We start from the raw sequence: 57,671 nt of genomic DNA, 5'->3' as shown, positions 1-57,671 counted from the left end.
GCAACTGATTGGACAACCTCTCGAACAGCACCGCACCGAGTTCCTCCTCCAGCGCCTTGACCTGATGACTGACCGCGCCTTGGGTCACGTGCAGCTCCTGCGCCGCCAGCGTGAAACTCTGGTGCCGGGCGGCTGCTTCGAAAGCGCGCAAGGCGTTGAGCGACGGAAGTGTTCGAGCGGTCATGGACGGTTGAAAGCAGGATTGAAAGCAGGTTGAGAAATACTGGGGCCAGCCTGAAAAAAGATGCTTTGCCGCGCAGGCCGGCAGGAATTTATTATAGACCTCATCCCCGGCAACTCTGCCCAACCTCCATAAGGATGCTCCATGAATCTCGACCAACGCCTGACTGAATTGTCCATCGTGCTGCCCGCTTCCGCCGCACCCGGCGCACAATATGCGCCCGGCGTCGTGCATCAGGGCCTGGCCTGGATCGCCGGCCAGTTGCCGCGCGACGGCGACCGCGTGCTGGTGTCCGGCAAGCTGGGCCGCGAAGTCTCGATCGACGACGCGAAAATGGGTGCGCGCGCCGCACTGATCCGCGCGCTGGCCGCCTTGCGCGACACCGTTGGCGACCTGCAGCGCATCGACAAGATCCTGCGCCTGAACGTCTACGTCAACAGCACAGAGGACTTCAGCCAGCAAAGCGCGGTGGCCGACGGCGCTTCGGCGCTGATCTATGAATTGTTCGGACCGGAACAGGGACGCCACGCGCGCACCAGCGTCGGCGTCGCCCAGCTGCCGCGCAATGCGGCGGTCGAACTCGATATCGTGGTGGCGCTGGAGATCTGAAATCTGCAATAAAAAGCCGGCTCTGCAGCCGGCTTTTTTACAACCCGATGATCAGGCGATGGCAATGCTTAGTCGATGCGTTGCGTAGTCTGCGGATCGAACCAGTGCAACAGATTGGCATCGACACCGGCCGTGACCTGCTGCCCCATCGACACATCGGTGCCGGCCGTGCAGCGGATCACCATGGACTGGCCGCCGCAGCGCGTGTGCACCAGCAATTCGGCGCCCAGCGCCTCCACCAGCTCAACTTCCATGTTCAGGCCGGGACGTCCCAGTTGCAAATGTTCCGGACGAATGCCGAGAATGCGCCCGCCTCCGCCGACACGGGCCGGTGTAGACAGGTCGAAGACAGCGCCGTCGTCGAAGGTGAAACGGGCGCCGTCATCGCTGAGCTTGCCGTTGAGCAGGTTCATCGGCGGCGAACCGATGAAGCTGGCGACGAAGGTGGTGGCCGGCTTGCCGTAGACTTCCGCAGGCGTACCGATCTGTTCGGCGCGTCCCTTGTTCATCACGATCATGCGCTGGCCCAGCGTCATGGCTTCGACCTGGTCATGCGTCACATACAGGCTGGTGGTGCGCAGCGAGGCGTGCAGCTTCTGGATTTCCAGACGCATCTGCACGCGCAGCTTGGCGTCGAGGTTCGACAGCGGTTCGTCGAACAGGAACACCGCCGGCTTGCGCACGATCGCGCGACCCATCGCCACACGCTGGCGCTGGCCGCCGGACAATTGACGCGGCGTACGGTCCAGCAGCGCGCCCAGTTCCAGGATCTCTGCCGCACGCTGCACTCGGGTGTCGATCTCGGCCTTCGGCAGGCCCTGGATCTTGAGACCGTAGGCCATGTTTTCGTACACGCTCATGTGCGGATACAGCGCGTAGTTCTGGAACACCATCGCGATGTCGCGCTCTTTCGGCTCCAGGTTGTTGACCACGCGGTCGCCGATCATGATGTCGCCGGAGCTGATTTCTTCCAGCCCCGCGACCATGCGCAGCAGCGTCGACTTGCCGCAGCCGGATGGACCGACCATGACAATGAACTCGCCGTCGGCGATGTCGATGTCGATGCCGTGGATGACGTCGACTGCTTTCGGCGCTTTGCCGTAGGTCTTCTTGACTTGCTTGAGATGAATTTTTGCCATGTTATTTCTCGGAATCGACCAGACCTTTAACAAACCATTTTTGCATGACCACGACCACCAGTCCCGGCGGCAACATCGCCAGGATCATCGTTGCCATCACCATATTCCATTCCACCGCCGAGTCGCCGCCCGAAATCAGCGTCTTGATGCCGATGCCGATCGGGTACATGGTTTGCTCGGTGGCGATCATCAGCGGCCACAAATACTGATTCCAGCCGTAGATGAACATGATCACGAACAGCGCAATCACGTTGGTGCGCGACAGCGGCCACAGCACATCCTTGAGGAAGCGCAACGGCCCGGCACCGTCGATGCGCGCCGCCTCAGCAAGCTCGTCGGGCACCGTCAGGAAGAATTGCCGGAACAGGAAAGTCGCCGTGGCTGACGCAATCAGCGGCACCGTCAGGCCGGCATAGGTGTTGAGCATGCCGAAGTCGGACACCACCTGATAGGTCGGCGTGATGCGCACTTCCACCGGCAACATCAGCGTGACGAAGATCATCCAGAAGAACAGATTGCGTCCACGGAACCGGAAGTACACCATCGCGAACGCCGACAGCATGGAGATCGAGATCTTGCCGATGGCGATCACCAGCGCCGTCACCAGGCTGATCCACAGCATGCGCGACACCGGCGGCGACGAGACGTTGCCGGAAGCGCCCTGGGTCAGGACGGTCGTATAGTTGGCGACCATCTCCGTTCCGGGCATCAGCGACAGCGGCGACATGGCCGATTGCTCGGCCGTCTGGGTGCTGGCGATGAAGGCGACGTACAACGGGAAGATCACGATGAGCGCGCCGATGATCAGCACCAGATGGCTCACTGCATCGAGAATGGGGCGACGTTCAATCATGCCGGCGCTCCCTTCTGCATCAATGAAGATTTGTGCGGGTTAAGCATATTGCACCTTCTTTTCCACATACTTGAATTGCACCACGGTCAGCAGGATCACGATCACCATCAGCACCACCGACTGCGCCGCGGCGCTGCCGAGATCGCCGCCCTTGAAGCCGTCGCTGAAGACCTTGTAGACCAGGATCTCGGTGTCCTTGCCGGGACCGCCGTGGGTGGTCGCCTCCACGATCGCAAACGTGTCGAAGAACGCGTACACGATATTGACCACCATCAGGAAGAAGGTCGTCGGCGAGATCATCGGGAAGATAATGGTGAAGAAGCGCTTGACCGGACCGGCGCCGTCGATGGCGGCGGCTTCGACCAGCGATTTCGGAATCGATTGCAGTCCGGCCAGGAAGAACAGGAAGTTGTAGCTGATCTGTTTCCAGATCGCAGCAATGACAATCAGGGTCATGGCCTGGTTGCCGTTGACCATGTAGTTCCAGTTGATGCCCAGCCAGGCCAGCACGTGCGAGAGCAGACCCAGCGAAGGACTCAGCAGGAACATCCACAGCACGCCGACCACCACCGGCGACACGGCGTATGGCCAGATCAGGAAGGTCTTGTAGATCGCCGCGCCCTTGACGACGCGATCGGCGAATACCGCCAGGATCAGCGAGAGCACCATGCCGCCGACCGCCACCAGCACCGAGAAGATGGCGGTGGTGCCGAACGCCGCCAGATAACTCGGGTCGCCGAACAAGGCCGCGAAGTTGTCGAACCAGACGAATTCCGAATAGCCGCCGAAGGCGTCCTGCAGCAGTACCGACTGATACAGGGCCTGCACGGCGGGCCAGAAGAAAAACAATATCGTGATCAGGATCTGCGGCGCAACCAGCGCATACGGCAGCCATGATGAAGTGAAGCGAGCGCGTTTTTCCACGATAGCTTATGTCCCTAAAAGCGGTGTTTGAAGAGGATGTCTGATAACGATTACATCCCGCACCGGTGAGTTTCCCGAGCAGCTGAAAAATACATCGCCCCGGCGAACCGGGGCTGAGTGTCTTACGAAGGTCTTTCCTGAAACCGCAGCGCAGCGATTTTTCATCGCTACGCTGCGTTCAGCAGACTTCTTATTTGTTCGCTTTTTCGAATCGGGCCAGCAGTTCGTCGCCACGCTTGACGGCGCTGTCGAGCGCTTCTTTCGGCGCCTTCTTGCCGGTCCAGACGTTTTCCAGCTCTTCGTCGATCACGGTGCGGATCTGTGCGTAGTTGCCCAGGCGGATGCCGCGCGACTTGTCGGTGGTCTTGACGATCATCTGCTTGACGGCGACGTCGGTGCCTGGATTGCGCTCGTAGAAACCGGACTTCTGGGTGATTTCGTAAGCAGCCTTGGTCACTGGCAGGTAGCCGGTTTCCTGGTGCCACTTGGCTTGCACTTCAGGCTTCGACAGATAGGTGAAGAACTTCGCCACGCCCTTGTATTCGTCAGCCTTCTTGCCGCCCATGACCCACAGCGAAGCGCCGCCGATCACGGTGTTTTGCGGCGCGCCCGGCACGTCGCTGTAGTACGGCAACGGTGCTACGCCGAACTTGAACTTGGCGTTCTTGCGGATATCGGCGTACGCGGACGACGAACCGGTGATGATGGCGCACTCGCCTGCATTGAACTTGGCATTGGCTTCATCCTTGCGGCCGGCGTAGATGAAGTAGCCTTGCTTGGCCCAGTTGGACATGTTTTCGATATGGCGCACTTGCAGCGGGCCATTGATCTTCAGACGCGCATCGAGACCGCCGAAGCCGTTGCTCTTGGATGCGGTCTCGGTGTTGTGCCAGGCCGAGAAGGATTCCAGGTGCACCCACGATTGCCATGTGGTGGTGTAAGGACAGGTGATGCCGCTGGCCTTCATCTTGGCAGCCATGCCGACGAATTCCTGCCAGGTTGCAGGCGGCTTGTTCGGATCCAGGCCGGCCTTGGCGAACAGGTCCTTGTTATAGAACATGATCGTGGTCGAGCTGTTGAACGGGAAGGACATCATGCCCTTTGCCGTCGAGTAGTAGCCGGAGACGGCCGGCACGTAAGCGTTCTGGTCGAACTTTTCACCGGCTTGCTGCATCACTTCATAAACCGGCTTGATGGCGCCCTTGGAGTACACCATGGTGGCAGTGCCGACTTCAAAAATCTGCAAAATGTTGGGCGCGTTGCCTGCACGGTAAGCGGCAATCGCAGCAGCCATCGATTCGTCGTAAGTACCTTTGTAGACCGGGGTCACTTTGTAATCGGACTGGCTCTTGTTGAATTCGTCAGCCATGGCGTTGACGCGTTCGCCCAGGGCGCCGGTCATGGAATGCCACCAGGCGATGTCGGTGACCGCGAAGGCGGAACTTGTCATTGTCGCCAGCAAAGCCGCTGCGGCAAAGGTTTTCACAGGGTATTTCATTAGGCAAATCCTCCCAAAAAGGTGACCGATGTTATCAAGTCATTGTGACTGTCTCGTTACACCGGTCGTACATTAGCGTCTAATGCCCGCCACGGCAAATAATTTCGCTTTTTTGAGCAAAAATTCACGAGGCATGTTACATCCGTTCACGGAGACCCAAAACGCGTGAAAAAAATTTCCGTGAAAAACCGGTCGAATTCCCCGGAAATCTGCCGTTTCATACCCCGCAGCGACTTTCCTGAGCGCACCTTTATAATGGCGCTTTCTTTTTTGTCCGCCTGAGATGAATCGCCTGAACCTCTATTTCCGACTTGTGCGCCTGCACAAACCGATCGGCATCCTGCTGTTGCTATGGCCGACGCTGATGGCGCTGTGGTTTGCCGCCGGCGGACGGCCGGACTGGCATATCGTGTTGATCTTCACGCTGGGGACGGTGCTGATGCGGTCGGCCGGCTGCGCGATCAACGACTACGCCGACCGCGATTTCGACAAGCACGTCAAGCGTACCGTCGACCGTCCGCTGACGGCGGGCAAGATTCACGGCTGGGAAGCGCTGATGGTGGCGGGGGTGTTGGCGCTGGCATCCTTCCTGCTGATCCTGCCGCTCAACACGCTGACCAAACAGATGTCGGTGCCGGCGCTGATCGTTGCGGCCAGCTACCCTTACTTCAAGCGCTTCTTCGCGATTCCGCAAGCTTATCTGGGCATCGCCTTCGGCTTCGGCATCCCGATGGGCTTTGCTGCGGTACAGGGCCAGGTGCCGGCGGCGGCGTGGCTGATGCTGCTGGGGAACGTGTTCTGGTCGGTGGCCTACGACACCGCCTACGCCATGGTCGATCGCGACGACGACATCAAACTCGGCATGAAGACCTCGGCGATTACCTTCGGCCGTTTCGACGTGCTGGCGATCATGCTGTGCTACGTGGCGGCGCTGGGGATTTTCTGGGCGGTGGGCTGGCACTTCGGCCTGCGCATCTGGTTCACGCTGGGCATGCTGGCCGCGGCGGGCTGCGCGGTGTATCACTACACCCTGATCCGCACCCGCGACCGCACCGGTTGCTTTGCCGCCTTCGTTCACAACAACTGGCTGGGCGCGATGATGTTTGCGGGCGTCGCCGTGGATTACGCGCTGCGCTAGGGCCTGCTCCCCGAGAACAGGCCGCAGTCCTTTAGCTGCGCGGCTTCGGCAGCAGCGGCACCGGGTTGAGCGGCTTGCCGTTGCTGCGGATTTCGAAATACAGCTTGACCGTGCGGCTGTCCGTATCGCCCATCTCGGCGATCTGCTGGCCGCGGTTCACGCTCTGCCCTTCCTTCACCATGATCGACTTGTTGTGCGCATAGACCGATAACAGCGTGCGGCTATGCTTGACGATGATCATGTTGCCGTAGCCGCGGATGCCGCGCCCGGCGTAAGTCACCTTGCCGGATTCGGCTGCCCACACTGGCTGGCCCGGCGTGCCGGCGATGTCGATACCCTTCAGGTTGCGGTCGGTGGTGGCGGTGAGCTTTCCTTGTGCAGGCCACATCCAGTCGAGGCGTTCGGCTTCGGCCGCGGACGCCGCCGGCGTTGCCGATTCAGGCGCTTTCCTTGACTCAGCCTTTGATTCGCGCGCTGCAGTGGTAGCAGCAGCCGGCTTTGCACGCGAGACAGGCGCGGCCGCCACGGTCGCCGGCGGTTTCAGCCGCAAGACATCTCCGGGGTAGATTTCGTTCGCGTCGGAGAGCTTGTTCCACGCAGCGATGTCGTGATGATCCTTCCCGACCGTGCGAGAAATGCTCATCAGCGTGTCGCCTTTCCTCACCGTATAGGAGTCGCCCTGATACGGCGTGCTGGCGCACGCAGCCAGGGCAACGACGACGACAATCGAAATATAACGAAGCACTTTCAAACTAATCCTTGCCAAACTCCTCCCCCAATTCTTTTCCTCTTGCGGCGGCCGCCTTGACCGCCGTCACGATGCGTTCAGCGACACCATCGCCTTCCATTGACGTCAGGGCGGCATAAGTGGTTCCGCCCTTCGATGTCACGCGTTCGCGCAACAGCGACAGCGGTTCCGGCGAACGAATCGCCAGTTCGACCGCACCGGCGAAGGTCGCCTTGGCCAGTTCGACGCCTTGTTCGGCGCTCAACCCCAGCTCGACGGCCGCCTTCTGCATGGCTTCCATGAAATAGAACACGTAGGCCGGGCCGCTGCCCGACACCGCCGTCACCGGATCGATCAGGTCTTCGCTGTCCAGCCACACCGTGGTGCCGACGGCGCGCAGGATGGCATCGGCGGCAGCGCGCTGCTCGGCGCTCACGCCGTCCAGCGCCACCACGCCGGAAATTCCCTTGCCAATCAGCGCCGGTGTATTCGGCATCGAACGCACGATGGCCGGATGGTTACCGAGCCAGCGCGACAAGTCGGCGCCGCGGATGCCGGCGGCGATCGACAGCACCAGCTGCGTGCCGATGAACGGCTTGAGGCTGTCGGCCACCTGGCGCATCTGCTGCGGCTTGACCGCCAGCACGATGACGTCGAGCTTGGCGAACATGTCATCGACCTGCAACGCAGTGGTGACGCCGAAACGCTGATTGAGTTTTTCCAGCGACTCGGGGTTGAGGTCAACCACGTGAATGTTGTTGCCATCGGTGAGCTTTCCCGCCAGGCCGCCGATCAGTGCCGCGGCCATATTGCCGCCGCCGATGAAACCTATCTTCAACATATGTTTTCTTCCTGTAGAGGACTGCAGATAAAGCAAAAATCAGTGCGTCTGGCGTTGTCCGAAAATGGCCGTGCCGACGCGCACGATGGTGGCGCCTTCGGCGATGGCGGCGTCCATGTCGGCCGACATGCCCATCGACAACGTGTCGCAGGCGATGCCGCCGTCGGCCAGCAGCGCCGCCAATTCCCGCAGACGCCGGAATGCTGCCCGCTGTTCCACTGCCACTTCGGTCGGCGCGGGAATCGCCATCAGACCGCGCAGGCGCAGGCCGGGCATGGCGGCAACCGCGCGCGCCACCGGCAGCAATTCGTCCGGCGACAAACCGCTCTTGCTGTCTTCGGCGCTGATATTGACCTGCAGGCAGATGTTCAGCGGCGGCAGTGCGGGCGGACGCTGTTCGGCCAGGCGGCGCGCAATTTTTTCCCGATCAACCGAATGCACCCAATCGAAGTTCTCGGCGATCTGGCGCGTCTTGTTGCTCTGTATCGGCCCGATGAAATGCCAGGCGACCCGGGCTTCGGGGGCCGCCAGCTTGAGCGCGGCGATCTTGTCGAGCGCCTCCTGGACATAGTTTTCGCCGAAGGCGGCCTGTCCTGCGCGTACGGCTTCCAACACCGACGCCGCGTCAAAGAACTTCGAGACCGCCAACAGCTGAATATCTTGCGGGTTACGGCCGGCGGCTTGCGCGGCGGCGGCAATGCGAGCGTTAACAACTTGCAACTGTTTTGCGATTGACGACATAATTCTTTGGTTCAGGGAGGGACAACGCTGTTTTTTCAGTCAGAGATTATAAATGGACATTCCCGACCTGCTCGCCTTTTCCGTCAAGAATCAGGCTTCCGACCTGCATCTTTCCACTGGTTTGCCTCCGATGCTGCGGCTGCGCGGAGATATGCGGCGCGTCAATTTGCCGGTATTGGAGGCACAAGACGTCGGCAGCATGCTCGACGCGATCATGGATGCTAGCCAGGCCGAGGCATATCGACGCGACCTGGAGTGCGACTTCGCGGTCGATATCGCAGGACTTGCGCGCTTTCGCATCAATGCCTTCCATCAGGCGCGCGGCCCGGCGGCGGTCATCCGCACGATTCCCCACACGGTCCGGAGCCTGACCGAGCTTGATGCCCCGCCGGTGCTGAGCGAACTGGCGCTGCGCCGGCAAGGCCTGGTGCTGGTCACCGGCCCCACCGGCTCGGGCAAGTCGACCACGCTGGCCGCCATGATCCGGCACATCAACGAACAGCGCTCCGCCCATATCCTGACCATCGAAGATCCGATCGAATTCATCCACACGCCGGACAAGAGCCTGGTCAGCCAGCGCGCCGTCGGCACCCACACGCGCTCGTTCGCCAATGCACTGCGTTCGGCCCTGCGCGAAGATCCGGACGTCATCCTGATCGGCGAACTGCGCGACCTCGACACCATCCGCCTGGCGCTGACGGCGGCGGAAACCGGCCACCTGGTGCTTGCTACGCTTCACACCTCATCGGCCGCGAAGAGCGTGGACCGCATCGTCGACGTGTTTCCCGGCGACGAGAAGGAGATGGTGCGCAGCATGCTGTCGGAGTCGCTCAGCGCGGTGGTGTCGCAAATCCTGCTGAAAACCAGGGCCGGCGACGACCGCATCGCTGCCCATGAAATCATGCTCGGCACGCCCGCCATCCGAAACCTGATCCGCGAGGGGAAAGTGGCGCAGATGGTCTCGGTCATGCAAACCTCGGCCGGCGCCGGCATGCAGACGCTGGATCACTGCCTGGGCGACTTGCTGCGCAGGGAAGCGATCACGCCGGAGACCGCCCGCGCCGCATCGCGGACACCCGGGCAGTTCGCCTGAACCCGGCCGGCGGGCCATCGGCTATGATGGATGCCATCCCATTCACTTCGACGAGGCCCCCATGCCCACCATCTACGACTTCCATCCCGCCCTGCCCGACAACACGCCGGCGGCGCTGGATCAATATCGCGGCAAAGTCGTCCTGATCGTCAACACTGCCAGCAAATGCGGCTTCACCCCGCAGTACCAGGGACTGGAAAAGATTTATCGCGAGTTCAAGGAAAAGGGAGTCGAAGTGCTGGGCTTCCCGTGCAACCAGTTCGGCGGCCAGGAACCCGGCACGGCGGAAGAAATCGGCGCCTTCTGTGAAAAGAACTACGGCGTCAGCTTCCCGCTGTTCGCCAAGATCGACGTCAACGGCGACCAGGCCGATCCGCTGTTTACCTACATCAAGACCGAGGCGCCCGGCCTGCTCGGCAGCAAGGCCATCAAATGGAATTTCACCAAATTCCTGGTGCGCAAGGACGGCAGCGTGTTCAAGCGTTACGCGCCGGCCACCAAGCCGGAAGACATGGTGGCCGATATCGAGAAATTGCTGGCGGAGTGAGCCGGCTCAGTGCACTTGGCAAATGCCGTCGCCGTACGGCGCAGCGGCAAATTCCGGCAAGGCCTCCGCTGCAGCCGATAAAGCCGCCAGCGCCGGATATCGGTCCGCCGGCACCACATCAGCCACCAGCTGACGGCTGAAATACCAGGCCACCGCCGTCGTCAGCGTAGCCTGATCGATGGTGGCGCTGGTCACACTGGCCACGACTTGCGGCCGGTTGGCGAACTCCTCTTCCAACGCCTTGTAGGCCTCCTGCAGCTGGCCGGTCACGCGCGCCAGCCAGGGTTCATGCAGCTTCTCCGCCGGACGCAGCTTGTGTTCGTAGACAATCTGCACACTCTTCTCACAGGCCGTCATGGCCAGTCCGATGATGCGCAGCGCACGCTGCAACTCGCCCAGACCGGTCGGCAACAGGCTGCGCTTCTTCTGCGGAAACGCCTCGGCGTACTGGGTAATCAGTATCGAGTCCATCAGCACCGTGCCGTCATCGCAGATCAGCGACGGCGCCTTGACCAGCGGATTGATTTCGCGAAAGCGATCGAAGGCGCTGAACACCGAAATCGACTGGTGTTCGAACGGCAGGCCGAGCAGCTGCAGGGAAATGGCGGCGCGGCGGACATAGGGCGAATCGAGCATGCCGATGAGTTGCACGTAGTTCTCCTTGGTGGACGAAGTGGTCGGAGTGAAGACCGGGGACGTAAACATACCGCGAAATAAAAAAGGACGCCTGAGCGTCCTTTTCCTCATCGATACAGAGACCGATTAGTTCTTCGACTGATCAACCAGCTTGTTTGCCTTGATCCAAGGCAGGCCGGACGGGGTTTCGCAAAGCACTGCTTTGCGCCGTCCTGCCCAGGACGCGCATGCATGCGCGTCCTGTGATGATGCCCACGATCGCGGTCCGTGGTCGCATTAGTTCTTCGATTGGTCCACCAGTTTGTTTGCCTTGATCCAAGGCATCATCGCGCGCAGCTTCTCGCCGACGATTTCAATTTGATGCTCAGCGTTGATACGGCGACGCGACAGCAAGGTCGGCGCACCGGCCTTGTTTTCCAGGATGAAGCTCTTGGCGTATTCGCCGGTCTGGATGTCGGTCAGCACTTGCTTCATGACCTTCTTGCTCTCTTCGTTGATGATGCGCGGGCCGGTGACGTATTCGCCGTATTCCGCATTGTTCGAGATCGAGTAGTTCATGTTGGCGATGCCGCCTTCGTAGATCAGGTCGACGATCAGCTTCAGTTCGTGCAGGCATTCGAAGTACGCCATTTCCGGCGCGTAGCCGGCTTCCACCAGCGTTTCGAAACCGGCCTTGATCAGTTCCACGGCGCCGCCGCACAGAACCGCTTGTTCACCGAACAGGTCGGTTTCGGTTTCTTCGCGGAAGTTGGTTTCGATGATGCCGGCGCGGCCGCCGCCGTTGGCGGTGGCGTACGACAGAGCGACGTCACGGGCGGTGCCGGACTTGTCCTGGTACACGGCGATCAGGTGCGGCACGCCGCCGCCCTGGGTGTAGGTCGAACGCACGGTGTGGCCCGGGGCCTTCGGCGCGATCATGATGATGTCCAGATCGGCGCGCGGCACGACCTGGCCGTAGTGGATGTTGAAGCCGTGGGCGAACGCGACGGTGGCGCCTTGCTTGGCATACGGTGCAACGTTTTCTGCATAGACCTGGCCGATGTTTTCATCCGGCAGCAGGATCATGATGACGTCGGCGCCCTTGACGGCTTCGTTGACTTCGGCAACGTTCAGGCCGGCGTTCTTCGCCTTGTTCCACGAGGCGCCGTCCTTACGCAGCGCAACCGTGACCTTGCAGCCGGAGTCATTCAGGTTTTGTGCGTGGGCGTGGCCTTGCGAACCGTAACCGATGATGGTCACGTTCTTGTTCTTGATCAGGGATAGGTCTGCGTCTTTGTCGTAAAAAACTTTCATGGTCTTCCTAAATTCCTCAATGCGAGCGGAGCTCTTTTGTTTTGTCGTTGGGGGCGCCGCCCGGAAGCGGCGCGATGATTTTCGATCAGGCGGCGTACGACGCGAAATGCGCCGGCATGGCCTGGTCGCGCACGTGCGGAATATCCAGCTGGCGCAATTTGCGATACAGCGAGGCGCGGCACATTCCCAGTTGCCGCGACGCGGCGGAAATGTTCCAGCGACTGCCGACCAGCGCATCGATAACGCGCGTGCGCTCGTCCCCGAGCGGGCCGCCTGGTGGGCGCGGAAGGATATCGGCAGCACCGGCTTGTGGCACGATGCTGCGGACGTTGGAAACCGGAGAAATAGCCGGCCCCTCAAAATGTGTGGATGGTGCGAACGACTCCATCAATTCTTCGGGCAGATCACCGACCTCGATGCGCCCGCCGTTCATGACCGCGCAGCAGTAACGGATCACGGCGTGCATCTGGCGCAGGTTGCCGGGCCACGCATAGGCCAGCATCCGCTGCAAGGCGGCCGGTGCGATGATGCTGTCATCGATGTCCGCACAGGACATCTCATCGCCGATCATCTGCATGATCAGCGCGCGGCGGTCGGTGCGGCTGCGCAGCGACGGCAAACGCAACACGCCGCCGGCGATGCGGTAATACAAATCTTCGCGGAAGCGGCCCTGCGCCACCAGCGTTTTCAAATCCTGGTGCGTGGCGCAGATCAGATGCACGTCGACCGGCACCGGATGCGCCGCGCCCAGCGGAATCACTTCGCGTTCGGACAGCACGCGCAGCAAGCGCGTCTGCAATGCGAACGGCATGTCGCCGATTTCGTCGAGGAACAGCGTGCCGCCGTCGGCCTGCTGCACCTTGCCTTTCATGCCGCCCGGCAGTGCACCGGAAAACGCGCCCTTGCAATAGCCGAACAGTTCGCTCTCGGCCAGGCTCTCGGGAATCGAAGCGCAGTTGACGGCCACCCAATTGGCGGCGCGGCGTGCGCTGTAGGCGTGCAGCGCGCGCGACAGGTATTCCTTGCCGGTGCCGGTTTCGCCGAGGATCAGGATGGGGATGTTGCGGTCGATCAGGCGCTTGCCGCGCGCGATCAGGTCCTGCATCTGCGGATCGCCGCCACAGAGTTCATCGAGTGAGCGATAGCGTGCGCTGTTGACATATCTGCGCGCCGTAGCGAGGTCTACCGTGGATGTCGGCATGATTTGTCTCCTGTCTATGAACTGCTTTTTCTTATGTGGCGGCGGTGCCGGTTCGTGGCCGGTCCTGCCTGCGAAACTCTCATCGCGGCCGTTTCCGGCAGCGAAGGATTTCTATGAGTCAGTCGCAAGTAAGCTAACTCTGCGGCAAAGAATAGCCAGCTTATCTGATAACTTCCAATACAATATAGACACACAATTAATACCTTAAAGGTATCAAATGATCGAATTGCGCCACCTGACTTATTTCCGCACCGTAGCAGAAACACTCCATTTCGGTCGCGCCGCCGAGCTCTTGCATATCTCGCAACCGCCGCTCACGCGCCAGATTGCGGCCTTGGAGAAGGAGCTGGGCGTGCAATTGTTCGACCGCAGCAAACGCAGCGTACAACTGACCGAGGCAGGCAAACATTTCTACCGGGACACTGCTGAAATTTTTCATGCACTGGAACGGGCGCGGCGCAATGCCGTCAGCACGGGGGCCGGCAAGAGCGGCGCCCTGCTGGTGGGGTTCATGATGTCGACCGCCTATAACATCCTGCCTTCGGTGACGCGCCACTATTCGGCCGCCTATCCCGAGGTCGACATGCGCCTGACCGAGCACGTGCCGAACTTGCTGGCGGTGGATATCCGGGAGGGAAAGCGCGACGTCGGCCTCATGTATCGCCCCGAGGATTGCGGCGGACTGGACAGCCGCACGATCTTTTCCGAACCGCTGGTGGCGGTGCTGCCGAAAAACCATCGGCTGGCGACACGTGAAAAGATTTCAGCCAGGGATCTGGCCGACGATCCTTTCGTCAGCATCCCGCGCGCGATTGCGCCGGTGGTCTATGACCTGATCGTCAATTGCTGCCTGGCTGCGGGCTTCCGTCCGCGCATCAAGCTGGAAGCCAACCTGCAGCAGACCATCGTCAACCTGGTTGGTGAAGGCCTGGGCGTGGCGATGGTGCCGAACTCGATGCAGGCCATGCACCTGGACACGACCGTCTTCAAGCCGCTGGTCGACGCGCCGGTGGTGGAAGTCGCGGTGATCTGGAACAAGGACAACCGCAATCCCTGCATCCAGACCTTCGTCCAGACCGCGGAGGAGGTCTGGACCGCGCTGCGGCGTGGGCAGCCCGCGTGATTCTGCTTTACTGCCCGGCCGTCAGACGCACTTGAGGCTGAGGCCGCCGTCCACGATCAGGTCCACGCCGGTCACGTAGCGCGCCGCGTCCGATGCCAGGAACAGCGCCGCGTGCGCCACATCCCAGGCGTCGCCCATGTGGCCCATCGGACATTGTGCGTGCCGCTTGCGGCGCATTTCCTCGATGTCGCCCCCATAGGATGCCTTGAGCGGTTCGCGGATCATCGGCGTGTCCATCAGCCCCGGCAGCACGCAATTGGCACGGATGCCCGACGGCGCGTATTGCATCGCGATGTTCTTGGTCAGCGCCAGCATCGCCGCCTTGGACGCGGAATAGGCGACATACGGAAAGCCGACCCAGCGGATCGCGGCCAGCGACGAGATGTTGACGATGGCTCCCTTCTTCTGCTTTTCCATCACCGGCAGCACATGCTTGCAGGTCATGAAGACGCTGGTCTGGTTGATCGCGATGACCCGGTTCCAGCTCTCTTCACTGGCTTCGACGGGACCGCCGGTTTCGGCGATGCCGACGTTGTTGTGCAAGACATCAATGCGGCCGAAATGATCGAGTGCGGCCTGCACCATGGCCTCAATGTCCGGCGTGCGCGACACGTCGGCGGCGACCACTTCGCAGACGCCGCCCTCGCTGCGGATCAGGTCGCAGGTTTCCTGTGCGGCCTGCAGGTTGCGATCGACCGCCAGCACGCGCGCACCTTCGCGTGCATACAGCACGGCCGCCGCCTTGCCGTTGCCCCAGCCCTCGCCGACCGAACCTGCGCCGCTGACGATGACGACCTTGTCTTCCATTGCACGTGCCATGGCGTGCTCCGATCAGATGTCGAGAATGCCCGCGGCCACGAAGCCGCCGTCCACCGGCACCACATGGCCGGTGACGTAGGACGAATCTTCAGCCGCCAGGAAAGATACTGCCGCGGCGATCTCGTCGGTGCTGCCGTAGCGATGCATCGGCACGCCGGCAGTGAAGCTCTTGCGGGTTTCCGGCGAGTGCACTGCCTGCGTCAGCGGCGTGTCCACCGGACCCGGGGCGACGCTGTTGACGGTGACGCCGTGTTCGGCCAGCTCGATCGCCATCTGGCGCGTCAGTCCGATTACCGCGGCCTTGGAAGTGCCGTAGGCGGTGCGGCCGGCGCCGGCGCGAATGCCCGAGACGGAAGAAATATTGACGATGCGGCCCCACTTGCGGCGCACCATCATGCGCGCCGCATGCTGGCCGCACAGCATCACGCCGGTGACGTTGATGTTCATCGTCAGCAGCCAGTTGTCGATCGGGTAATCGAGAAAGGGGAAGGTCTTGGCAACGCCGGCATTGTTGACCAGCACGTCGCAGCGGCCATAGTCCTTTTCGACGTCGGCGAAGGCTTTGGCGATGGATTCCGGCTTGCTGACATCCATCGCCAGCGGCGCTGCCTTGCCGCCGTCAGCGTTGATCTTGTCGGCGGTCGCCCTGGCCGCTTCCAGGTTGATGTCCGAGACCAGTACGGTGTAACCGTCGCGCGCCAGACGCTGGGAAATTGCGGCGCCGATACCCATGGCTCCGCCCGTCACGAGCGCCACGCGGGCGCCGCTGTCATTTTGGTTCATGTTGTCTCCGTGAGGATGGCGGCTTGCGAGGGAAGGTGCAAGCCGCCGTTTTCAGATGTTATTAGTGTTCAAGAAAGCCGATCGAAATCCACGGCACCGCAGCCACCACCAGCAGCGCAACCACCAGCGCCGCCAGATAGCCCCAGACGCGGTTGAAGACCTTGTCCGGCGACACCTTGCCGATCGCGCAAGCGGCATAGAAGCCGACGCCGAAGGGTGGTGCGAACAGGCCGATGCCCATTGCCAGGATCACTACCATGGCGTAATGCACGTCATGGATGCCCAGTGACCGCGCCACCGGGAACAGCAGCGGTCCGAACAGCACGATCGCCGGAATCCCTTCCAGGATGCTGCCCAGCACGATGAAGATCACGATCGTGATCAGCAGGAAACCGAAACCGCCGCCCGGCACGCCCTGCATCAGCGACACCAGCTTGGCCGAGAAGCCCGACTGCGTCAGCGCCCAGGCCATCGAAGTCGCCATGCCGATGATCAGCAGGATCGCCCCCGACAAGGTCGCCGCTTCCACCAGCATCGGATAGATGCGCTTGAAGTCGAGATGCTTCATGAAGGCATGCATGACCAGGCCGACCACGATGGTGTACGCCACGCCGATCGTTGCGACTTCGGTTGCAGTAGCCACGCCTTCGATCACCGCCACGCGGATCAGCATCGGCAAGGCCAGTGCGGGAATCGCGGCAATCAGGGTCTTGCCGATCACGCCGATGGAAGCGCGCTTCACATCCGGCATCGGTTCGCGGCGGGCGCGGAACCAGCAGACGATGCCGATGGCGATCGTGGCGATCACCGCCGGCATCAGCCCGCCGATGAACAGGGCTGTGATCGACACGCTGCACACCGCACCGATGGTGATCAGCACCAGGCTCGGCGGAATCGTCTCGGTCATGGCACCGGAAGACGACAGCAAAGCCACCAGCTCTTCCGGCTTGGAGCCGCGCTTCTTCATTTCAGGGAACAGCGCCGGAGCGATGGCGGCCATGTCGGCCGCTTTCGAGCCGGAGATGCCCGAGACCAGGAACATCGCGCCCAGCAGCACGTATTGCAGTCCGCCCCGCACGTGGCCCAGCAAGGCGGCCATGAAATCGATGAGCGTTCTGGCAAGGCCGCTGATTTCCAGCAGCGAACCGAGCAGCACGAACAGCGGCACCGACAGCAGGATCAGGCTGGACATGCCTTCATCCATGCGGCTGACCACGATCATCATCGGCGCGCCGGTGGCAATCGTCAGGTAGGCCATGGTGGCCGTGCCAAACGCAAACGCGATCGGAATGCCGCCTGCGACACAGACACCGATCAGCACCACGAAGAACACGATCAGGTTGTAATTGCCCATGGCCAGCAAGGCCGGCTTGCTGATCCACAGCACGGCGCCGATTACTGCCACGACCGCGACCGCAGAGAGCACCTGTTTGACGCTGGAGCGGCTGGCCATGCGTGCAATCGCTGCCAGGAACATCAGGATCGCGCCCACCGGCAGGGCAGCTGCGCGCAGGCCGTCGGGGATTTCCAGGGCCGGCGTGGTGATCGCCATCTGCTCCGAGGCATGGTCGACGGCGGGATGGATGATCATCAATACGAAGATGCAGACGATCAGCGCGGCGACGGTTTCCAGCCAGACGCGCCATTTGTCGGAGAGCTTGTTGACGATGGCAGTCAGGCGCATGTGCTCGCCCCGGTCCAGCGCCAATACCGCGCCCAGCATCGACAGCCAGATGAACAGCGTGGAGGCCAGTTCATCCGACCAGATCAGCGGATCGTGCAACGCATAGCGGTAGATCACGCCGGCCAGCAGCACGCCGGTTTCCACCACCACCAGCGTTGCCGCCACGGCGGCGACAACGTGCATCACATTGCGGTTCACGCCCGCCAGCAGACGCGCCAGCGGGTTGGCCGGCGCCGATGCAGCGTCAGCGTAGTTCATAGCCGCGTCCATTCAGGCCAGCTTCCCGGTGTATTTTTCGAGCATCGCCCACGCATCGGGACCGAACTTCTTGTGCCATTCGGTGTAGAAGCCGGAAGCGCGCAGCTTGGCGCGGAAGGCCTCGTTGTCGGTCTCGTTGAACTGCATGCCCTTGCCCTTCATGTCGGCCACCAGGGATTCGTTCAAGGCCTTGACGTCGACGCGCTGCTTGATGCCGGCTTCATTGACGTTGCGCGTGACGATCTCTTGCAACTCTTTCGGCATGCGTTCAAACGACTTCTTGTTGCCCATGAACCAGAAGCCGCTCCACACGTGGTTGGTCATCGAACAGTACTTCTGCACTTCATAGAACTTGACGGTGGAAATCACCGCCAGCGGATTCTCCTGGCCTTCGACGATCTTGGTCTGCAGCGAGGAATACACCTCGGCGAAATTGATGCTGGTCGGCGCGGCGTCGAAAGAGCGGAACAAGGACGTCGCCAGCGGGCTCGGCGGCACGCGCAGCTTCATGCCCTTGAAATCCTCGGGCTTGTGAATCGGGCGCGTGCTGGTGGTCACCTGGCGATAGCCGTTGTCCCAGCAGCGTTCGAACGCAAACAACGACGTCGTCGCGGCGATCTGCTTGCGCACGTAAGCGCCAAGGTCGCCGTCCATCGCCGCCCACACCTGGTTGTAGTCCTTGAAGGCGAAGCCGACGCCGCTGATCTGGCCTGCCGACACCAGCGTGCCGAGCACTTCCGGCGAGATGGTGAAGAAGTCGATGGCGCCGGCGCGCACCTGCGACAGCATGTCGGTGTCGGTGCCGAGCTGGCCGTTGGGATAGACCTGGAAGTCGACGCGGCCCTTGGACTCGGCGGCGATCTTGGCCGCCATTTCCTTGGCGCGCACATTCATCGGATGCGTCATCGGCAGGTTGTTGCCGTACTTCAGCGTGAATTCAGCTGCGGCGCTGGCCGAGCCTGCATACAGTCCGGTCGCGGCGGCGGCCGAGGCGACGGAAGCGGTCTTCAGAAAGTGGCGGCGTGTCATGGCATGCATTGCGTATCTCCTGGATTTTTATAAGTCGTTGATGGCGTGCAGATTCCGTTGGGACAGCGGAGAGCAGTACGCCGATGCGGCGAAAAAAGGGTTTCCGCCCTTCCTGTCTCCTTGTATATTCTTGATGTTATTTGATTTGTCCTGATTGCTTTTTGCAGAGAATATGCTCTGAGTTCGCTCAGGTCAAAGCCGATTCATGATGGTTTTTGATGTAAACAAACAATATCCCGCCATGGCACTTTCCCCTGATCCCCGCCTGCCGGCCGACGGCGCCAACGAGAGCGGCCGCGCACGTGTAAGCGACATTGCACGCGCCGCCGGCGTGTCCACCGCCACGGTCGACCGCGTACTCAACCAGCGTCCCGGCGTGCGTGCCGCGACCATGCAAAAAGTCCTGAAGGCCGCCGCCGCGCTCGACTATCTGCCGGAGGCCGATCTGTACAAGGCGATGCAACCCAAGCCGATGCGGCTGGTGTTCTTGCTGCCGCCGCAAAGCAATCGCTTCATGCAGATGCTGGGCGACTACATCGCTTTTTCCGAAGAGCAGCTGGCGCCGTTCAATGTGAAATGCAAATGCCATCACATCGAAGGCTTCAACCCCAGCGTGCTGGCCAAGCGGCTACTGCACTACGGCCGCCAGGCCGACGGCGTGGCTTTCATGGCGCTCGAACATCCGCTGGTGCGCGAAGCGGTGAACACGCTGGTGGCCGAAGGCATCCCGGTGGTGACGCTGATTTCGGATCTGTCGAATTCGCGCCGTGCAGCTTACGTCGGCATGGACAATCGTGCGGCGGGCCGCACGGCCGGCTATCTGCTGGGACGTTTTCTCGGCGGCGGCAATGCCGGTGGCGGCAAGGCCAAACCGATGAAGGTCGCGATGATTGCCGGCAGCCTCAGTTATCGCGGCCATGAAGAGCGCGAGATGGGATTCCTGCATGTGCTGGAAGAGATGTTCCCGCATTTGCAGGTGGTCGGCCTGCGCGAGGGGCATGACGACGCCGACACCAATTACAAACAGGCGCGCACGCTGCTGGAGCAATATCCGGATCTGGCCGGCATGTACAACATCGGCGGCGCGTCGGACGGCGTTGGACGCGCGCTCAGGGAAAGCGGGCGCGAGCAGAAGGTGGTGTTCATCGGGCATGGCCTGACGCCGGATACGCGCGGGCTGCTGATCGATGGAACGGTGGATGCGATTCTGACGCAGCATCCGCAGAACATGATCATGAATTGCGTGCGGATATTCGGGAATTTGCGGGACAGGAAGGAGGCGTTGGCGGGGGTGGAGGCGGTGAGGATTAGTGTGATGTTGAGGGAGAATTTGCCTTAAGGTTTTGCACTTGTCCCGACTTCTGTTTGCCGATAGCTTCTGCTTTCCTTTCGTCGATCAACCCTTCGCCGGGGGTAGCCCGGGCCCGGTCGTCCGAAGAAAGAACAGAATAAGCCACCAAAGAACCGCCAGTCGGAACACAAGAATCCGAAACTGACAGAAATGTCATATTTCCGTCAGCCTCCGGTTGACCGCTCCTCTATAAAGTGAACACCGTAGAAAAAGGTGTCGACGGCCGTCCGCAATTCCCACCCGTCAACATTTCCATTTTGATCGCCAGCCAAATGCAATGCCGTCCACCATGCCTCCAAACCCACCCATGACAGCGACCACCAAATCGCCACCCCGCTCCACCGCATTCCAGCCAGCCCCCCTGTTGTCCGCCGCGGCCATCGCAACCGCCCTGCTGCTCGGCGGCTGCGCAGTCGGTCCTGATTACGTCCGCCCGCAACTCGACTTGCCCACGGCCTACAAGGAACAAGGCCCATGGAAAAACGCCGAACCCGGCCAGATCGACAGCAACCAGCGCTGGTGGGAGGCTTATAACGACACCGTGCTCAACGGCCTGATCGAGCAAGCCAACCAGGCCAACCAGAACATTCGCCTTGCCGAAGCGCAATATCGCCAGGCCCAGGCCACCGCCGCCATCGCGCGCGCCAGCCTGTGGCCGTCGATCGGCGCCTCGGCCGGCGCAACGCGGGCGCAGACCAACAGCCCGACCGCCGGCAGCCGGCTGGCCGATACCTATTCGGTCGGCCTCAATGCCTCGTGGGAAGCCGACATCTGGGGTCGCGTGCGGCGCTCGGTGGAAAACGGTGATGCCGCCAGCCAGGCCAGCGCGGCCAGCCTGGGCGCGGCGCGTCTGAGCATTCAGGCCACGCTGGCGCAGAACTACCTGCAATTGCGCGTGACCGACCTGCAAAAGGATTTGTATGCACGCACCGTAGCCGCCTATACGCGCTCGTTCCAGTTGACCCAACATCAATACGACGCTGGCGTGGCGCTGCGCTCGGATGTGGCGCAGGCGGAAACGCAATTGCGTTCGGCGCAGGCGCAACTGATCGATCTCGACGCCACCCGCAACCAGCTCGAGCACGCCATCGCCATCCTGCTCGGCAAAGCACCAGCCGCCTTTTCGCTGGCGCCGCTGACCACCGACAGCGCTGCATTGCAGGCAAGCATGCCGGCGATCCCGACCGGACTGCCATCCGATCTGCTGGAACGCCGTCCCGACATCGCCAACGCCGAGCGCCTGGCCGCAGCCGCCAACGCCAACATCGGCGTGGCGCGCGCGGCGTATTTCCCGACATTGACGCTGAACGCATCCGGCGGTTACAGCGGCGTGTCGTTCTCCCAGTTGTTCGATACGCCCAGCCGTGTCTGGTCGCTGGGCAGCACACTGGCAGCGGTGCTGTTCGACGGCGGCGCACGCAGCGCGCGCAACGACCAGGCTACCGCAGCGTTCGACGGCGCCGTCGCCACCTACAAGCAAACGGTGCTGGGCGGCTTGCAGGAAGTCGAAGACAACCTGTCGACGCTGCGTGTCCTCGATCAGGAAAGCCAGGTGCAGGATCAGGCGGTGAAGGCGGCGCAGCTGTCCGAGCGGCTGGCGCTGAGCCAATACCAGGCCGGCACCACCACTTATCTCTCGGTCGTGACGACACAGGCGACTTCGCTGACCAATCAGCGTACCGCCGTCACCCTGCTGGGCCGCCAGCTGGTGGCCAGCGTGGCGCTGATCAAGGCGACCGGCGGCGGCTGGACCGTGGCCGACATCGACAAGGCGGCCACCTCCGCTGCATCCGGCAAGGCCGGCCAATAAAAACAATTTCGCGAGTGAAAGCATGACTAATTCTTTGACACCCAAACGTTCCACCCTGTTGATTTCCGCTGCCGTCCTCGTCGCCCTCGGCGGCGGCGCCTGGATGCTGCTGCATCGCGCCGATGCGTCCGCCGCCGCCAAGGAACAGGCGCAGCAAGCGCCGGCGATTTCCGTTACCACCGTGCAGGTGCAAGAGCGCGACGTTCCCTTGTACCTGTCCGGCGTCGGCACCGTGACCGCCAATGCCAGCGTGATCGTCAAGGTGCGCATCGATGGCCAGCTCGACAAGGTCGGCTTCACCGAAGGCCAGGATGTCAAGGCCGGCCAGTTGCTGGCGCAGATCGACCCGCGCGCGCTGCAAGCCCAGCTGGCGCAGGTACAGGCGCAACAGGCCAAGGACCAGGCCCAGCTGACGAATGCGAAAATCGACTTGCAGCGCTACACCACGCTGCGCCAGCAAGACGCCGCCACGCAACAGCAACTGGATACGCAAAAGGCGCTGGTGGCGCAGCTCGAGGCCGCCGTCAAAACCGATGAAGCACAGATCAGCTACGCCAAGGTCCAGCTCGGCTACACCACCATCAATGCGCCGATCAGCGGCCGCGTCGGCGCACGCCTGGTCGATCCCGGCAATATCGTCCACGCAACTGACGCCAACGGCCTGGTGGTCATCAACCAGATCGATCCGATCACCGTGCAATTCACCCTGCCGGAAGAAGCCGTGCCGGCCATCAATCGCGCCCAGCTGTCCAGCCACAAGCCGCTGAAAGTGACCGCCTATGCACGCACCAGCAACGAGCCGCTGGCGACCGGCACGCTGATCCTGCTCAATAACCAGATCGATACCGCCAGCGGCACCGTGCAGCTCAAGGCGCGTTTCACCAACCAGCAGCACACCCTGTGGCCGGGCCAGTACGTCAACATCAACCTGCAGATGGACGACCACGCACCGGCGCCGACTTTGCCTGCCGCGGCGATCCAGCGTAACCAGCAAGGCACCTACGTGTATATCGTCAAGGCCGACGACACCGCGGCGATCCAGCCGGTCAAGGTGGCGCGCATCCAGGACGGCATCGCGGTGCTGAGCCAGGGTGTGGAAGTCTCGCAGCGTGTGGTGCTGGACGGTCAGTACAAACTCAAGCCCGGCAGCCGCATCGTGGAGAACAAGGCCGCCGCCAATGGCGCTGCCGCTCCTGCTTCGTCTGCTGCTGCTCCTACTGCTCCTTCTGCTGCTGCTCCTACTGCTCCTTCTGCTGCCATGAAAGGATCTGCAAAGTGAGCGTGTCCGCTACCTTCATCAAGCGCCCCATCGGCACCACGCTGCTGGCGCTGGCGATCCTGCTGGTCGGCGTCGCGGTCTGGCCGCTGCTGCCGGTCGCACCGCTGCCGCAGGTCGACTTCCCGACGATCCAGGTCTCGGCAAGCCTGCCGGGCGGCAGTCCCGAAACCATGGCCTCCAACGTCGCGCAGCCGCTGGAACGGCAGTTCTCGCTGATTGCCGGCCTGTCGCAAATGACTTCGCAAAGTGCGCTGGGCAGCACCCAGATCACCTTACAATTCGACCTCAACCGCAACATCGACGCCGCCGCGCTCGATGTGCAGGCGGCGATCAACGCCTCGACCGGCCAGTTGCCGGCCAACCTGCCGAATCCGCCGACCTTCCGCAAGGTCAATCCGGCCGACTCGCCGATCATGATCATGTCGGTGCAATCCGATGCATTGCCGCTGACGCAGGTCAGCGACTTTGCCGACAACATCCTGGCGCAGCAGATCTCGCAGATTTCCGGCGTCGGTCTGGTCAACGTCAACGGCGCGCAAAAGCCGGCCGTGCGCATCCAGGTCGATCCGGCCAAGCTGGCGACGCTGAACCTGAGCCTGGAAGACATCCGCGGCGTGATCGCCACCACCACCGTGAACCAGCCCAAAGGTACGGTTGACGGCACGCATCAGAGTTTCACCGTCTATACCAATGACCAGCTGCTCAGCGCCGATCCGTGGAACGACATGGTGCTGGCTTACCGCGCCGGCGCACCGATCCGCGTGCGCGATATCGGCGTAGCGATCGATGCGCCTGAAAACATGAAGATCGCCGCGTGGGCGTTTTCCGGCGCTGCGGCCGAGACCGGCACCACGCTGACCAACGGCCGTTCCATCGTGCTGGCGATCACCAAGCAGCCGGGCGCCAACGTGATTGAAACGGTCGACCGCATCAAGGCCGCGATGCCGCGCCTGCGCGCAGCGATCCCGGCCAGCGTGCATGTCAATACGCTGATCGACCGCACCCAGACCATCCGCGCCTCGGTGGAAGACGTCGAGTTCACGCTGGTCCTGACGATTGCGCTGGTGGTGATGGTGATCTTCGTGTTCCTGCGCAACATCGCCGCCACGCTGATCCCGAGCATCACCGTGCCGCTGGCAATCATGGGCACCGCCGCCGTGATGTACCTGGTCGGCTACAGCCTCGACAACCTGTCGCTGATGGCGCTGACGATTGCGGTCGGCTTCGTGGTCGACGATGCGATCGTGATGCTGGAGAACATTTACCGCTATGTGGAAGAAGGCATGGAACCGATGGCGGCGGCGCTGAAAGGCGCCGGAGAAATCGGCTTCACAATCATCTCGATTTCGGTGTCGCTGGTGGCGGTGTTCATTCCGCTGCTGCTCATGGGCGGCATCGTCGGCCGCCTGTTCCGCGAGTTCGCCGTGACCGTGACGCTGACCATCGGCGTGTCGGTAATCATCTCGCTGACGCTGACGCCGATGCTGTGCTCGCGCTTCCTCAAGAACAGCCACGCCGAGCAGCACGGCAAGATGTACCAGTTGTTCGAACGCTTCTTCGATGCCCTGCTGAACGGCTACAAGCGCGGCCTCGATCTGGTGCTGCGCCATCAGTTCATCACGCTGATGAGCTTCCTCGCCACGGTCGCGGTGACGGTGGCGCTGTTCATCTTCATCCCGAAGGGCTTCTTCCCGCAACAGGACAACGGCGTGATCGCCGGCTTTGCCGAATCGGCGCAGGATATTTCCTCGACCGCCATGCATCGCCGCCTGCTGCAGGTGGCTGACGTGGTGCGCAAGGATCCGGATGTGACCGGCTTCGCGATGAGCGCGGGGTCGACCACCTTCAACACCGGCAATTTCTTCATCGCGCTGAAACCGAAAAGCGAGGGCCGCACGCTGGACGCCAGCGAAATCATCACGCGCCTGCGTCCGCAAGTGGCGAAGATCCAGGGCGTCAACCTGTTCATGCAGGCCAGCCAGGACATCAACGTCGGCGGCCGTCTGTCGCGTACGCAATATCAATACACGCTGACCGACTCCAATCTCGAGGAGCTCAACGTCTGGGCGCCGAAGCTGGTGGATCGCCTGCGTCGCCTCAAGCAACTCACCGACGTTGCCTCCGACCAGCAGAACGCGGCGGCGACGGCGACCATCACGATCGACCGTGCACGCGCATCGAGCTTCGGCATTTCGCCGGCGCTCATCGACGCCACGATCTATGACGCCATCGGCCAGCGCCAGGTAGCGCAGTACTTCACGCAGGTCAACAGCTATCGCGTGATCCTGGAAGTGACGCCTGAACTGCAAAAGGATCCGGCGCTGTTCAACAAGCTCTATCTGACCTCGCCGATCACCGGCCAGCAAGTGCCGCTGTCGACTTTCATCAAGGTCGACACGACCAAGACCGCTTATCTGTCGATCAGCCACCAGAGCCAGTTCCCGGCGGTAACGATTTCGTTCAACCTGGCGCACGGCGTGGCGCTGGGCGAGGCGGTCGACGCCATCAACCAGGCGCAGGCCGAGATGGGCGTGCCGACCACGTTGTCGGGCGCGTTCCAGGGAACGGCCAAGGCCTTCGGCGATTCGCTGTCATCGCAGCCTTACCTGATTGCGGCAGCGCTGATCGCGGTCTATATCGTGCTGGGCCTGCTGTATGAGAGCTACATCCATCCGTTGACCATCCTGTCGACGCTGCCGTCGGCCGGTGTGGGAGCGCTGCTGATCCTGATGGCGGGCGGCTACGATCTCAGCGTGATCGCGCTGATCGGCATCATCCTGCTGATCGGCATCGTCAAGAAGAACGGCATCATGATGATCGACTTTGCGCTGACTGCGGAACGGCAGCACGGCATGAAACCGGAAGAGGCGATTTATCAGGCGTGTTTGCTGCGCTTCCGTCCCATCATGATGACCACCATGTGCGCGCTGCTGTCGGGCTTGCCGCTGATGCTGGGTCATGGCGCCGGTTCCGAGCTGCGCCGTCCGCTCGGTTACGCGATGGTCGGCGGCCTGGTGCTGTCGCAGGCGCTGACGCTGTTCACAACGCCGGTGGTGTATCTGTACCTGGATCGCGCGCATTACTGGTACATGAACAAGAAGGAAGCGCGTGCAGCGCGCAAGGCGGCTCGCAAAGGCGGCGCCGCTCCTGTAATAGAATCGCACTAGCTGATGTCCATGAACGCGGTACCTGGAGCAGGAATGAAAATTCTGATTGTCGAAGATGAGCACAAGATGGCGGAGTATCTCTGCAAGGGATTGACCGAGCAGGGTTGCACCGTGGATCTGGCCGCCAACGGCATCGACGGCCAGCATCTGGCGATTCAGCATGATTACGATGTGATCGTGCTGGACGTCATGCTGCCGGGGCTGGACGGTTTCTCGGTGCTGCGTTCGCTACGTACCGTCAAGCAGACGCCGGTCATCATGCTGACCGCGCGCGACCGCGTGGAAGACCGCATCAAGGGCTTGCACGACGGCGCCGACGATTACCTGATCAAGCCGTTTTCCTTCCTCGAACTGCTGGCGCGCTTGCAGGCATTGACGCGGCGCGGCCGCGCGCAGGAGCCGGCGCAGCTGCGCATCGGCGACTTGCAGATCGATCTGCTCAGCCGCAAGGCTTACCGTAGCAACACCCGCATCGACCTGACCGCCAAGGAGTTCGCGCTGCTGGCGATCATGGCGCGGCGCCAGGGCGAAATCCTGTCCAAGACGGCGATTGCCGAGCTGGTGTGGGATATGAATTTCGACAGCAACACCAACGTCGTCGAGGTCGCGATCAAGCGCCTGCGCGCCAAGATCGACGCGCCGTTCGGCCAGAAATTGCTGCATACGATACGCGGCATGGGCTATGTACTGGAGCCGCGTGCGTCGGAAGCTCCGCTGCCGGAACACGATGAACACGAGGAAGACGGATGAAGCATTCCATCATTGCGCGGCTGGTCATGATGTTTGCGGCTGCAGCGCTGATTATCTTTTCGCTGATCGGCGGCGTGCTGTACGCCGTGGTCAAGAACGAGCTGCTGCGCCACGAGCGCGACGGTCTGGTGACGACCTTCAACGACATCGAATACATGGTCTCGCGCGTCGGCACGGTGGACCGCTGGGCGCGCGTACAGACCAAGCTGGACACGCTGACCCCGGCCGACGGCAAAGTGCGTTTCTGGGTATTCAGCGACGATCCCCGGTTCAGCTACGGCAAGGACCTCGCCGAGCTGCACGACTTCGACTATGACCCCAACAACATCGGCCGCCTGCGCATCAAGGGCAAGGAGTTCCCGCTGCACACGCTGACCAAGGTATTGCCGGCCTATCTCGACCGCCCGGCGATCCGCCTCACCATCGGCGTCGACACCGAACCTTATTTTGAAACGCTGCGCACCTTCGTGGCGGCCATGATCGGGCTGTCGCTGGCGGGGATTCTCCTGGTGATCCTGTTCGGGTACTGGATTGCGCGCGCCGGCTTGCAGCCGCTCAAGAAAATGTCCGACAAGGCGCAGACCCTGAGTCCGCAAACCCTGTCCGAACGGCTCGCCGTATCGGCGCTGCCGGATGAGTTGTCGGACCTGGCGCAAGCCTTCAACGGCGCGCTGGACCGCATGGAAAACGCCTACAAGCAACTGGAGGCCTTCAACGCCGACGTCGCGCACGAGTTGCGCACGCCGCTGGCCAATCTGATCGGCGAAACCCAGGTGGCCTTGTCACGCGAGCGCAGCGCGCCGGAATTCGAGACCGTGCTGCAATCGAATCTGGAAGAGCTCGACCGCCTGCGTTCGATCATCAACGACATGCTGTTCCTGGCCCGCTGCGATCAGGGCGAAGCCGCCACCAGCCTGGTACACACGGCGATTGCCGACGAGGTGCAAAAGACCATCGAGTTCTTCGAGTTCGTGCTCGACGAGATGCAGATGAGCGTGGAAGTGGTCGGCGACGTCGATGCGAAGTCGATGATCGAGACCGCGCTGTTCCGCCGCGCGCTGACCAATCTGCTGCAAAACGCCATCCAGCATTCTCCTGCCGGCGCGCGCATCACTGTATCGATCGATGCGCAACAGCAAGACGTCCAGGTGGCAGTTTCCAATCCGGGCGAACCGATTGAACAACGCCATTTGCCGCGCCTGTTCGACCGCTTCTACCGTGTCGACAGCGCACGCCGCGACTTCGACGGCGTACACGGCCACGGCCTCGGCCTGGCGATCGTCAAGGCGATTGCGCTGATGCATGGCGGCACCGCGTTCGCCAGCAGCAAGAGCGGCAAGACCACGATAGGCTTTACCGTCGGCGGCAAAGCGGCTTAACTGGCGCCACTCACAAACCACCGCTGGCGGCGTTGCTTCTCCTTGCCGTACATTCGTACTGTCTGCGTCGGCGCGCCTTGCCAGCGGCGCTTTGTGAGCGGCTTTGATATTTTTGTGGATTTGAAACAGGAGTGTCGGCGACTGAATGAACTGCGTCGTCGGCGACTTGTGGAATGCTTCCCGAGAAAAACTGAAGGAAGAGGCGAGCCTTGTCTGCGGCACTTGCAGGAAATGGCTGTGGCTGCTTCGTTCCCGACCTGACCAGGTTGACCATGCCACAATGCGCAGGGGCCCGCCGGCTGGAATTGTACCTCATCTGCGCGGCCGGTGCGAGCGCTGTTCGCTCAGAAGCTGTTCGCGATCCTTCTGCGAGGCAGTGAACAGCTTCTCAGACAGGATAAATTGCGGTGCACGCCAATGCAGCGCAATTTATCTGCATCAGATTCCCAGTTCGCTCCAGATGCTGTCCACACGTTTCTTGACCGCGTCCGTCATGGCGATGGTGGTGCCCCATTCGCGATTGGTTTCACCGGGCCACTTGTTGGTGGCATCGATGCCCATCTTGCTACCCAGGCCGCTGACTGGCGACGCGAAGTCGAGATAGTCGATCGGCGTATTGTCCACCATCACGGTGTCGCGCACCGGATCGACGCGGGTGGTGATGGCCCAGATCACTTCTTTCCAGTCGCGGATGTCGACGTCCTCATCGACCACCACGATGAACTTGGTATACATGAACTGGCGCAGAAAACTCCACACGCCGAACATCACCCGCTTGGCGTGGCCGGCGTAGGACTTCTTCATCTGCACCACCGCCATGCGGTAGCTGCAGCCTTCCGGCGGCAAATAGAAATCGGTGATTTCGCTGAACTGCTTTTGCAGCAGCGGGATGAATACCTCGTTCAGCGCGACACCCAGCACGGCCGGCTCATCGGGCGGTTTGCCGGTATAGGTGGAGTGGTAGATCGGATCGCGGCGCATGGTGATGCGGTCGATCGTGAAGACCGGGAACCAGTCCTGCTCATTGTAATAACCGGTGTGGTCGCCGTACGGCCCCTCGAGCGCATGCTCGTAGCCGGAAGGATGGGATTCATCGGGATAGATATGCCCTTCCAGCACGATCTCGGCCGAGGCCGGCACGCGCAGTTCGCTGCCGATGGCCTTGACCAGTTCGGTGCGGCTGCCGCGCAGCAAGCCGGCGAACTGGTATTCGGACAAGCTGTCCGGCACCGGCGTGACTGCTCCTAATATAGTGGCGGGATCGGCGCCGAGTGCGACGGCGATCGGATATGGCTTGCCGGGATTGGCGATGCAGTGCTCGCGGAAGTCGAGCGCGCCGCCGCGATGCGCCAGCCAGCGCATGATGACCTTGTTGCGGCCGAGGACCTGCTGGCGATAGATGCCGAGATTCTGGCGCTTCTTGTTGGGACCTTTGGTAATCACCAGGCCCCATGTAATAAGAGGTGCGACGTCACCCGGCCAGCAGTGCTGAATCGGCAGCCGGTCGAGGTCGACGTCGTTGCCTTCCCAGACGATGTCCTGGCACGGCGCCGAGCGCTGCTCCTTGGGCGCCATGTCCCACAGCGACTTGACCAGGGTGCCGAGCCCCATGACGTCCTTGAAGCCTTTCGGCGGCTCCGGCTCTTTCAGCTTCGCCAGCAAATGGCCGATGCGTCTGAGCTCGCTGACATCTTCTGCCCCCATGCCAAGCGCCACGCGGCGCGGTGTGCCGAAAAGATTCGCCAGCACCGGGATATTTTTGCCCTCGACCTTGTCGAAAATCAGCGCCGGACCAGAGGCCCGCAAGGTGCGATCGCAGATTTCGGTGATTTCGAGGTAGGGAGACACCGGCGTGGAGACGCGTTTTAATTCGCCGGAAAGTTGCAGCTGCGAAATAAAATCGCGTAAATCTGAATATTTCATTTTTTTTCGCTGGATTTCTGTAATACAGCCCTTAGGTGAGGTAGACCGGGCAAACGGTTGATTCTATTGATTTTTGGCGGCATACCCCTCCAAAAATAAGACTTAAAAGTTATATTAAATCGATTTAATAGTATTGACTTGATATAAAGTGGCTTCTACAATTCGCGCACCTTGATTAAAGGAGCCGGGTCAGGAACCCGAATCAGCTCACAAGGTTTCACGGGAACGGGGTCCCACTGGCATTTTAAGGAGTGTTGTCAAAAGGCGTCAGCCTTCTCCCCCGAACATGGTTGTTTTGCACTGCACAGGAGCCACCGGCCCTGCAGTAACCGCAAACAACCCCAAGCTTGCCGTAACGCCTTGCGACGGCAGTTTTTTGATTGTGATGCATGTAGCCAGTAATCCGGTTTTTCACTCTTGGCCGGTTTTGCACTATGTAATTTGCAACATTCAGGAGGTTCAATGTTAAACCAACCCATAGAGGCGCCGTTAAGCGCCGCCTCGGATATGGTTGATCAGTCGGCGCAATGGGCGAAGTCCATTCCTAGCCGCATCGGTCGCTTTTTTACCGCAGCGCACTATGCCCTGACTCTGGTCGGCATCGCTGCACTGTTCGTTCTGGGCATGATGTTCTTCAACCCGGATTTCGCCGACAAAATCATCGCCCTGTCGCCTTTCTCGGACGGTCAGGTTGAAGAGGCAGCGCCAGAAGCGCCGCCGCTGACCAACCTGATGGATACGCCGGCGCCGGCGCTGACTGCCACAACAGCTCCTGCCGCTGCGGCCATCCCGCTCAGCGATGAAGAACGCAAGATGCTTGGCACGCCGCGTCAACAGAAGCTGGTAACCACCTGGCTGTCCAAGCGTTACCGCGTTGCCGGCGACGCCACCGACATGCTGGTGTCCGCTGCGTATCTGACGGCACGCGACATCAAGCTCGATCCGCTGCTGATCCTGGCCGTGATGGCAATCGAATCGCGCTTCAATCCGTTCGCGGAAAGCCCGATGGGCGCGCAAGGCCTGATGCAGGTCATGTCGAAGGTCCATCACGACAAGTTCCAGGAACTGGGCGGCGTCAAGGCGGCGCTCAATCCGGTCGCCAACATCAAGGTCGGCTCGCTGATCCTGAAGGAATACGTGACGCGCGGCGGTTCGGTGGAAGCCGGCCTGAAGAGCTACGTCGGCGCAGCCGAGATGGACAACGACGGCGGCTACGGCCTCAAGGTTCTGTCCGAATATCAGAACCTGAAGGAAGTCGCGGTCGGCAAGAACGTCTCGATCTTCACCACCGCGCTGATCAAACCGGCGCCACGCCCGGCTGCACCATCGGTGCCGGCGCAAGCCAAGCCTACTGCCATCGGCGACATGGCTTCCGCCGCGCCGAAGAAGCAAGGCCCGACCGTTACCGAAGAAATCGCTGCGCTGTAATTTACTCCGGCAACGCCAATGAAAAAGGAGCCAACCGGCTCCTTTTTCATTTTCTGCGCAATCAATGATCCCGACGCATCAAGCGGCCTTGCGTTGAGCCAGATATTTCTCCAGCCGCTGCACCGCCTCCTGCAGATTCTCCATCGACGTCGCATACGACAAGCGGATGTAGCGACGCGCCGTAGCCGGGCCGAAATCAAGTCCCGGCACCAGCACCACGCCGGCCTTGTTGAGCATGTCGATGGTAAAGGCGTCGGCATCGTCGCTGAGTGCGCTGCAATCTGCATACACGTAGAACGCGCCGTCCGGCATCACTGGCACCTTGAAGCCGAGTCGTTCGAGTTGCGGCACGATGTAATCGCGGCGGCGTTTGAATTCGGCCTTGCGTTCTTCATACAGTGCGATCGACTCCGGCGCGAAACAGGCAACGCCGGCGTGCTGCGCAATCGACGAGGCGCAGATGAACAGATTCTGCGCCAGCTTCTCGACGTGCGGCACCAGGCTCTCGGGCAACACAAGCCAGCCGAGACGCCAGCCGGTCATGTTGAAGTATTTGGAAAAACTGTTGATGACGATGACGTCTTCGCCGAGCGACAGCGCCGAGAACGGCGCGCCTTCGTACGACAGGCCCTGGTAGATTTCATCGACGATGGTGAATCCTTTTTTCCCGCGCACGACGTCAACGATTTTCTTCAATTCCTCGGGCAGGATCGAGGTGCCGGTCGGATTCGAGGGTGATGCCAGCAACACGCCTTTGGTTGCCGCCGACCAATGTTCCTGAACCATGCCGGCAGACAACTGGAAGCGATGTTCCGGTCCGCTTTCGATCAATTTGGCGCTGCCTTCGAAGGCGGCGACGAAATGGCGGTTGCACGGATACGAAGGATCCGGCATCAATACTTCGCTCCCCTTCTCCACCAACGCGGCACAGGCAAGCAACAGGGCCGCTGAGGCGCCCGCTGTGACGATAATTCGCGATGGCGCGATGTCAAACCCGTACACGCGCTGATAATGCGCTGAGATCGCTTCTCGCAAGGCCGGCAAACCTGTTGCCGAGGTGTATTGCATCTTGCCGTCGGCCATCGCTTGTGTCGCAGCGGCAACAACGGCGGGCGCAGCGGTGAAGTCGGGTTCGCCGATGCCCATGTGGATGATGTGATTGCCTTGTTGCTCCAGGGCAGCGGCCATCTTGCCCAGTTCCATCACATGGAAGGGTGCGATGTTTTGCAGGCGAGAAGCGAGATCGTGAAAGCTCATGGAACGGTGCGCAAAAGGAAGGACTGCGGGGATCGCAGCGCTGCATGCAGTTCCATGCAGCGCGACGTGAACAACAGCGACGGGATCAGCGGCGGCCGGCGCCTACTTCGACTTCGCGCGCCTTGGCGGCGAAACGGTCGAGCACGCCGTTGACGTATTTGTGGCCGTCAATGCCGCCAAACGACTTGGTCAGCTCAACGGCTTCGTTGATGACCACGCGATACGGAATCTCAAGATTGTTCTTCAGCTCGAAGGCGCCGATCAGCAGCGCGGCGTGTTCCACCGGCGACAGCTCCGTGATGGCGCGATCGATCAACGGCGCCAGGTCGGTGCGCAGCTGCGGCGCCTGTTTGATCGCACCGTACAGCAAGACGTCGAAATGCTCGGCGTCGGCCTTGTCGAAACCGTGCGCTTCACGGATGTGCGCTTCGATCGCGCCGGCGTCCTCATTGTTGAGCAGCCATTGATACAGGCCCTGCAACGCGAACTCGCGGGCGCGGTGACGCGGCGTACGGTTCTTGCTCGGGTTGGCGTGTTGAATTTTATTGGTCATGATAAAAATGAGGAAACCGGGGTCAATGCAAAAATCGAAACAGGCGCGCAATCAGCAATCCATTGCGCCGTCGGTCTTCGCCGCAAAACACGCGACGACGACCGGCCGGCCTGCCTGCTTATTCTTCTTCAGCCACTTGCGCGAGTTCGTCCAGCGCCAGCGACAGGTTGGCCATCTCGACGGCGACGCGGGCGGCATCGGCGCCCTTGACCGCCATGCGCGCTTCGGCTTGTTCGTCGTTTTCGGTGGTCAGTACGGCGTTGGCGATCGGAATGCCGGCGTCGAGGCCGACGCGCGTGATGCCTGCGCCCGATTCGTTCGACACCAGTTCAAAGTGATAGGTCTCGCCGCGGATCACCGCGCCCAATGCGATCAGCGCATCGAACTGGTCGGTCTCCGCCATCTTCTGCAGGGCCAGCGGAATTTCCAGCGCGCCCGGCACGCTGACATGGAGGATGTCTTCATCCTGCACGCCGAGATGCTTGAGCTCAGCCAGGCACGAGGCCAGCAAGCCGTGGCAGACGTCTTCGTTGAAACGCGCCTGGACGATGCCGATGCGCAAGCCTTCGCCATTCAGATCCGATTCGTAAGTACCAATAGTCATGGCTTTTCCTTATACGCAAACTTGCGTTGTGTGAGTGTGAGTGTGCCGCGATGCATTGCGGACGGTACTGTCGGTCAGGCGTCCGGCTTGGCGCGATAGCCGGTGACTTCGAGGTTGAAACCGGTCATCGACGGCATCTTGCGCGGGCTGGCCAGCAGCTGCATCTTGCATACGCCGAGGTCCTTGAGAATTTGCGCGCCGATACCGTAAGTGCGCAGATCGAGGCGGTCGGCGCGGGCCGGCTTGGCCGCCTGCACATTGTTGAGCGCGGCGAACTGGGCAAACATCTGGTCGGCTGATTCTTCGCAATTGAGCAGCACCACGACGCCGCTTGGCGCCGCCTTGATCGCAGCCATGGCCGAGGCCATGTTCCACGAGTGGGTGGTGGCCTTGCTTTCCAGCAGGTCAAGGATCGAGACCGGTTGATGCACGCGCACCAGCGTCTCTTCACCCGGACGAATGTCGCCATGCACCAGCGCCAGGTGGGCGCCGCCGCTTGGCGTATCGCGGTAGGCAATGGCCTTGAACGAGCCGTGCACGGTGTGCATCTCGCGCTCGGCGACGCGCTCGATGATGCTTTCGTGCTGGCTGCGGTAATGGATCAGGTCGGCAATGGTGCCGATCTTGAGCTTGTGTTCTTCGGCGAATTCGAGCAGGTCCGGCAGGCGCGCCATGGTGCCGTCATCCTTGAGGATTTCGCAGATCACGGCGGCCGGTGTCAGGCCCGCCATCTGGGTCAGGTCGCAACCGGCTTCGGTATGGCCGGCGCGCATCAGCACGCCGCCCTTTTGCGCGCGCAGCGGAAAAATATGACCAGGCTGCACGATGTCGGCCGGCACCGCATTCTTGGCGGCGGCAACTTGAATCGTGCGTGCGCGATCGGCGGCGGAGATACCGGTGGTGACACCTTCGGCGGCTTCGATCGAGACGGTGAAATTGGTGCCGAACTGGGTCCCATTGCGAGTCGACATCATCGACAGGTCGAGACGGTCGCAATGCTCTTCGGTCAGCGTCAGGCACACCAGGCCGCGCGCATGCTTGACCATGAAGTTGATGGCTTCAGGCGTGACAAAATCTGTGGCGAGCACAAGGTCGCCTTCATTTTCACGGTCTTCTTCGTCGACCAGGATGACCATGCGTCCGGCGCGCAGTTCGGCGACGATTTCTTCTGTTGTTGCGATAGGCATAACGATTTCCCTCTATAGCCCCGTATTTTAAAGGATTTGCGGGCGTTTTTTTGCCTGATTGCCTGCATTGGCAAGCAAGTACGGCCCGGATGCCGGCTTATTCCAGCGTCACCAGTTGCGTGTGCGACAAGGCTTCCATCAGCAGCGCCGGGTCGCCCAGCGCCAGCCGCTTGGAATCCGACAAAGTCTGGCGAAAGGCGCGCGCGCCCGGCAGACCTGCCATCAGGCCCAGCATGTGGCGGGTGATGCTGTTCAGGCGCAGGCCCTTGCCGCCGTCGCCGTGCGCCGTCAGCTGCGCCCGCGCGTATTCCACCATCACCGCGATGACCGCGTTGCGCGTGGGTTGCAGGCCGCCGTCGAGTTGGCTGTAATAGCGGGCGTCGAAGCCGGCCATGAGGAAGGGATTGTGATATGCCTCACGGCCAAGCATGACGCCGTCGACGTGCTGCAGATGGAGGTCGATTTCCGCCACGGTCTTGATGCCGCCGTTGATGAGGATTTCCAGCGCCGGGAAGTCTTTCTTGAGACGATAAGCGTAGTCGTACTTGAGCGGCGGGATCTCGCGGTTCTCCTTGGGGCTCAGCCCCTTGAGGACGGCGTTGCGCGCATGCACGACGAAAGTCTTGCAACCCGCGTCGGCGATCGTGCCGACGAAGTCGCGCACGAAATCGTAGGACTCGACGTCGTCGATGCCGATGCGATGCTTGACGGTAACATCGATGTCGACGGCATCGCGCATCGCCTTGACGCAGTCGGCGACCAGCTTCGGCTCGGCCATCAGGCAGGCGCCGAACGCGCCCTTCTGCACGCGCTCGGAAGGACAGCCGCAGTTGAGGTTGATCTCGTCATACCCCCACTGCTCGCCCAATCTGGCGCTTTTCGCCAGATCGTCCGGCTCGCTGCCGCCAAGCTGCAGGGCAACCGGATGTTCTTCTTCGTTGAAATCGAGATGGCGCGGCACGTCGCCGTGCAGCAAGGCGCCGGTGGTGACCATTTCGGTATACAGCCAAGTGTGCCGCGTGATCTGGCGATGGAACAGCCGGCAATGCCGGTCGGTCCAGTCCATCATGGGCGCAACGCTGATTGTTCGTGGTCCGTAAGACATGGTATCTATCAAAAATAAGCAACGCGGGCCTGCGACGCATTTACGGCTGGCCTGCTGCACTATAAGCAATGTGGCCGGAATACGCGCCACAAATAGAAAGCCCGCAACGTTTGCACGTTGCGGGCTGGTGTCCCCTCTATCCTCTTGAGATAGGATTTTTATACTGCGGGGGTGATTCTGCACCACAAACCAGCATTCGTCATTTCGCAATGCACAATTTAAGTGCTTATCTGTTTTCCAGCCTCAGAAAACAGGCGCGAACGTTCCAATTTTGCAACGCCTTTTCCCTCGTTCCCGCGCCCACACGCTGTCCGGCGGCAAAACAGGGAAATAGAATTCGGGTAAAAAAAAACCCGCAGACCTTTCGGTTGCGGGCTTAAATCCAATTCTTTAGGAGGAAATTGGAGGAGACAGGTGTAACTATATCGCACCGCATCATAGTCGTCCGCTTTATTGTGCTGATATCAGGTATTCACCAAAACAATATCAGCACCGCGTACTGCCCTGCCGCTCCAGCCATTTCCTCGCTACAACAGCAATTACGCTTCGCGCGATGCCTTCTTGCGCTCATGTTCCTTCAGGAAACGCTTGCGCAGACGAATGCTTTTCGGCGTGACTTCGACCAGTTCGTCGTCGTCGATGAATTCAACCGCGTATTCCAGCGACATTTCGATCGGCGGGACCAGGCGCACTGCTTCGTCGGTACCGGACGAACGCACGTTGGTCAGCTGCTTGCCCTTGATCGGATTGACGACCAGATCGTTGTCGCGCGAGTGGATACCGATGATCATGCCTTCGTAGACCGGATCGTTGTGGCTGACGAACATGCGGCCGCGGTCTTGCAGTTTCCAGATCGCGTAGGCAACGGCAGCGCCGTCATCCTGGGAAATCAGCACGCCGTTGCGACGGCCGCCGAGTTCACCCTTGCTGTTGTCCACCGGTGCGTATTCGTCGAACACGTGGCTCATCAGGCCGGTGCCGCGTGTCAGCGTCATGAATTCGCCCTGGAAGCCGATCAGGCCACGCGCAGGAATACGGTATTCCAGGCGGACGCGGCCCTTGCCGTCCGGTTCCATGTTTTGCAGATCGCCGCGACGGCGACCGAGTTCTTCCATCACGCCGCCCTGGCTGGTTTCTTCGACGTCGACAGTCAGGTTTTCATACGGCTCGTGGCGCACGCCGTCAACCATCTTGAACACCACGCGTGGACGCGATACGGCCAGCTCGTAGCCTTCGCGACGCATGTTTTCGATCAGGATGGTCAGATGCAATTCGCCGCGACCCGACACTTCGTAGGTCGAATCGTCGTTTTCAGCCTGCACGACGCGCAGCGCCATGTTGGATTTCAGTTCGCGGTCCAGACGGTCGCGGATCTGACGCGTAGTCACGAACTTGCCTTCGCGGCCGGCCAGCGGCGAGCTGTTGACCATGAAGTTCATGGTCAGCGTCGGTTCGTCGATCTTCAACATCGGCAGGCCTTCCGGGGTGTCCGGAGCACAGATGGTGGAGCCGATGCTGATTTCTTCGATACCGTTGATCAGGACGATGTCGCCGGCCAGCGCTTCTTCAACCTGCACACGCTCCAGGCCGCGGAAAGTCAGCACCTGGTTGATGCGCGCCTTGGTTGGCTTGTCATCGGGACCGTTCATCCAGACCACGTCTTGCAGGCCGCGCACGCGACCGCGCAGGATACGGCCAACGCCGATCTTGCCAACGTAGGACGAGTATTCCAGCGAAGTGATTTGCAGTTGCAGCGGACCGTCCGGGTCATCTTCACGCGCAGGAACGTGCTCCAGGATCGCGTCGAACAGCGGCTCCATGTTGCCTTCGCGGACGGTGTCTTCCAGACCGGCATAACCCTTGAAACCGGATGCATAGACGATAGGGAAATCCAGTTGCTCGTCGGTTGCGCCGAGCTTGTCGAACAGTTCGAAAGTGGCGTTGACGGCCTTTTGCGGATCGGCGTTTTCGCGGTCGATCTTGTTGACCACGACGATAGGCTTCAGGCCCAGCGCCAGTGCTTTACGTGTCACGAAACGCGTTTGCGGCATCGGACCTTCTTGCGCATCGACCAGCAACAGCACGCTGTCGACCATCGACAGCACGCGTTCCACTTCGCCGCCGAAGTCGGCGTGGCCCGGGGTGTCGACGATGTTGATGTGCGTGCCCTTGTACTCAACGGCGCAGTTCTTCGACAGAATCGTGATGCCGCGTTCTTTTTCGATGTCGTTCGAGTCCATCACGCGGGCGTCAACCTGCTGGTTGTCGCGGAAGGTGCCCGACTGACGCAGCAACTGGTCGACGAGGGTGGTTTTGCCATGGTCAACGTGGGCGATGATGGCGATGTTACGAATAGCGCGTTTATTGTTTGACATGATTGAATTGAGTTGGTCTGCCGAATCCTGGGAGGCGCGCATTATAGCATGTTGCGACGCACGAACTTTAAAAAGCCTAATAATTTCAAAGAGTTGCTGTACACAATACAAAGGCTGGCAACAGCAAAAATTGCGCTACTCCGACAATGTCGAAATCAGCCGTTCCGGCGCCAGTATGCCGAATTCCTGCATCAGTCCGGTGCCCAGAAGGCGCCCGCTGCTTTCCTGATAAACCCTTGCCCGGCCTGACTCTGCGGGCAATGCGACACCTTCCTTGCCGAGCGCCAGGCGCTGCCCGTGAAGGAAGCGCTGCGTCAGCACATCCGTGAGCATCACCGCCGGAAACGTCGTCAGCAAACCATCCACCGGCAACAATGCCTGCGTGCGTTGGCCGTCTTCCAGCGCGATGAACTCATCAAGCGTGACGCTGCCGTCCAGCGTCAATGCGCCGACGCCGGTGCGGCGCAACTGATTCAAATGCGCGCCGCAACCGAGCGCGGCGCCGATATCTTCGCCGAGCACGCGGATGTAAGTGCCCTTGCTGCACAACACGCGAATGCGCAGGAACGGCGCCTCGTACGACAGCAGTTCCAGCTGATGGATCGTCACCTGGCGCGCCTCGCGCTCCAGCATGATGCCGGCGCGCGCATATTCGTACAGCGGCTTGCCGTCGCGCTTGAGCGCGGAATGCATGGGCGGCACCTGGGCGATCGGACCGCGGAATTTTTCCAGCACGGCTTCGATCTGCTCCGGCGTGACGTCGACTGCCTTGGTGCTCAGTACTTCGCCTTCGGTGTCGCCGGTGTTGGTGACGATGCCGAAGTGGACCACGGCTTCATAAGTCTTGTCGGCTTCCAGCAAATCTTGCGAAAACTTGGTTGCCTCGCCAAAACAGAGCGGCAGCAAACCGGTCGCGAACGGGTCGAGCGTGCCGGTATGCCCCGCTTTCAGGGCGTTGAGCAGGCGCTTGGCCTTGATCAGCGCATCGTTGCTGGACCAGCCCACCGGCTTGTCCAGCAGCAGCACGCCATGCACAGGCACGCGCGGCGCTCGTGGCGGCCGGGATGGTTGGGGCGATGAGTGCGCCATGATTGTTCAGTCCGGGAATTCTTGAGTCGATGCAGCTTGAAACGATGCGGCGACGATTACTGGCAAGTTTGACGCGGCGCAGACGCCGCAGCGCGCTCAGCTCTCGTCGGCATCCTTGGCACGGGTCGCATTGGCCTCGTCGATCAGGCGCGACATTTCGATGCCGCGCGCCGTCGAGTTGTCATGCACGAAATGCAAATCGGGCAAGGTGTGAATCGTCAGACGGCGGCCCAATTGTCCACGCAAGAAACCGGAAGCCTTCGAAAGGCCGGTCACCGTGTCCTGGATCGCCTGCTTGTCGTCCTTCAGGGTCGTAAAGAAAACCTTGGCATGCGCATAGTCCGGCGTCACTTGCACTTCCGTGATCGTGATCATTCCCACACGCGGGTCTTTCAACTCGAATGCGATGATTTCCGACAGATCGCGCTGGATCTGGTCGGCGACGCGCAAACCGCGCCCGGGAATGGATTTGCTGTGTTTTGCCATGCTGGGTTACTGACCTCGGCCGACACGCCAAAGCGGGACGGCATAAAAATTCTGTGATGCTGTTGAATGAAACAAGGCGGGTGTTTGCTGCGCAGACACCCGCCCTCGTGACGACGGAGAAAATTACAAAGTGCGCGCGACTTCCTGCACTTCGAAGATTTCCAGCTGATCGCCTTCCTGGATATCGTTGTAGTTCTTCAACGACAGACCGCACTCGAAGCCCGATTTGACTTCCTTCACGTCGTCCTTGAAGCGCTTGAGCGAATCCAGCTCGCCGGTCCAGAGCACCACGTTGTTGCGCAGCAGACGGACTTGCGAACCACGCTTGACCAGGCCTTCGAGCACGTAGCAGCCGGCGATCGAACCGACCTTGCTGACCACGAACACCTGGCGAATCTCGACCAGACCTAGGGCCTGTTCGCGCTTCTCCGGCGCCAGCATGCCCGACATCGCCGCCTTCACTTCATCCACGGCATCGTAAATGATGTTGTAGTAGCGGATGTCCACGCCATTGGCTTCGGCCAGCTTGCGGGCCGAAGCGTCGGCACGGGTGTTGAAGCCGATGATGACCGCCTTCGATGCCACCGCGAGGTTGACGTCGTTTTCGGAAATGCCGCCGACCGCTGCATGCACCACCTGCACACGCACTTCGGCGGTGGACAGTTTTTGCAGCGATTGCACCAGCGCTTCTTGCGAACCTTGCACGTCGGTCTTGATGATCATCGGCAGGTTCTTGACCTCGCCTTCGGCCATCTGGTCGAACATGTTTTCCAGCTTCGCGGCCTGTTGCTTGGCCAGCTTGACGTCGCGGAACTTGCCTTGGCGGAACAGACCGATTTCACGCGCCTTGCGTTCGTCGGACATGACCAGCACTTCTTCACCGGCGCTCGGCACTTCGGTCAAGCCCTGAATTTCGACAGGAATCGACGGACCGGCTTCAGTGATGCTCTTGCCGCTTTCGTCCAGCATCGCGCGGACGCGGCCATAAGCCGAACCCGCCAGCACGACGTCGCCGCGCTTCAGGGTACCGGACTGCACCAGGATCGTGGCGACAGGACCGCGGCCCTTGTCGAGCTTGGCTTCGATGACCAGGCCCTTGGCCGGGACGTCGATGGCGGCTTTCAATTCCAGCACTTCGGCTTGCAGCAGCACGTTTTCCAGCAGCGAGTCGATGCCTTCGCCGGTCTTCGCAGACACGGAGATGAATGGCGCTTCGCCGCCGTATTCTTCCGGCACGACGCCTTCGGCAATCAGTTCCTGCTTGACGCGGTCCAGATTGGCGCCCTGCTTGTCGATCTTGTTGATCGCCACGACCAGCGGCACGCCGCCGGCCTTCGCGTGAGCGATCGCTTCCTTCGTTTGCGGCATCACGCCGTCGTCGGCAGCCACCACCAGAATGACGATGTCGGTTGCCTTGGCGCCACGGGCACGCATTGCGGTAAACGCTTCGTGGCCCGGGGTGTCGAGGAAGGTGATCATGCCGCGCGGTGTTTCCACGTGGTATGCGCCGATGTGCTGGGTAATGCCGCCGGCTTCGCCGGATGCAACCTTCGCGCGCCGGATGTAATCCAGCAGCGATGTCTTGCCGTGGTCGACGTGGCCCATGACGGTAACCACCGGCGCACGCGCCACCAGTTCCGCATCAGGATGCTCGACGCCTTCTTCCAGCAATGCTTCCGGATCATCCAGCTTGGCTGCATGTGCGCGGTGGCCCATTTCTTCCACCACGATCATGGCGGTTTCCTGGTCCAGCACCTGGTTGATGGTGACCATCTGGCCCAGCTTCATCAGATGCTTGATGACTTCGGAAGCCTTGACGGACATCTTGTGTGCGATCTCGGCGACGGTGATCGTTTCAGGGACGTGAACATCCTTGACGATCGCTTCGGTCGGCGCCTGGAAATTGCTTTCGTGGTCGTCGTGATGCGAATTGCGACGGCCCTTCGGACCTGCACGCCAGCCGTCGCGGCCACCGGTGCCGGTGTTGCCGCGCGTCTTCATGCCGGTGCCGCGCTTCTTGGCGTCGTCCTGCCATGTCGACGATACGTTGGCCGACTTGATCGACTTCTTGTCGACCGCGACCGGCGCCTTCTTGTCGTCTTTCTTTTCACCCGGCTTCTTGTCGGCAGGCTTGTGCAGCGTACCTTCGGAAGTCTTGGTGGCAGCCGCGGGCGCAGGCTCGGGAGCCTTTATCACGCGACGCGGCGCATTCATCATGGCCTTGATCTGGGCGACTTCGTCTTCCACGACCTTGCGGGCGCGATCGGCGGCAGCCGCACGCTCGGAGGCTTCCTTGGCGACCTGGGCAACCTTTTTCTTGGCTTCTTCGGCGGCAGCGCGCTTCTTCTCTTCAGCGGCAGCATCTTCTGCCGATTTCGCTACAGGAGCAGTAGCGGCGCCGGCGCTCGGCTTGGCCTTGTCGGCAGTTTCCGCAGCTGCCTGACGCGCTTCTTCTTCAGCTGCTTGCTTGGCTTCCTGCTCAGCCTTCTTTGCTTCCAGTTCAGCCGCCTTGGCTTCTGCAGCGCGCTCGGCTTCGAGTTGCGCCAGACGCTCCTGCTTCTCGCGCAGTTCAGCTTCCTGACGCGCGATCAGCTCTTCCTGATGACGTGTTTCTTCGGCGCTCGGTTCGGCTTCGGCCGGCTCGATTGCGGCTGTCGCCGGTTTGCCGGTTTCGTCCGCAGTCGGTTCGTCGCGCTTGATGAAAGTGCGCTTCTTGCGCACTTCCACCTGGATGGTGCGCGACTTGCCCGTGGAATCGGCCTGTTTGATTTCGGTCGTTTCCTTGCGGGTCAGCGTAATTTTTTTCTTCTCGCCTTCCGGAGCTGCTCCGCGCACGCGACGCAGATGCTCCAGCAAACGGTCCTTGTCTTCTTTTGACAAAGGATCGGACTCGGAGCTTTTTTCAACTCCCGCAGATCGCAGCTGGGTCAGTAGCAAATCCGCCGGCATTTTCAGCTCGGTGGCAAATTGGGCTACGTTGTTACTTGCCATTCAGTCCTCTTTTCTATGTGGCTCGGCGATGATGTGGTCCTGGACGCTTACTGCTTTGCTTCCACGGTGGCCCATGCTTTGGCTTGCAGTGCCTTGGCACGCTCGTCGTATTTAGCATCGATGAGCTTCATTTCATCGTCGGTCACATCTTCAAATTCATTCTCAATCAGTTGGCGCGCGCGCTCGGCCGAGAGGGCCAGGATCGCGCCGAACTCGTCGTACGCCAGTGCGGCGAAAGCAGGCAAGGTCTTGACGCCCGCCAGACCCAGCTTGCCGGCCACGACACGATCCATTTCTTCGAAATTGATCAGTTCCTCGTCCATGCCTTCCAGACCTTCTTCGGAGGCAATCGCCTCGGTCACCAGTGCATCGCGCGCGCGGTTGCGCAGCTCGTTGACGGTTTCTTCGTCGAAGGATTCGATCTCGAGCATTTCGTTGATCGGCACGTAAGCGATTTCTTCCAGGCTGGCGAAACCTTCTTCCACCAGGATGTCGGCGACTTCCTGGTCGACGTCCAGCTTTTCCATAAACAGGATGCGGATCGCAGCAGTTTCCTGCGCCGATTTGTCGGCCGATTCTTCCGCCGTCATGATGTTGATCTGCCAGCCGGTCAGTTCCGCTGCGAGGCGTACGTTCTGGCCGCCGCGGCCGATGGCGATCGCCAGGTTTTCTTCGTCGACGACGACGTCCATGGCGTGCTTTTCTTCATCCACGACGATCGAGGTGACGTTGGCCGGGGCCAGTGCGCCGATGACGAATTGCGCCGGATCTTCCGACCACAGCACGATGTCGACGCGTTCGCCGCCCAATTCGCCGGTCACGGCCTGTACACGCGAACCGCGCATGCCGACACAGGTGCCGATAGGATCGATGCGCTTGTCGCTGGTGAAGACGGCGATCTTGGCGCGCACGCCCGGGTCGCGTGCAGCCGACTTGATTTCGAGCGAGCCTTGTTCGATTTCCGGAACTTCCAGCTCGAACAGCTTCATGATGAATTCAGGCGCGTTGCGCGACAGGATCACTTGCGGACCGCGCGCGTTGCGGTCGATACGCAGGATATAGGCGCGAACGCGGTCGCCGATACGCAGGTTTTCCTTTGGAATCGTCTGGTCGCGCGGCAGGCGGGCTTCGATCTTGCCGGATTCGACGATGGCGTCGCCGCGTTCCATGCGCTTGATCGTGCCGGTCACCAGCGAATCGCCGCGCTCGAGGAAGTCGGCCAGAATCTGTTCGCGTTCAGCGTCGCGGATGCGCTGCAGGACCACTTGCTTGGTGTCCTGGGCAAAACGGCGGCCGAATTCCACGGACTCGATCGGCTCTTCGATGTATTCATCGACGGCGATGTCAGGAATCTGTTCCTTGGCTTCGAAGTGCAAAACTTCCTGGTCGGGCAATTGCAAACCTGCTTCGTCAGGCACCACGTGCCAGCGACGGAACGATTCGAATTCGCCACTTTCGCGGTCGATCGACACGCGGATGTCGACTTCGCCTTCGTAGCGCTTCTTGGTAGCTTGCGCGAGCGCATGCTCCAGTGCTCCGAAGACCACATCCTTATCGACGTTCTTTTCGCGCGCCAGCGCATCGACCAATAACAAAACTTCGCGACTCATGCTTTGCGACTCCTAAAATCCACTTTCGGCACCAGGCGTGCCTTATCCACATCGGCGAGCGTAAAGTCCAACAACGCTGCCGACCCATCGTTTGCTTCAAATTCCAGTTTTAAATTCTCGCCCTCGGGCGCCCGCAAGATGCCTTGGAACGACTTGCGGTTGGCTGCGCCCGGCATCGGCATGCGCAGCTTGACGACTGCTTCCTGATCGGCAAAGCGGACGTAGTCGCTCAGCTTCTTCAGCGGACGGTCAAGCCCCGGGGACGAGACTTCCAGCCGTTCGTAGTTAACGTTTTCAACAGTAAACACGTGCAACAGCTGATGCGTGACTTTTTCGCAATCCTCGACCGTGATCGGGCCCTTGTCGGCATCGGCGAACGGGAAGTCGATAAACACGCGCACCAGACCGCGGTCCGCTTTCTCGAGGTCGACCAGTTCATAGCCCATGCCCGACAGGGTGGTTTCAATCAGATCCAGCAATTGCAAGGAAATCTCTCCGTACTTCGTTTCTGCGCATTTCATTCAACCCGCGCAGACACGTCAATTTGTTCAGCAAAAAAAAAATGGGCATCTGCCCATCGTTCTTATCGTTTATTCAACTACAGGCCGCTTCACCATGCATTTCGCCGTGAAGACACCCCGTTAACTTGCGCATTATAACCGATTACGGTATGTCCGGCAATTCAAGATTGCCGGACATACTGCAGACAGCCCGATATTTCCAAAAAGAAATTCCCGAGCAATCAAAGACTTATCCGCGCCGGCGACGCGGCAGGCCGCCCGTGCCCATGCCTTGCCCGGACATGCCGCCACCGCCGCCGCCGTTGCGTTGCGGACGATTATGGCGACGCTGGCCGGCGTCCGGGAAACCCAGTGCGGTCTGCAGCGGATCCGGCTGACGCGGCTTGTTGCCCTGCGGACGTCCGCCCTGGCCTTGCCCCTGGCGCGAACCCTGACCTTGGCCTTGGCGCGCCCCCTGCCCCTGGCCTTGCCAGGACGGTTGCTGATCGCGGCGCGGACCGCGCGGCTGCATCGGATTGGCGTTGGCGTTGCTGCGCGGCTGAGCATCACCGTTGCCGCTACGATTACCATTGCCATTGCCTTTGGACTTGCCAGCGGGCGCATCGGCGCCGCCTTGCTTTTCCATGCCGCACACTGCCAACAGGCTGCGCACGGCGTTTTCTTCCAGCTCTTCCCAACGGCCGCGCTTGAGACCTTGCGGCAGCGACATGACGCCGTAGCGGGTGCGGATCAGGCGCGACACGGTCAGGCCGATGGCTTCGAACATGCGGCGCACTTCGCGATTGCGGCCTTCGCCGATGGTCACGCGGTACCACTTGTTGACGCCTTCGCCGCCGCCGTCGGCGATCTTGGAAAACTGCGCCATGCCGTCATCGAGCTCGACGCCGTGCAACAGTTTCTGGCGCATGCCTTGTTCCAGTTCGCCCAGCGTGCGTACGGCGTATTCGCGCTCGATGTTGTAACGCGGGTGCATCAGCCGGTTGGCCAGGTCGCCGGAAGTCGTAAACAACAGCAAACCTTCGGTGTTGAAGTCGAGACGGCCGACGGCCAGCCATTTGGCTGCCTTCATGTTCGGCAGGCGATCGAATACCGAGGCGCGGCCTTCCGGGTCGTTGTGGCTGACGATTTCGCCGGCCGGCTTGTGATACACCAGCACGCGCGGCGGCTTCTTGCTGACTTTGCGTTGCAGCAACTTGCCGTTGATACGGACCTGGTCGGTCGGCAGAATGCGCTGACCGATGTGGGCAGGCTCGCCGTTGACCGACACGCGGCCGGCCACGATCAGCTCCTCCATGTCGCGGCGCGAACCGAGACCGGAGTCGGCCAGCACCTTGTGCAGCTTGGGTGCGTCGTCTTCCGAAGTCAGGTCGCGGCGACCGTTCTTGCCGCGCAGCTGATGCGTGCCGCGCGCGCCGCTGCGGGCGCCGTCTTCCTTGTCGTAGGCGTCGGAGGTGACGAACGAAAACACGTCGTCGCCGGCGTCATGCGCACGCAAACCCAGTTGCGGCGCTTTCGGCTTGCCACCCTTGGCGAATGGTTTCTTGCCTTTTTGCTGGCGATTGCGATCCTGGCCCTGACCGTCGCGGCGCGATTCCGCCATGGCCTGGTCGGCGACCGGAACCGGCGCGTTGGCATCCGCCGGGATTGCCTGCTCTTCGCCGGCAACTGCGTGGTGCTGCTCACCTTCGCCAGCTTCAGCGGCGCGCTGTGCAGCGCGATTGTTGCGCAATGCGCGCGGACCGCGTACGCCGCGGCGTGCAGGCTTGGTGCGTGCGCTGTCGGTCGGCGCATCAAGCAGGACCGGCGCGGCGGTAATTTCTTCGCCAATGGTGACGATAACCTTGGGCGCTTCTGCAGCCTGAGGAGCAGACTCGACGACAGCGGCCGAACCGGCATCAGCATCGGCGACCACCTTCTTGACGCGCGGCGCACGCTTCTTCGGCGCAGGCGCATCGGCGGCGGCTTCCACTGTGGCCGGTGCGGCTGCGGCCGTTTCAGCCGGGGCCTCCGCAGCGACCTTTTTGGCGCGCGGTTTGGCAGGCGCCCTGGCAGGCTTCACCGCCGGAGCAGCGTCGGCAACTTCGGCGACGACTTCTTCCGCCGCGACCTTTTTGGTGCGCTTGCGGACCGGCTTGGCAGCAGTGGCGTCAGCGGCGCCGGGCAGGTCTATCTGCTGATCATCATTGGAACTAGATGGTTTCATTATTTGAATCGCGGTTATTCAGACCGGGCGCGGCGTCACTTGCGTGGCCGGAGGCGAGGTCGTTGGTGTGAATGTCTTCAGCAGAAGCAGGGCTTTCAGCCTGCACTTCTTCGTGATTGGCGACGCTTGGTGCGATGGCATCCACGTCATTCTCGATGTCTTCCCCCGGAATTTCTTCCACGGCAGTCTCGGCAACCGCTTCTTCCGCCACCCCGGTTGCTTCGGGTACTTCGGCGGCATCGGCCTCTTCGGCAAACTCAATCGGTTCGGCAGCTTCTTCCGTCGTCAGTTCCGCGGCGATGCCATCGGCGACTTCGGCAATCGCGACCGCTTCAGCTGACTCGCCTGCAGCAGCGGCAGCAGCCTCCGCTTCGCCCTGAGCGAGCAGGTCGGCCTGCATGCCGGCTTCCAGCGCCTGCAATTCCAGCAACGCGCCCGGATCGACCACGCCATCCTTGGTCACGGTCTTCAACGGCGGCAACTGATCCAGTGAAGTCAGGCCCAGGTCGTCGAGGAATTTCCTGGTCGTCGCAAACAGCGCCGGACGGCCGGGCACGTCACGATGGCCGATGGCCTCGATCCAGGCGCGATCTTCCAGCAGCTTGACGGTCTGGGTACTGACCGTCACGCCGCGAATCTCTTCGATATCGCCGCGGGTAACCGGCTGGCGATAGGCGATGATGGCCAGGGTCTCGAGCGTGGCGCGGGTGTACTTAGGCGGCTTTTCAGGATTCAGGCGGTCCAGGTAGACCTTCATTTCGGCCCGGCTCTGGAAACGCCAGCCGGTCGACAGGCTGACCACTTCCACACCCTTGTCGATCCAGTCTTCGCGCAGCTCTTCCAGCATTTGCCGGATGATGTCCGCGGTTATTTCACTGACGGTATCGTCACCTGAGACATAAAGCTTCTTCAGTTCGTTGATTGATAATGGCTCGTGGGCACATAGCAATGCTGTTTCGAGGACTTTCTTGGCCTCAATAGTATTCATGTACGACTCGTGTGCGGCTTGTTTAATAAAAGTTCGCGGCTGACTATTCGGATATATCGGATATACGGACTATACGAAGCCTGGCTGCGCGGGTTGAGTTCATCACAGCGCCAACGGTGCTGCCAGGTTGTGAACCTGAATTGCTGCCTGATGCTGTTGGTGCTGCTTCCCGGCGCTCGATTTATAGGAGGTTGAAGATGAGCGGGAAAATAAGGCTTGGTTGCGAATACAGAATCCTGAGTTCCCAGATTCTCGCACCATTTCAACTTTTGACCTTGCAGGCGGCGCCGAGCTGAGTTTTCGGGTGGCCGGAGGCAAAATGCAAAATATACTGCGCGGAGTTTAGCACAAAGGCCCGGGCGGTTGTCGCCTCAATCGCGCATCGTTGCGACAGTCAGACAGTATTTGCAACGTGACGGCAAGGCAACAAATGCCCTCCACCGCGGGGCCGCCCGACTGGCCGGATCAGCCGGCAGCCTTCTTTTCCAGCTCCAGCCGTCGGGTGAAATCCTCCGCTGGCATCGGCTTGCCGAGCAGATAACCCTGCACTTCATCGCAGCCGTTTTCGAGCAGGAAGTTATATTGCTCCTGGTCTTCCACCCCTTCGGCAATCACCCGCAGGTTGAGGATGTGGCCCAATGAAATCACCGCCTTGACGATCGCCGCGCTATCAGTATCGCGGGCAATGTCGCGCACGAAGGACTTGTCGATCTTGAGCGCATCCACCGGGAAACGGCGCAGGTAGCTCAGGCTCGAATAGCCGGTGCCGAAGTCATCCACCGACACCTGCAAACCCAGGCGCTTGAGCGCATTGAGTGTCGCGACGGTCTTTTCGGCGTCCTTCATGACGACGTTTTCGGTGATTTCCAGCTCCAGCCAGGCGGCCGCCAGGCAACTCTCGGCCAATACCTGGCGCACGAACTCTGGCAGATTCTGGTCGAGCTGGCGCGGCGACAGGTTCACCGCCACCGGAATCGGCGCCAGGCCGGCGTCCTGCCAGGCCTTGTTCTGGGCGCAGGCGGTGCGCAATACCCATTCCCCGATCGGCACGATCAGGCCGGCTTCCTCGGCAAACGGGATGAAACGGTCCGGCGGCACCATGCCCTGGTCCGGCGTGATCCAGCGGATCAGCGCCTCGGCGCCGATGATGCGGCCATTGGCCAGGCTGATCTTGGGCTGGTAATACAGCTTGAATTCGTCGCGGTCGAGCGCGCGCCGCAGGCTGACCAGCATCTCCAGGCGATTGCTGACCTGCGCATCCATCCACCCGGCGAAATACTGGAAGTTGTTGCGCCCCAGCTCCTTGGCTTTGTACATGGCCGAATCGGCGTTCTTGAGCAGCGTTTCGACGTCGCGGCCATCGGTCGGACAGCGGCTCACGCCGATGCTGCAGGTGACGTGGAACTCGCGATCGCCCACCACCCACGGCCGCGCCACGGCGGACAGGATGCGCTGCAGGACTTCGGTGATGCGGTTTTCGTCCGGCTGATTCTGCAGCACCAGCACGAATTCGTCGCCGCCCTGGCGCGCCACCATGTCGGTTTCGCGCACGCAGGACACCAGCCGCTGCGCCACGGTCTTGAGCAGCTCGTCGCCGACCTGGTGGCCGAGGCTGTCGTTGATGAACTTGAACTGGTCGAGGTCGACGAACACCACCGCCGTCAAGGTGCCCTTTTGCCGCGTGCTCTGGATCGCGCGCTGCAAATGGTTGTGCAGCATGGTGCGATTGGGCAGGCCGGTCAGCGCGTCATGCGTGGCCTGATGCCGGATTTCGGCTTCGTACAGCTTGCGCTCGGTGATGGCCTCGACGGTGCCCTCATAAAACATCAGAGTGCCGGCTTCGTCGCGCACGGCGCGGGCGTTTTCGGAGATCCAGATGATCTCGCCGTCACGGCGGTAGACGCGCGATTCGAAGTTCGACACCGAACCGAACTCGGCCATCATGCGCATGAACTCGGTGCGACGCTCGGGCTCGACATACAGCTGATGCTTGATGTCGCGCAGGCTGACGATCAGGTCATCGGCCGACTTGTAGCCGTAGATGCGCGCCAGCGCCGGGTTGACCGCGATATAGCCGCCGTCCGGAGTGGACTGGAACACGCCTTCGATGGCGTTCTCGAAGATGCTGCGATAGCGCCGTTCGGCTTCGAGCAAGGCCTGGTCGGCCTCCTTGCGCGCGGTCACGTCCTGCACGTAGCCTTCCAGCGCATCCAGCGTGCCGGCGGCATTGTAGATGCCGACGCCGCGCTCCCACACCCAGCGTACGTCGCCGTCGGCGCGCACGATGCGGTATTCGAGCTCGAAGCGGCGCTTGCCGTCCAGGCAGGCCCGGATGGTCTGGCGCACGGTCTCGCGGTCTTCGGGATGAGTGATGTCTTCGTACGAGATGCGGTGATTGAACAGCAAGTCTTCGGGTTGGTAGCCGGTCAGCTCCAGGCAACCCTCGCTGATGAACTCCATGGTCCATTCATCGTCGTCGCGGCAGCGATACACCATGCCGTCCAGATTGGCCAACAGGGTTTCGAGCAGACGCGACGGCCTGGCGATGGACGTAATGGCGGCGGCGTTGTCTGACGGAATCAGGGAAGCGACGATCTTCATAAATGGAGTAACGAAAGGGGAAACGAAGGGTCCGGCAACAGCTGCCGGGGACTACATGACGCCTATGTAGTGAAGCGTACTTTTTTGATCACAATAAGCAATAACAATGCCACTCAACCATCCTGCCCTGCAGCGCAGGCCCAGCACAAACGCTTGAGTATGTGTATCCGCAAAGCAATACCCATGCCGTTTCCCCGGCTATTGCCTCCGCGAAACAATGCACCAATCTGGCGCAGCCATGAAGCCCCGGCGATTGCCGAAAACACCATTCTTTTCGGCCCATGCCGGAGCGCCGTCGGCAGTAGAATCCCAACACCGCCTGACAAACAACAAAAAGGACGCTGGTATGTGGGCAACTCGTTACCTGATATTGTGGTTCGTGATTTTTCTGACGCTGGCGCTCGCCATCCTCGCCTCGGGCCATATGGTCAGCTGGTGGTGGGCTGCGGCGCCGCTGGTGCTGAGCGTGATCGGCGTGCGCGACATCGTGCAACGCCGCCATGCAGTCTTGCGCAACTATCCGCTGATGGGCCATTTCCGCTTCATGTTCGAAGCGATCCGTCCGGAACTCCGCCAGTATTTCTTTGAAGGTGAAAACGACGGTGCGCCCTTCACGCGCAAGAAGCGCAGCGTGGTCTACCAACGCGCCAAGGCCGACGTTGACAGCCGCCCGTTCGGCACCGAACTCGACGTCAAGCTGGCCGGCTACGAATGGATCGGCCACTCGCTGTCGCCGACCAAGATCGCCAGCCACGACTTCCGTGTCGTCGTCGGCAAAGGCCTCGCGCAACCGTACTCGATGTCAGTCTTCAACGTCTCGGCAATGAGCTTCGGTTCGCTGTCGTCCAACGCCATTCGCGCGCTCAACCAGGGCGCAAAAAAAGGCAACTTCGCGCATGACACCGGCGAAGGATCGATCTCGGCCTATCACCGAGAATTCGGCGGCGACCTGGTGTGGCAGATCGCCTCGGGCTACTTCGGCTGCCGCCATCCCGACGGCAGTTTCGACGAAGAGAAATTCGCGGTCCAGGCCAACGCGCCGCAGGTGAAAATGATCGAGGTGAAATTGTCGCAAGGCGCCAAACCCGGCCACGGCGGCGTTCTGCCGGCAGCCAAGATCACGCCGGAGATTTCCGCCACGCGCGGCATCCCGATGGGCGTCGATTGCATTTCGCCGGCGGTGCACTCATCGTTCTCATCGCCGATCGGCCTGCTGCAATTCATTGAAAAACTGCGCACGCTGTCGGGTGGAAAACCGACCGGCATCAAGCTGTGCATCGGCCATCCCTGGGAATTCTTCGGCATCGCCAAAGCCATGCTGGAAACCAACATCGTGCCCGACTTCATCACCGTCGACGGCGCCGAAGGCGGCACCGGGGCCGCGCCGCTGGAGTTCACCGACCACGTCGGCATGCCGCTGCAGGAAGGCTTGCTGATGGTGCACAACACGCTGGTCGGCATCGGCATGCGCGACCGCGTCAAGATCGGCGCCAGCGGCAAGATCATCACCGCCTTCGACGTCGCCCGCACGCTGGCGCTCGGCGCCGACTGGTGCAATTCGGCGCGCGGCTTCATGTTTGCGCTCGGCTGCATCCAGTCGCAAAGCTGCCATACGGATCGCTGCCCGACCGGCGTGGCGACGCAGAATCCGACGCGCGCCCGCGCGCTGGTGGTGCCGGACAAGGCCCAACGCGTCTACCGCTTCCACCAGAGCACGCTGCACGCGCTGCAGGAACTGGTGCAGGCGGCCGGCTTGCCGCACACCTCGGCGCTGCGTCCGTTCCACATCGTTCATCGCATCAACGACCATGAAATCCAGCTGCTGTCGGAGATGCTGAAATACCTGGAACCGGGCGACCTGATCACCGGCAATTACCGTTACCAGGTCTATGAAAAATACTGGCCGATTGCACGCGCCGAGAGCTTCCATCCGGAAATCGGCAGCACCTTCCATTGAGTTGATTCATGTGGTGCGGCCGTACGGCGCGCCAAAGAAAAACGCCCGCGATTGCGGGCGTTTTTCATGCTTGTCTGGCGTAGAAGCGGCGCTGGCGCCAAGGCAACTATTCTTAAATATTATTTACGCTTCATGAAGAAAATGAATTCCTGATTCTCTTGCGATTGCGACAGCAAATCGTTGCCGGTCTGCTTGGCGAAAGCTTGGAAATCGCGCACCGAACCGGTGTCGGTCGCCGTCACGCGCAATACCTGACCGCTCGACATGTCGGCCAACGCTTTCTTGGTTTTCAGTATCGGCAGCGGGCAATTCAGGCCCCGCGCATCCAGCTCTCTGTGAAATTCAATAACCATACTGTGAATCAAAAATTCCTAGTGATCGTTCGAGAATTCTACTCCAACCTGAACCGCCTTGGTGCGTCGCAACATACTATGTTGTATTTCGCGCACTACTGTTGTGCAGGGGAAACTAACGGGGTGGATGAGCCGGCGAATTCAACGAACTGGACAGGCAAATCTTGCCGCCGCATCCACTCCGCCACTGCGTATCCCGTCCCCGCCGGCCAAGGCCGCAAATCGGGCGGCGCCACCAGGCGATACTCCAGCAATTCGGGAGACAATTTGATTTCACCCGAGGCTTTCACGTGATACGCAATGATCAGTTCATTCTTGCGCATGAACTCATAAACGCCGATCAGGGTGATCTGGTTGGCATCCAGATTGGTTTCTTCTTTTATTTCTCGCGCGATGCCCTGCTCCGGTGTTTCGTCGCGCTCCATGAAGCCGGTGATCAGTGCGAAACGGCCTTCCGGCCAGGCCGCATTGCGCGCCAGCAACATCTTGCCGTCGATCTCGACCAGGGCGGCCAGCACCGGCAAGGGATTGTCCCAGTGCGTCCAATGGCCTTCGGGACAGGCAAGCCGCAGCTTGCCCGCCTCTTGTTCATCGGCGCGCATCACGAGCGAGGCGGCGCAGACGGGACAAAACTTGAAGTCGCTCATGGAGGCGTTCGTGCTTAAGCTTTTGTGCCGACCCAAGCCGCCACGCCTTGCAGCGCGTTCGGCAAACCGCTTGGATCCGTACCGCCGGCTTGCGCCATGTCGGGACGTCCGCCGCCCTTGCCGCCGACTTGCTGGGCGACGAAGTTGACCAGTTCACCGGCCTTGACCTTCGATGTCGCATCGGCGGTGACGCCGGCGATCAGGCTGACCTTGCCGTCCTTGACCGAAGCCAGCACGATGGCGGCGGTCTTGAGCTTGTCCTTGAGCTTGTCCATGGTTTCGCGCAGGGTGGCGACATCGGCGCCTTCCAGTGTTGCCGCCAGCACCTTGATGCCGTTGACGTCGACCGCTTGCGCGAGCAATTCGTCGCCCTGGTTGGACGCCAGCCTGGATTTCAATCCGGCCAGTTCCTTTTCCAGCGCCTTGACGTGGTCCTGCACCTGCGCAATGCGCTGGGTCAGTTCTTCCGGCTGCGCCTTCAGGGCCGCGGCCGCTTCGGCGACGCGGTTGCTGAGGGTCTGCACCAGCGCCAGTGCGCCTTCGCCGCTGACGGCTTCGACGCGGCGAATGCCGGCTGCGACGCCGCTTTCGGCGACAATCTTGAACAGGCCGATATCGCCGGTGCGCGACACGTGCGTACCGCCGCACAGTTCACGCGACGAACCGATCGACAGCACGCGCACTTCGTCGCCGTACTTCTCGCCGAACAGCGCCATTGCGCCGGCGCCGACGGCATCGTCGTAACCCATCAGTTTGGCTTCGGTCGCGGCATTGGCGAGGATTTCGCGGTTGACGATTTCTTCGACGCGGCGGATTTCATCGGCGCTCATCGGTGCGTTGTGGCTGAAGTCGAAACGCGTCTTGTCGGCGTCGACCAGCGAACCCTTTTGCGACACGTGGTCGCCCAGTACTTCACGCAGCGCCTTGTGCATCAGGTGAGTGGCCGAGTGGTTGCGCATGGTTTGCGCGCGCTGCTCGCCGTCGACCTTGGCTTCCACGACATCGCCCACCGCCAGCGAACCCTTGACCAGGCTGCCGTGATGGCCGAACACATCGGGCTGGATCTTTTGCGTATCGGCCACCGCGAACAGCGCATTGGCTGCTTCGAGCACGCCGGCGTCGCCCGCCTGGCCGCCCGATTCGGCGTAGAACGGCGTGGTGTCGAGCACCACGATGGCGTCCTGGCCGGCTTCGACCTTGGCGACGGCGCTGCCGTCGACGTACAGCGCAGTGACCTTGGCCTGCTGCGTCAGCGCGTCATAACCGACGAATTTGGTCTTGTCGCCGCTGTATTCGATGCCGGCAGCCGATTTGAATTTACCGGCGGCGCGGGCCGTCGATTTCTGGCGCTCCATGGCAGTGGCGAAACCGGCTTCGTCGAGTTCGACATTGCGTTCGCGGCAGATGTCGGCGGTCAGGTCGAGCGGGAAACCGTAGGTGTCGTACAGCGTGAAGGCGGTCTCGCCGTCGAGCTTGCCGGCATTCTTGGCCAGCGCGGCTTCGAGGATCTTCATGCCGTGTTCCAGCGTTTCGCCGAAACGTTCTTCTTCCTGCTTGAGCACTTGTTCGACACGCGCAGCGGCGGCCGGCAGTTCCGGATAGGCGGCGCCCATTTCGGCGACCAGATCCTTGACCAGCTTGTAGAAGAACGGCTGGGTCTGGCCCAGCTTGTGACCGTGACGCAGCGCGCGGCGGATGATACGGCGCAGCACATAGCCGCGGCCTTCATTGCCTGGAATCACGCCGTCGACGATCAGGAAGGAGGTCGCACGGATGTGATCGGCGATGACCTTCAGGGAATTGTTTTCCAGATCGTCGACCTTGGTTTCGCGCGCAGCGGCCTTGATCAGGCGCTGGAACAGGTCGATCTGGTAGTTGCTGTGCACGTGCTGCAGGATCGCCGCCAGGCGTTCCAGGCCCATGCCGGTGTCGACGCACGGCGCCGGCAGCGGGGTCAGCGTGGCTTCGCCGGTCTTCGGATCGATCTGGCGGTCGAACTGCATGAACACGTTGTTCCAGATTTCGATGTAGCGGTCGCCGTCCTGTTCCGGGCTGCCCGGAGGACCGCCCCAGACATCGGGACCGTGGTCGTAGAAGATTTCCGAGCAGGGACCGCATGGGCCGGTGTCGGCCATTTGCCAGAAGTTGTCGGAGGCGTAAGGTGCGCCCTTGTTGTCGCCGATGCGCACGATGCGCTCTTTCGGCAGGCCGATGACCTTGTGCCAGATGTCGTAGGCTTCATCGTCGGTTTCATAGACGGTCGCCCACAGCTTTTCAGCCGGCAGGCCGTAGACCTTGGTCAGCAGCTCCCAAGCCCAGACCAGCGAGTCGTGCTTGAAATAATCGCCGAAAGACCAGTTGCCGAGCATTTCGAAGAAGGTGTGATGACGCGCGGTGTAACCGACGTTTTCCAGATCGTTGTGCTTGCCGCCGGCGCGCAGGCAGCGCTGCACGGAGGTGGCGCGCACGTAATTGCGCTTGTCGGTGCCCAGGAACACGTCCTTGAACTGGACCATGCCGGAGTTGGTGAACAACAAGGTGGGGTCGTTGCCCGGCACCAGGCTGGACGAACGGACAATGGTGTGTCCCTTGGATTCAAAGAATTTCAGAAACTTGTCGCGGATTTCGGCTGAGTTCATGTTCTAGGACTGTAAAGAAAACGGTGCAAAAATGATGTGGCAGAAAGAGCGGCTGTGAACCGGCTGCTGTGAACCGGTGATTATACGTGATTAGCCCTGCCCCGATCATGGTCGGCAAGGCCTGCAGGACGTTTGCCGCAAGTCAACAGGTCCGATCGGGAAAAAGACGTAAAAAAACCCGTTCGGATTGCTCCCAACGGGTCAATGGCGATATCAACCTGCAACCTGAATCAGACTGGCCTCGGAACCCTCCGGCCTATCCCCCTCACGACTTGCCTGGCCAAAATCCCCTCCGGTAAAT

General features: G+C 61.1%; 47 protein-coding genes and 1 other RNA gene (2 of these 48 running past the window's edge). 13 read left to right on the top strand and 35 right to left on the bottom strand.

Annotation, left to right across the window (positions count from 1 at the left end):
• Positions 1–184: the 5' end (the start) of a transcriptional regulator GcvA gene (gene gcvA / locus F506_RS05915; RefSeq protein ID WP_053195771.1), read on the bottom strand. 716 nt of this gene lie to the left of the window's left edge; the window shows 184 of its 900 coding nt (coding positions 1–184); it begins with the start codon at positions 182–184; its stop codon lies off the left edge, out of view.
• 141 nt (positions 185–325) lie between these two features.
• Here gcvA and F506_RS05910 point away from each other — a divergent pair, with 141 nt between their 5' ends.
• On the top strand, positions 326–790 hold the full coding sequence (locus F506_RS05910) for a RidA family protein (protein ID WP_053195770.1): 465 nt from the start codon (positions 326–328) through the stop codon (positions 788–790).
• A gap of 68 nt (positions 791–858) precedes the next feature.
• Here the strand turns inward: F506_RS05910 and F506_RS05905 are convergent, their stop codons facing one another.
• From F506_RS05905 to ugpB, 4 genes are all read right to left on the bottom strand, one after another.
• Positions 859–1,929 carry a sn-glycerol-3-phosphate import ATP-binding protein UgpC gene (locus F506_RS05905; RefSeq protein WP_053195769.1) on the bottom strand — a complete coding sequence of 357 codons (1,071 nt, stop codon included), beginning with the start codon at positions 1,927–1,929 and terminating at the stop codon, positions 859–861.
• Position 1,930: 1 nt separating this feature from the next.
• Complete coding sequence (ugpE, locus tag F506_RS05900; protein WP_053195768.1) at positions 1,931–2,782, bottom strand: sn-glycerol-3-phosphate ABC transporter permease UgpE; 852 nt, start codon at positions 2,780–2,782, stop codon at positions 1,931–1,933.
• A 39-nt stretch (positions 2,783–2,821) separates the two neighbouring features.
• Positions 2,822–3,706, bottom strand: a complete 885-nt coding sequence (gene ugpA, locus F506_RS05895; RefSeq protein WP_053195767.1) for a sn-glycerol-3-phosphate ABC transporter permease UgpA — start codon at positions 3,704–3,706, stop codon at positions 2,822–2,824.
• A gap of 190 nt (positions 3,707–3,896) precedes the next feature.
• Positions 3,897–5,204, bottom strand: coding sequence for a sn-glycerol-3-phosphate ABC transporter substrate-binding protein UgpB (ugpB, locus tag F506_RS05890; protein ID WP_053195766.1), 1,308 nt, complete (start codon positions 5,202–5,204; stop codon positions 3,897–3,899).
• A gap of 283 nt (positions 5,205–5,487) precedes the next feature.
• On the opposite strand from ugpB, the gene ubiA reads away from it, so the two are divergent.
• Entirely contained in the window at positions 5,488–6,342 is an 855-nt protein-coding gene (ubiA, locus tag F506_RS05885) for a 4-hydroxybenzoate octaprenyltransferase (protein WP_053195765.1), read from the top strand.
• Between the two features lie 31 nt (positions 6,343–6,373).
• Here ubiA and F506_RS05880 read toward each other — a convergent pair whose 3' ends face one another.
• The 3 genes from F506_RS05880 to F506_RS05870 are packed head-to-tail and all read right to left on the bottom strand — an operon-like array spanning position 6,374 to position 8,651.
• Positions 6,374–7,087, bottom strand: a complete 714-nt coding sequence (locus tag F506_RS05880; RefSeq protein WP_327063297.1) for a peptidoglycan DD-metalloendopeptidase family protein — start codon at positions 7,085–7,087, stop codon at positions 6,374–6,376.
• Between the two features lie 7 nt (positions 7,088–7,094).
• Entirely contained in the window at positions 7,095–7,910 is an 816-nt protein-coding gene (gene proC, locus F506_RS05875; protein ID WP_053195763.1) for a pyrroline-5-carboxylate reductase, read from the bottom strand.
• A 39-nt stretch (positions 7,911–7,949) separates the two neighbouring features.
• Complete coding sequence (locus tag F506_RS05870) at positions 7,950–8,651, bottom strand: YggS family pyridoxal phosphate-dependent enzyme (protein ID WP_053195762.1); 702 nt, start codon at positions 8,649–8,651, stop codon at positions 7,950–7,952.
• 52 nt (positions 8,652–8,703) lie between these two features.
• On the opposite strand from F506_RS05870, the gene F506_RS05865 reads away from it, so the two are divergent.
• Together F506_RS05865 and F506_RS05860 are read left to right on the top strand one after the other, a co-directional pair.
• Positions 8,704–9,744, top strand: coding sequence for a type IV pilus twitching motility protein PilT (locus F506_RS05865; RefSeq protein WP_053195761.1), 1,041 nt, complete (start codon positions 8,704–8,706; stop codon positions 9,742–9,744).
• A gap of 61 nt (positions 9,745–9,805) precedes the next feature.
• Positions 9,806–10,291 (top strand): glutathione peroxidase, encoded by a 486-nt coding sequence (locus tag F506_RS05860; protein ID WP_053195760.1) that lies wholly within the window; start codon positions 9,806–9,808, stop codon positions 10,289–10,291.
• A gap of 6 nt (positions 10,292–10,297) precedes the next feature.
• Here F506_RS05860 and F506_RS05855 read toward each other — a convergent pair whose 3' ends face one another.
• The 3 genes from F506_RS05855 to F506_RS05845 all read right to left on the bottom strand — a co-directional run bounded on the left by F506_RS05855 (position 10,298) and on the right by F506_RS05845 (position 13,421).
• On the bottom strand, positions 10,298–10,942 hold the full coding sequence (locus F506_RS05855) for a glutathione S-transferase family protein (RefSeq protein WP_053201303.1): 645 nt from the start codon (positions 10,940–10,942) through the stop codon (positions 10,298–10,300).
• A 261-nt stretch (positions 10,943–11,203) separates the two neighbouring features.
• Positions 11,204–12,220 carry a ketol-acid reductoisomerase gene (gene ilvC / locus F506_RS05850; protein ID WP_053195759.1) on the bottom strand — a complete coding sequence of 339 codons (1,017 nt, stop codon included), beginning with the start codon at positions 12,218–12,220 and terminating at the stop codon, positions 11,204–11,206.
• A gap of 85 nt (positions 12,221–12,305) precedes the next feature.
• Positions 12,306–13,421 (bottom strand): sigma-54-dependent Fis family transcriptional regulator, encoded by a 1,116-nt coding sequence (locus F506_RS05845; protein ID WP_053195758.1) that lies wholly within the window; start codon positions 13,419–13,421, stop codon positions 12,306–12,308.
• A gap of 217 nt (positions 13,422–13,638) precedes the next feature.
• Between F506_RS05845 and F506_RS05840 the strand changes: the two genes are divergently transcribed.
• Positions 13,639–14,544 (top strand): LysR family transcriptional regulator, encoded by a 906-nt coding sequence (locus F506_RS05840; protein ID WP_053195757.1) that lies wholly within the window; start codon positions 13,639–13,641, stop codon positions 14,542–14,544.
• A 21-nt stretch (positions 14,545–14,565) separates the two neighbouring features.
• Here the strand turns inward: F506_RS05840 and F506_RS05835 are convergent, their stop codons facing one another.
• From F506_RS05835 to F506_RS05820, 4 genes are all read right to left on the bottom strand, one after another.
• Positions 14,566–15,363 carry an SDR family NAD(P)-dependent oxidoreductase gene (locus tag F506_RS05835; protein ID WP_029362999.1) on the bottom strand — a complete coding sequence of 266 codons (798 nt, stop codon included), beginning with the start codon at positions 15,361–15,363 and terminating at the stop codon, positions 14,566–14,568.
• 12 nt (positions 15,364–15,375) lie between these two features.
• Positions 15,376–16,146 carry an SDR family NAD(P)-dependent oxidoreductase gene (locus tag F506_RS05830; protein ID WP_053195756.1) on the bottom strand — a complete coding sequence of 257 codons (771 nt, stop codon included), beginning with the start codon at positions 16,144–16,146 and terminating at the stop codon, positions 15,376–15,378.
• 61 nt (positions 16,147–16,207) lie between these two features.
• Complete coding sequence (locus F506_RS05825; RefSeq protein WP_235471395.1) at positions 16,208–18,088, bottom strand: TRAP transporter large permease; 1,881 nt, start codon at positions 18,086–18,088, stop codon at positions 16,208–16,210.
• Positions 18,089–18,100: 12 nt separating this feature from the next.
• Positions 18,101–19,126 carry a TRAP transporter substrate-binding protein gene (locus F506_RS05820; protein ID WP_053195754.1) on the bottom strand — a complete coding sequence of 342 codons (1,026 nt, stop codon included), beginning with the start codon at positions 19,124–19,126 and terminating at the stop codon, positions 18,101–18,103.
• Between the two features lie 232 nt (positions 19,127–19,358).
• Between F506_RS05820 and F506_RS05815 the strand changes: the two genes are divergently transcribed.
• From F506_RS05815 to F506_RS05790, 6 genes are all read left to right on the top strand, one after another.
• Positions 19,359–20,456 carry a LacI family DNA-binding transcriptional regulator gene (locus tag F506_RS05815; protein WP_053201301.1) on the top strand — a complete coding sequence of 366 codons (1,098 nt, stop codon included), beginning with the start codon at positions 19,359–19,361 and terminating at the stop codon, positions 20,454–20,456.
• A 319-nt stretch (positions 20,457–20,775) separates the two neighbouring features.
• The gene (locus F506_RS05810) at positions 20,776–22,278 is read left to right on the top strand and encodes an efflux transporter outer membrane subunit (protein ID WP_083457632.1); all 1,503 of its coding nucleotides are present in this window, start codon (positions 20,776–20,778) and stop codon (positions 22,276–22,278) included.
• A 22-nt stretch (positions 22,279–22,300) separates the two neighbouring features.
• Positions 22,301–23,557: an efflux RND transporter periplasmic adaptor subunit gene (locus tag F506_RS05805; RefSeq protein ID WP_053195753.1), complete on the top strand. Its 1,257-nt coding sequence runs from the start codon at positions 22,301–22,303 to the stop codon at positions 23,555–23,557.
• Positions 23,554–26,724, top strand: coding sequence for an efflux RND transporter permease subunit (locus F506_RS05800; protein ID WP_053195752.1), 3,171 nt, complete (start codon positions 23,554–23,556; stop codon positions 26,722–26,724). The genes F506_RS05805 and F506_RS05800 overlap by 4 nt, the downstream gene beginning before the upstream one ends.
• Positions 26,725–26,757: 33 nt before the next feature.
• Positions 26,758–27,474, top strand: a complete 717-nt coding sequence (locus tag F506_RS05795; protein WP_053195751.1) for a heavy metal response regulator transcription factor — start codon at positions 26,758–26,760, stop codon at positions 27,472–27,474.
• Positions 27,471–28,853 (top strand): heavy metal sensor histidine kinase, encoded by a 1,383-nt coding sequence (locus F506_RS05790; RefSeq protein WP_053195750.1) that lies wholly within the window; start codon positions 27,471–27,473, stop codon positions 28,851–28,853. The genes F506_RS05795 and F506_RS05790 overlap by 4 nt, the downstream gene beginning before the upstream one ends.
• 198 nt (positions 28,854–29,051) lie before the next feature.
• On the opposite strand, the gene ffs is transcribed toward F506_RS05790, so the two are convergent.
• Together ffs and ubiD are read right to left on the bottom strand one after the other, a co-directional pair.
• Positions 29,052–29,150: signal recognition particle sRNA small type (ffs, locus tag F506_RS22595), an RNA gene on the bottom strand.
• A 141-nt stretch (positions 29,151–29,291) separates the two neighbouring features.
• Positions 29,292–30,776: a 4-hydroxy-3-polyprenylbenzoate decarboxylase gene (gene ubiD, locus F506_RS05785; protein WP_053195749.1), complete on the bottom strand. Its 1,485-nt coding sequence runs from the start codon at positions 30,774–30,776 to the stop codon at positions 29,292–29,294.
• A 462-nt stretch (positions 30,777–31,238) separates the two neighbouring features.
• Here ubiD and F506_RS05780 point away from each other — a divergent pair, with 462 nt between their 5' ends.
• The gene (locus tag F506_RS05780; protein WP_053195748.1) at positions 31,239–32,204 is read left to right on the top strand and encodes a transglycosylase SLT domain-containing protein; all 966 of its coding nucleotides are present in this window, start codon (positions 31,239–31,241) and stop codon (positions 32,202–32,204) included.
• Between the two features lie 78 nt (positions 32,205–32,282).
• On the opposite strand, the gene F506_RS05775 is transcribed toward F506_RS05780, so the two are convergent.
• From F506_RS05775 to F506_RS05710, 14 genes are all read right to left on the bottom strand, one after another.
• Positions 32,283–33,461, bottom strand: coding sequence for a pyridoxal phosphate-dependent aminotransferase (locus F506_RS05775; protein WP_053195747.1), 1,179 nt, complete (start codon positions 33,459–33,461; stop codon positions 32,283–32,285).
• Positions 33,462–33,546: 85 nt separating this feature from the next.
• The gene (gene nusB / locus F506_RS05770) at positions 33,547–34,014 is read right to left on the bottom strand and encodes a transcription antitermination factor NusB (protein ID WP_053201297.1); all 468 of its coding nucleotides are present in this window, start codon (positions 34,012–34,014) and stop codon (positions 33,547–33,549) included.
• Between the two features lie 118 nt (positions 34,015–34,132).
• Entirely contained in the window at positions 34,133–34,618 is a 486-nt protein-coding gene (gene ribH, locus F506_RS05765; RefSeq protein WP_053195746.1) for a 6,7-dimethyl-8-ribityllumazine synthase, read from the bottom strand.
• A gap of 74 nt (positions 34,619–34,692) precedes the next feature.
• Positions 34,693–35,805, bottom strand: coding sequence for a bifunctional 3,4-dihydroxy-2-butanone-4-phosphate synthase/GTP cyclohydrolase II (gene ribBA, locus F506_RS05760; protein WP_053195745.1), 1,113 nt, complete (start codon positions 35,803–35,805; stop codon positions 34,693–34,695).
• A 97-nt stretch (positions 35,806–35,902) separates the two neighbouring features.
• Complete coding sequence (gene dusA, locus F506_RS05755) at positions 35,903–36,910, bottom strand: tRNA dihydrouridine(20/20a) synthase DusA (protein ID WP_083457628.1); 1,008 nt, start codon at positions 36,908–36,910, stop codon at positions 35,903–35,905.
• A 539-nt stretch (positions 36,911–37,449) separates the two neighbouring features.
• A complete protein-coding gene (gene typA / locus F506_RS05750) occupies positions 37,450–39,285 on the bottom strand; it encodes a translational GTPase TypA (protein ID WP_053201295.1) in 1,836 nt (611 codons plus the stop codon).
• Between the two features lie 135 nt (positions 39,286–39,420).
• The gene (gene truB, locus F506_RS05745) at positions 39,421–40,374 is read right to left on the bottom strand and encodes a tRNA pseudouridine(55) synthase TruB (RefSeq protein ID WP_053195743.1); all 954 of its coding nucleotides are present in this window, start codon (positions 40,372–40,374) and stop codon (positions 39,421–39,423) included.
• Positions 40,375–40,470: 96 nt separating this feature from the next.
• Positions 40,471–40,860 carry a 30S ribosome-binding factor RbfA gene (gene rbfA / locus F506_RS05740; protein WP_053195742.1) on the bottom strand — a complete coding sequence of 130 codons (390 nt, stop codon included), beginning with the start codon at positions 40,858–40,860 and terminating at the stop codon, positions 40,471–40,473.
• A 123-nt stretch (positions 40,861–40,983) separates the two neighbouring features.
• Complete coding sequence (gene infB, locus F506_RS05735) at positions 40,984–43,851, bottom strand: translation initiation factor IF-2 (RefSeq protein ID WP_053195741.1); 2,868 nt, start codon at positions 43,849–43,851, stop codon at positions 40,984–40,986.
• 47 nt (positions 43,852–43,898) lie between these two features.
• Positions 43,899–45,461: a transcription termination factor NusA gene (gene nusA / locus F506_RS05730; protein ID WP_053195740.1), complete on the bottom strand. Its 1,563-nt coding sequence runs from the start codon at positions 45,459–45,461 to the stop codon at positions 43,899–43,901.
• The gene (rimP, locus tag F506_RS05725) at positions 45,458–45,946 is read right to left on the bottom strand and encodes a ribosome maturation factor RimP (protein WP_053195739.1); all 489 of its coding nucleotides are present in this window, start codon (positions 45,944–45,946) and stop codon (positions 45,458–45,460) included. Before rimP ends, nusA begins: the two co-directional genes overlap by 4 nt.
• Positions 45,947–46,211: 265 nt before the next feature.
• The gene (gene rluB / locus F506_RS05720; protein WP_053195738.1) at positions 46,212–48,185 is read right to left on the bottom strand and encodes a 23S rRNA pseudouridine(2605) synthase RluB; all 1,974 of its coding nucleotides are present in this window, start codon (positions 48,183–48,185) and stop codon (positions 46,212–46,214) included.
• Entirely contained in the window at positions 48,172–49,173 is a 1,002-nt protein-coding gene (scpB, locus tag F506_RS05715; protein WP_053195737.1) for an SMC-Scp complex subunit ScpB, read from the bottom strand. Before scpB ends, rluB begins: the two co-directional genes overlap by 14 nt.
• A gap of 465 nt (positions 49,174–49,638) precedes the next feature.
• Positions 49,639–51,774 (bottom strand): putative bifunctional diguanylate cyclase/phosphodiesterase, encoded by a 2,136-nt coding sequence (locus F506_RS05710; RefSeq protein WP_053195736.1) that lies wholly within the window; start codon positions 51,772–51,774, stop codon positions 49,639–49,641.
• A 346-nt stretch (positions 51,775–52,120) separates the two neighbouring features.
• Here F506_RS05710 and F506_RS05705 point away from each other — a divergent pair, with 346 nt between their 5' ends.
• Positions 52,121–53,731, top strand: a complete 1,611-nt coding sequence (locus tag F506_RS05705) for an FMN-binding glutamate synthase family protein (protein WP_053195735.1) — start codon at positions 52,121–52,123, stop codon at positions 53,729–53,731.
• Between the two features lie 119 nt (positions 53,732–53,850).
• On the opposite strand, the gene F506_RS05700 is transcribed toward F506_RS05705, so the two are convergent.
• From F506_RS05700 to F506_RS05685, 4 genes are all read right to left on the bottom strand, one after another.
• Positions 53,851–54,084, bottom strand: coding sequence for a sulfurtransferase TusA family protein (locus F506_RS05700; RefSeq protein ID WP_007876134.1), 234 nt, complete (start codon positions 54,082–54,084; stop codon positions 53,851–53,853).
• A gap of 95 nt (positions 54,085–54,179) precedes the next feature.
• The gene (locus F506_RS05695) at positions 54,180–54,731 is read right to left on the bottom strand and encodes an NUDIX domain-containing protein (protein ID WP_053195734.1); all 552 of its coding nucleotides are present in this window, start codon (positions 54,729–54,731) and stop codon (positions 54,180–54,182) included.
• 14 nt (positions 54,732–54,745) lie between these two features.
• On the bottom strand, positions 54,746–57,370 hold the full coding sequence (gene alaS, locus F506_RS05690) for an alanine--tRNA ligase (RefSeq protein ID WP_053195733.1): 2,625 nt from the start codon (positions 57,368–57,370) through the stop codon (positions 54,746–54,748).
• Positions 57,371–57,670: 300 nt separating this feature from the next.
• Position 57,671, bottom strand: a 1-nt sliver of a protein-coding gene (locus F506_RS05685) for a hypothetical protein (protein WP_053195732.1). 215 nt of this gene lie beyond the right edge of the window; just 1 of its 216 coding nucleotides falls inside the window; its start codon lies beyond the right edge, outside the window — the gene reads right to left on this strand; only part of the stop codon is in view: it crosses the right edge, with 1 base visible at position 57,671.

The sequence above is a fragment of the Herbaspirillum hiltneri N3 genome (assembly GCF_001267925.1).
In the GTDB taxonomy this organism is placed as follows: Bacteria; Pseudomonadota; Gammaproteobacteria; order Burkholderiales; family Burkholderiaceae_D; genus Herbaspirillum; species Herbaspirillum hiltneri.
This window is presented reverse-complemented; position numbering and strand designations above follow the sequence as displayed.

What these genes read in the sequence shown, in the direction of transcription:
- F506_RS05910 (WP_053195770.1), top strand. Translation starts at nt 326, where the DNA reads ATGAATCTCGACCAACGCCTGACTGAATTGTCCATCGTGCTGCCCGCT.
- F506_RS05905 (WP_053195769.1), bottom strand. Translation starts at nt 1,929, where the DNA reads ATGGCAAAAATTCATCTCAAGCAAGTCAAGAAGACCTACGGCAAAGCG.
- ugpE (WP_053195768.1), bottom strand. Translation starts at nt 2,782, where the DNA reads ATGATTGAACGTCGCCCCATTCTCGATGCAGTGAGCCATCTGGTGCTG.
- ugpB (WP_053195766.1), bottom strand. Translation starts at nt 5,204, where the DNA reads ATGAAATACCCTGTGAAAACCTTTGCCGCAGCGGCTTTGCTGGCGACA.
- ubiA (WP_053195765.1), top strand. Translation starts at nt 5,488, where the DNA reads ATGAATCGCCTGAACCTCTATTTCCGACTTGTGCGCCTGCACAAACCG.
- proC (WP_053195763.1), bottom strand. Translation starts at nt 7,910, where the DNA reads ATGTTGAAGATAGGTTTCATCGGCGGCGGCAATATGGCCGCGGCACTG.
- F506_RS05870 (WP_053195762.1), bottom strand. Translation starts at nt 8,651, where the DNA reads ATGTCGTCAATCGCAAAACAGTTGCAAGTTGTTAACGCTCGCATTGCC.
- F506_RS05865 (WP_053195761.1), top strand. Translation starts at nt 8,704, where the DNA reads ATGGACATTCCCGACCTGCTCGCCTTTTCCGTCAAGAATCAGGCTTCC.
- F506_RS05860 (WP_053195760.1), top strand. Translation starts at nt 9,806, where the DNA reads ATGCCCACCATCTACGACTTCCATCCCGCCCTGCCCGACAACACGCCG.
- ilvC (WP_053195759.1), bottom strand. Translation starts at nt 12,220, where the DNA reads ATGAAAGTTTTTTACGACAAAGACGCAGACCTATCCCTGATCAAGAAC.
- F506_RS05845 (WP_053195758.1), bottom strand. Translation starts at nt 13,421, where the DNA reads ATGCCGACATCCACGGTAGACCTCGCTACGGCGCGCAGATATGTCAAC.
- F506_RS05840 (WP_053195757.1), top strand. Translation starts at nt 13,639, where the DNA reads ATGATCGAATTGCGCCACCTGACTTATTTCCGCACCGTAGCAGAAACA.
- F506_RS05835 (WP_029362999.1), bottom strand. Translation starts at nt 15,363, where the DNA reads ATGGCACGTGCAATGGAAGACAAGGTCGTCATCGTCAGCGGCGCAGGT.
- F506_RS05830 (WP_053195756.1), bottom strand. Translation starts at nt 16,146, where the DNA reads ATGAACCAAAATGACAGCGGCGCCCGCGTGGCGCTCGTGACGGGCGGA.
- F506_RS05825 (WP_235471395.1), bottom strand. Translation starts at nt 18,088, where the DNA reads ATGAACTACGCTGACGCTGCATCGGCGCCGGCCAACCCGCTGGCGCGT.
- F506_RS05820 (WP_053195754.1), bottom strand. Translation starts at nt 19,126, where the DNA reads ATGCATGCCATGACACGCCGCCACTTTCTGAAGACCGCTTCCGTCGCC.
- F506_RS05815 (WP_053201301.1), top strand. Translation starts at nt 19,359, where the DNA reads ATGGCACTTTCCCCTGATCCCCGCCTGCCGGCCGACGGCGCCAACGAG.
- F506_RS05810 (WP_083457632.1), top strand. Translation starts at nt 20,776, where the DNA reads ATGACAGCGACCACCAAATCGCCACCCCGCTCCACCGCATTCCAGCCA.
- F506_RS05805 (WP_053195753.1), top strand. Translation starts at nt 22,301, where the DNA reads ATGACTAATTCTTTGACACCCAAACGTTCCACCCTGTTGATTTCCGCT.
- F506_RS05795 (WP_053195751.1), top strand. Translation starts at nt 26,758, where the DNA reads ATGAAAATTCTGATTGTCGAAGATGAGCACAAGATGGCGGAGTATCTC.
- F506_RS05790 (WP_053195750.1), top strand. Translation starts at nt 27,471, where the DNA reads ATGAAGCATTCCATCATTGCGCGGCTGGTCATGATGTTTGCGGCTGCA.
- ubiD (WP_053195749.1), bottom strand. Translation starts at nt 30,776, where the DNA reads ATGAAATATTCAGATTTACGCGATTTTATTTCGCAGCTGCAACTTTCC.
- F506_RS05780 (WP_053195748.1), top strand. Translation starts at nt 31,239, where the DNA reads ATGTTAAACCAACCCATAGAGGCGCCGTTAAGCGCCGCCTCGGATATG.
- F506_RS05775 (WP_053195747.1), bottom strand. Translation starts at nt 33,461, where the DNA reads ATGAGCTTTCACGATCTCGCTTCTCGCCTGCAAAACATCGCACCCTTC.
- nusB (WP_053201297.1), bottom strand. Translation starts at nt 34,014, where the DNA reads ATGACCAATAAAATTCAACACGCCAACCCGAGCAAGAACCGTACGCCG.
- ribH (WP_053195746.1), bottom strand. Translation starts at nt 34,618, where the DNA reads ATGACTATTGGTACTTACGAATCGGATCTGAATGGCGAAGGCTTGCGC.
- ribBA (WP_053195745.1), bottom strand. Translation starts at nt 35,805, where the DNA reads ATGCCTATCGCAACAACAGAAGAAATCGTCGCCGAACTGCGCGCCGGA.
- dusA (WP_083457628.1), bottom strand. Translation starts at nt 36,910, where the DNA reads ATGTCTTACGGACCACGAACAATCAGCGTTGCGCCCATGATGGACTGG.
- typA (WP_053201295.1), bottom strand. Translation starts at nt 39,285, where the DNA reads ATGTCAAACAATAAACGCGCTATTCGTAACATCGCCATCATCGCCCAC.
- truB (WP_053195743.1), bottom strand. Translation starts at nt 40,374, where the DNA reads ATGGCGCACTCATCGCCCCAACCATCCCGGCCGCCACGAGCGCCGCGC.
- rbfA (WP_053195742.1), bottom strand. Translation starts at nt 40,860, where the DNA reads ATGGCAAAACACAGCAAATCCATTCCCGGGCGCGGTTTGCGCGTCGCC.
- infB (WP_053195741.1), bottom strand. Translation starts at nt 43,851, where the DNA reads ATGGCAAGTAACAACGTAGCCCAATTTGCCACCGAGCTGAAAATGCCG.
- nusA (WP_053195740.1), bottom strand. Translation starts at nt 45,461, where the DNA reads ATGAGTCGCGAAGTTTTGTTATTGGTCGATGCGCTGGCGCGCGAAAAG.
- rluB (WP_053195738.1), bottom strand. Translation starts at nt 48,185, where the DNA reads ATGAAACCATCTAGTTCCAATGATGATCAGCAGATAGACCTGCCCGGC.
- scpB (WP_053195737.1), bottom strand. Translation starts at nt 49,173, where the DNA reads ATGAATACTATTGAGGCCAAGAAAGTCCTCGAAACAGCATTGCTATGT.
- F506_RS05710 (WP_053195736.1), bottom strand. Translation starts at nt 51,774, where the DNA reads ATGAAGATCGTCGCTTCCCTGATTCCGTCAGACAACGCCGCCGCCATT.
- F506_RS05705 (WP_053195735.1), top strand. Translation starts at nt 52,121, where the DNA reads ATGTGGGCAACTCGTTACCTGATATTGTGGTTCGTGATTTTTCTGACG.
- F506_RS05700 (WP_007876134.1), bottom strand. Translation starts at nt 54,084, where the DNA reads ATGGTTATTGAATTTCACAGAGAGCTGGATGCGCGGGGCCTGAATTGC.
- F506_RS05695 (WP_053195734.1), bottom strand. Translation starts at nt 54,731, where the DNA reads ATGAGCGACTTCAAGTTTTGTCCCGTCTGCGCCGCCTCGCTCGTGATG.
- alaS (WP_053195733.1), bottom strand. Translation starts at nt 57,370, where the DNA reads ATGAACTCAGCCGAAATCCGCGACAAGTTTCTGAAATTCTTTGAATCC.